Raw genomic sequence first — 57671 nt, forward strand, 5'->3', positions numbered from 1 at the left:
GACTTGCTAATATCTATGCTTAGGAAAAATCCCACTCAACAATTCAGCTTGATCCGAAATTTCCTTAGCTGGAAATAAAAAAAAGCCCTTTGCTGCTATAGCAAAGGGCTTTTTAAGAATTTGTACCAGGAGCGGGACTTGAACCCGCACGTACTTGCGTACACAAGATTTTAAGTCTTGCGTGTCTACCAGTTTCACCATCCCGGCATATAGTCGAAAGTGGAAGCCTTCGGACTATATCAAAAAACAAAGACGTTACTTGCGCAACGTCTTATTCTCTGGAGCGAAAGACGGGGTTCGAACCCGCGACCTCGACCTTGGCAAGGTCGCGCTCTACCAACTGAGCTACTTTCGCGTTTCAACCAGCCCTAGCGGCCAATTGTGATACAAAGATACACGCTTTTTTTCAGATGTCAAGAACCTGTAAAAAAAATCTGTTATTTTTTTTTACAACTCCGTGCTGTTGCTGGCTACTGCCCTTTAACTGTTACTTTCCGCTTTAAGCCAGGTCAGGGCGCTTTCCAGGTTGGCGAAGTTCTGCAACTCAAAACCGGCGCCCATTTCGTTTCTTACCTGCTGGTTGTGTTTCTTGAAATTCTCCTCGATCCCGGCAAAGGGGCTAAAAATGCGGGCTACCTTTTCGATGCCGGCGTACATGAGGCCGCTGAAAAGCAGCTCGGAGATATACCGGTAATCGGATTCGGACAGGTTGTTGTAATTGGAACCGGAATCGATGATCAGTTTTTTTACCTTGAATTTTTCGATGGTATCGATCAGGAGGGTGAAGGTGTACTGAAAATCGCGCGGCATGAACCGGTCGTTATTGGGCCAGCGGGCATACAGAGCCGCCGCCTCCTCGTAGTACCGCAATTCTACTAAATTCGATAAATTTAACTCCTGCACGAAATGGAAACTATTCTAAAGCATAGGGCTAAGATATTAGCTCTTTGGAATGAACCTAAAGCTGGCAGCTAAGTTAGGCTTTTTAGCCTAAATCAACTCGATGATCAAGGGGATAGTAGACACAAAAGCCCTTTGCTGTATAAGCAGAGGGCTTTAAAAATTTTGTACCAGGACCGGGACTTGAATCCACTAGGTAAAAACAAATAGGCGCAATACGTTTAAATCTTGATATTCTAATTTCTGACAACTGCTGACTCAAACCTTGGTTCAAGCTGATTTTACTAATTTAGTAAAGTATTTATTGCCTCAGAATTTTCAGGCGGCTAGAAGGCTACTGACTCATTTACCGATTCGGCATCACTTAGAAGTTTTGCTGTCAGAGCATCAAACCATCTCCTTGTCAAATTTTTCTAAAGCTTTATTTAACATTCAAATTCACTAGATTTTTAATGGGCATTTGGATTACTTCGTTCTGAAGATATCTCTAACAACTCGGGAAACTAAATTCCTTGAGATTAAGGTATTCTTCTTATTAAATTCAGATTGCACATATTCCGCTATTCTCTCAACTACCTCATGATTTTCCCCATCACTTCTTTTAATATTATTTAGCAAAATATATTTAACAGCTATTTCCTTGGCCTCAAGGGCTGCTTTTCCTGCTGAAGAAGCGTAAACATCAACATTTTCATCAAACCCTAAAGGATTATTATTAGAAGATTTTTTCCAGGTATATAAATCTTGCCTTAATTCTTCAAAGGACTTCATAATTAATTCCAAACCCGAGACTTCTTTATCCTCAATTTTGGAAGCCTTATAATTCCCGAAGTGGCCTAGAAATGTTGTATACTCAGAATTCTCTACTGACTTTTTATAAGTACTTACAAGCTTAAGTTTTAGGTTTTCCTTAAACCCTTCTATTAGATTATATCTCAAATCACGAGGATAATCCAAATGTTCAATTGGTGATGTATCAAATGAGTATCCAGTTAAATCATCTTTAATAATGATTGTTGGTTTGTCAAATGCGAGCCTTAAACCCAACTCAAACATTACATTTGGGTTTTTCTCACTAACATCACAAACAACTATGTTACTATTATAAATATTGCTAATAATTCTATTCTGAATAACACCAACGTCGGAGCCATCACTCACCAAATTTGGTTCGAAACCGGCTCCTTCAATAATATCGTAAAGAATGCTCTTTACATCGACCCAGTGCTCTTTAGACAGCCCTCCAATTGCACTAATAGGCATTATGATTCCACACGTAGGCTTCTTAACTTCAGCAGAAGCAATATTCTCAGTAGGTTCAGCTTTATTATTTGGCATAATAAACATTTCTTAAATAACACTGAGCAGGAAAGTTAAAGATATTTTCCTTTATTTTAACAACACTACTGCAACTCTTTATAGGAAATTTTCAGAAGACAGGCAATCAGCTAAAACGATAGGGAATTGAAACAAAAAAGCCCTTTGCTGCAGGAGCAAAGGGCTTTTAAGAATTTTGTACCAGGAGCGGGACTTGAACCCGCACGTACTTGCGTACACAAGATTTTAAGTCTTGCGTGTCTACCAGTTTCACCATCCCGGCATATAGTCGAAAGTGGAAGCCTTCGGACTATATCAAAAAACAAAGACGTTACTTGCGCAACGTCTTATTCTCTGGAGCGAAAGACGGGGTTCGAACCCGCGACCTCGACCTTGGCAAGGTCGCGCTCTACCAACTGAGCTACTTTCGCGTTTCAACCAGCCCTGTCGGCCAATTGTGATACAAAGGTAATACAAATACTTCACACTTGTCAAGCGTGCCGGTAAAAAAAAATCGCTACCCCGCTCCTATCAACTGATTTTCAGGCAGAAAAAATTACTACAGCTGATCTTACGCAAGTTTTCTGAGGTCCCCCTTTGGAGGTAAGGCCGTTTCATTCTACGAAACTCTCCCCTTCAGGGGAGCCGGAGGGGTGTTTACATCTGCTGATACTTATCAAATAACGTGTTTACACCCCTATAATCCCCTCAAGGGGATAGTCAATAGCCAGAATGAACACCACTGTCTTTGGAGGGGGTAGGGGGAGGATTACATTATTTGATCAAAATACTTATCAGCTAATTCTCCTAACCTCCCCCTGCCCTCTCTCCTTTGTCGAGACAGGCTCTCCAAAGGGGGACTTTTCTCCTGCTTGTGTAACGGGAGCAGCACTACTTCACAAGCATACGGTTTCATAAAAAAACCTGTGAGGTCTTGAAGACCTCACAGGTTTCGATAAGGTTTTAGAAGGTTTTAGCTCACCGGCTGTTTCTTTTGCTTTAGCAGCAACTGCAGCTCGTTTAGTTTCAGCAGCGCTTCTACCGGCGTGAGGCTGTTAATATCCATTTGCTGCAGCTGCTCTTTGAGGCGTTCCAGGGCCGGATCGGCAGGTTCGAACATGCTGAGCTGGATACTGGCTTTCGGTACGCTTTGCAGTTTTTCGTTTTCTTCCGGATGGGCTACTTTTTCCTGCTCCAGGTGGTGCATAATTTCGTTTGCGCGCAACACTACGCTGTTCGGCATACCGGCCATTTGCGCTACGTGAATCCCGAAACTGTGCGCGCTGCCGCCTTCCACCAGCTTCCGCATGAAGAGGATCTTGCCGCCGGCTTCGCGTACGCTTACGTTAAAGTTCTTTACCCGCGGCAGGTCTTCGGCCAGCTGGTTCAGTTCGTGGTAGTGGGTGGCGAAAAGGGTTTTGGCGCGGGCTTTCGGGTTGTTGTGCAGGTGTTCTACAATAGCCCAGGCAATGGAAATACCGTCGTAAGTGCTCGTGCCGCGGCCAATTTCGTCCATTAAAACCAGGCTCCGGTCCGAGAGGTTATTCAGGATGCTGGCCGTTTCGGTCATTTCCACCATGAAGGTACTTTCACCTTTGCTCAGGTTGTCGGAAGCACCTACGCGGGTGAAGATCTTGTCGATGATGCCTACTTCAGCGGCTTCGGCGGGCACGAAGGAACCGATCTGGGCCATGAGCACAATTAAAGCCGTCTGGCGGAGCAAAGCACTTTTACCGGCCATGTTCGGACCGGTAATAATAATAACCTGCTGCTCGTCGGTGTCGAGGAAAATGTCGTTCGGAATGTAGCTTTCGCCGGCCGGCAACTGGCGCTCAATAACTGGGTGACGGCCCTTTTTGATGTTCAGGGTTTTGGTGTCGTTCACTTCCGGTTTTACGTAGTGCTGCTTGATGGCTGTGGCAGCAAAAGAGCTCAGACAGTCGATCACGGCAAGGGCTTTGGCGTTCTGCTGGATCTGCATGACGTAATCCTGGGCGGTGAGCACAATTTCGTTGTAGAGCTGCTGCTCAATGGCAAAAATGCGGTCTTCGGCGTTCAGGATCTTTTCTTCGTAGGTTTTCAGCTCTTCGGTAATGTAGCGTTCGGCATTTACGAGCGTTTGCTTCCGGATCCACTCCTGGGGCACTTTATCTTTGTGCGCGTTCGAAACCTCCAGGTAATAGCCAAAAACCTTATTGTAAGCAATTTTCAGGGAAGAAATACCGGTGTTCTTTACTTCGCGCTGTTGCAGCTGCAGCAGGTAATCTTTGCCGGAGAAAGCGATCTTGCGCAATTCGTCGAGCTCGGCATGGATGCCGTCCTGAATGATGTTGCCCTGGTTCGGGAGCATCGGCGCTTCTGGCTTGATCTTGTTTTTGATCTCGTCGCGAATCTCTTCGCACGGAATCAATTGTCCGCCTAGTTTATTCAGGGCTTTTATTTCACTGCCTAAAAGCAGTTCGCGGATCGGCATGAGAGCATCCAGGGCTCTGGCCAGTTGCAGCATTTCGCGCGGATTGATCCGTTTAACGGCCACCTTAGAAATAAGGCGCTCCAGGTCGTTGATCTGTTTCAGGTTCTGCACAATTTCCTGCAGCAGGTCCGTATTCTGGGTCAGGGCCTCTACCGTATCTAAGCGTCTTCTGATCTGGGCACTTTCCTTTAAAGGCAGCACTACCCATTTTTTCAGCAACCTCGCGCCCATGGGCGTTACTGTGTGGTCGAGTACCTGAATAAACGGCACGCCTTCGGCATGTTGCGGCTGAATAAGCTCCAGGTTGCGCACGGTAAAGCGGTCGAGCCACACGTATTTGTCTTCTTCCAGGCGCGAAATGGTGGCAATGTGGCGAATGTCGGAGTGCTGGGTTTCGGCCAGGTAATGCAGCACGGCGCCGGCCGCAATAATGCCTTCCTTCAGGTTCTCGATGCCGAAGCCTTTCAGGGACGTGGTGCCGAAATGGCGGGTCAGGGTTTCGTAAGTATAATCGAAGCTGAAAACCCATTCGTCGAGCCCGTAAGAGCAGTAATCGTTGCCGTAATTTTCGGTAAATGTGCCTTTGGCCTGTTTGCAGTAAAGGATCTCGGAAGGCGAAAAACTGGAGATCAGCTTGCCGATGTAATTCAAATCGCCTTGCGCGGCAATAAATTCGCCGGTGGAAATATCGAGGAAGGAAATGCCGGTTTCGTGCTTGCCGAAATGAATGGCCGCCAGGTAGTTGTTGCTTCTTCTTTCCAGTACCTGATCGTTGAAGGAAACGCCGGGCGTAACCAGTTCGGTGATGCCGCGCTTTACGATCCCTTTTACCGATTTCGGATCTTCGAGCTGGTCGCAAATGGCCACCCGTTCGCCGGCACGCACCAGTTTCGGCAGGTAATTATCCAGGGAATGGTGCGGGAAACCAGCCAGGGCGGTTTCGGAAGCGGAACCCGCGCCGCGCTTGGTCAGCACGATGTCCAGGATCTTGCTTGCCTTTACCGCATCTTCGCCGAAGGTTTCGTAAAAGTCGCCGACGCGGAACAGCAGCAAAGCACCCGGATGCTGGGCTTTGATGGCGTTGTACTGTTTCATTAAGGGCGTTACGTTGGCTTCGGCGGTGGCTTTCATTTCTTTAGACATAAGTATCAAGACACAAGTATCAGGACAATTCTGGTACCTGAACTCGGTTTTCTAAAAACACATTTTTGGCTTTTTTAGATCAAAACCATAGGGTTTTCTGAAACGGAGATGCAAGATACAGGCATTTCAGGTAATTTTAAGGCGGGAAAGGGAATTTGTGCGGAAAAGGCGGATTGCAAATCCGAAGCTCGGTGCTTCGGGATTGCAAATCCCGAAGAGCGGAAATGCTTCTGTAGCGTATGCAGCGCAGGGTTTAAACCCTGCGCTACATACGCTACAAAAGGCTTCGATAATTCTCCTGACCTCCCCCCTACCCCCTCCAAAGGGGGACTTTCGGGAATGCGTAAAACAATTAACAATCAGCAATTAACAATCAAAATATGACAGGGCGCAAGCTTTCGATGGAGGAACTGAACCGCGATTCGGTAGAAGAGTTTAAACAGAAGCAGAAAACGCCGATCGTGCTGGTGCTGGACAATGTGCGGAGCCTGAATAACGTGGGTTCGGCTTTCCGGACGGGCGATGCGTTTGCGGTGGAGAAGATTTATCTGTGCGGCATTACGGGTACGCCGCCAAACAAGGAAATCAACAAAACGGCCTTGGGCGCTACCGAATCGGTGGATTGGGATCATGCCAGTGAAACGCCGGAATTGTTGCAGAAACTGAAAGCTGATGGGTTTAAAATTCTGGCGGTGGAACAGGTTAGCAACAGCGTTTCTTTAAAAGCGTTTCAGCCAGAAATGGGCCAGAAATATGCGTTGGTTTTCGGGAACGAGGTTTTCGGGGTGGAGGAAGCTGCCCTTGCGTTGGCCGATACTGTGCTGGAAATTCCGCAATTCGGCACCAAGCATTCGCTTAATATTTCGGTGGCCTTGGGAATTGTGGTTTGGGATCTGGTGAGTAAGCTTTCCTGATTTACGATTTTTAATTGACGATTTTGGGCATTTTAGCTGGGAACCGTCAGCTAAAGCATTCGGGAATGAAATTTCTTCTTTTGACTTTTTGGCCCTGAAAACATAACGTTTTTCATTGCCGGAAATGCGGGAAAATCTGCAAGGGAATGGGCACCCACAAGGGGCGCCCCTACGTTCGGCAAAATTCTATTTTAAAAAAATCCTGAAAATCAATAAAATCCTGAAAATCGTGTTCAGACAATTTCATTCCCGTCTGCTTTCGCTGACGGAAAAACAAAAGCCCGGTTCAGATTTATGAACCGGGCTTTTACTTTCAAATTATTTCAGCTTAATCTAAGTCGATGGTTTCGCGGAGTTCTACTGGTTTGGTTTTCTTGCGGAGGCGCATGTTCAGTAATTCTACGGCCAGCGAGAAAGCCATGGCGAAATATACGTAGCCTTTCGGAACGTGCTGGTGCAGGGATTCCAGTATGAGCATAAAACCGATCATGATCAGGAAGGAAAGCGCCAGCATTTTAATGGTAGGGTGTTTGTTTACAAAGTCGCTTATCGCTTTCGCAAAAACTAGCATCACGCCCATGGAAAGGATTACGGCAATGATCATAATGGTTACGTGCTCTACCAGACCTACGGCCGTTAAAATAGAGTCGAAAGAGAAAACGATATCGATCAGGATGATCTGGAAAATAACTTTACTCAGGCTGTGCGCCACTTTCTTAATGGTGTGTTCTTCTTCCTCGCCTTCCAGTTTGCCGTGAATTTCGGTGGTACTTTTAGCGATCAGGAACAAGCCGCCAAAGAACAGGATGATGTCCCGGCCGGTAACGCCAAAATCTTCGATGCCGAAAGGCAGATCGAGCGTAAAGAGCGGGTCTTTCATGGCCACGATGTGCGAAATAAAGAGCAACAGAATCACCCGGAAAACCAGCGCGCACATCAAACCAATGGTACGAGCCCGGCCTTGCTGTTCGACCGGCAATTTTCCGGCTACAATGGAAATAAAAATAATATTATCGATCCCCAACACAATTTCCATTAAGGTCAGGGTTACAAGGCTTATCCAGGTATTCGGGTCAGCAAAAATTTCAAACATGCTTATTTTGAGTGATTAGTGAGTAATGATTAGTGATTAGTAAGGATCTGTGAAAACAGGAATAAGGAGTAATGAAGAATGATTTAAATACTAGAAGCTAATGGCTATCCTGTTGAGCCCAGGTAGGCGCGAGGGAGCACGAAACTTACGATTATAGCTCTGAAACAACTTGTCGGCCACTGGAAAAACGTTAAACTTGGCTGTGGTGCTGAGAGCCGACGAGGTCCTTCGCTACCGCTTCCCGAAATGCTTCGGGACAGGCACGATGACAAGCTTATTTATAAGATAGCTACTAATCACTAATCATTATTCACTAATCACTATCTAGCTTTTCATGTTTACAAACTGCAGGGGCTGGCCAATGTCGGCTTTTCGGAGGGCGGCGATGGCTTCCTGCAGGTCGTCTATTTTTTTTCCGGTTACCCGGATCTGGTCGTCCATGATGGCGGGCTGCACTTTCAGTTTCTGGTCTTTGATGATCTTCACGATCTTTTTGGAAACTTCTTTATCCAGGCCGGCGCGCACTTTAATTTCTTTCTTGATCATGGGGCCGGAAGCGTATTCTTCTTTTGTAAAATCGAGGGCGGTGGCATCGATGTTCTGCTTCACGAACTTATTCATGATAATGTCTTCGATCTGGCCCAGGCGCATGGTATTTTCGGTGGTAACCAGAATGATGTTGGTCTTTTTATCGAAGTCGATGCTGCCTTTGGTGTCGCGGAAATCGTAACGGTTCTGAATTTCGCGGGTTACAGTGTTCAGGGCATTGTCCAGCGTTTGCGGATCTACTTTACTTACAATATCGAAAGAAGGCATAGTTTTACAGGGGTTAGAGCAAACAAAAAACTTACACGTATACGAAAAGGCAAAGTTAGGAGACTTGCTATAATTATTTACTTTTCCGGCTTTAAAGGTTATTGTTTTTATGCACATTATAGAACCGGTTTCGGCAACAGATCTTACACAATATTACCGGCTCCGTTACGAAGAGCTCCGGAAGCCCTGGAACCAGCCACCCGGCAGCGAACGCGCCCCCGATGACGATGCCGCCATTCATGCCCTGCTGCTCGACGATGCCGGCAAGGCAGCCGGAGTGTGCCGCCTGAGCTTTGTCTCGCCCGAAGAAGCACAATTGCGTTTTATGGCTATCCGGAAAGACCTGCAAAGCCGCGGACTGGGGAAATTATTAGTGGATTACCTGGAAGAAAAGGCCCGTCTGCACGGGGCAAGGTTTATCAGCCTGCAGGCCCGCGAACGCGCCGTACCTTTTTATGAACGCCTGGGGTATACCGTCGTAAAGAAAACGCACCTGCTCTTCGGCGAAATTCAGCATTATGAAATGAGGAAGGAATTAGCAAATCCCTTAGCAGGTCAGAATTAAATTACATGATGCTACAGAAAACGAAACTATGAGAACAAAAAGAAAAGTTTTATTCGGTGCAGCATTGCTGGTAACCGGATTGGCAGTAATGGCTTTACGGCCGCAAAACGCCCCTTTGGAAACCGTACCATCCGTTGACCTGCAAAAATACATGGGAACCTGGTACGAAATTGCCGCTTTCCCTCAACGGTTTCAGAAAGGTTGTCAATGCACTAAAGCCGAATATTCGCTTCACCCCGATGGCTACGTGGAGGTGCGAAACAGCTGCCGGAAAAACGGCCCTGACGGGAAGCTCAAAGCCATTACGGGGAAAGCTTTTGTAGCTGATAAAACCACCAACGCCAAACTGAAAGTGCAGTTCTTCTGGCCGTTTAAGGGCGATTACTGGATCTTGGACCTGGCGCCCGACTACAGCTACGCGGTGGTTGGCGCCCCGGACCGGGAATCGCTATGGATCCTGGCCCGAAAACCCGTTATGGCTGAAGAAACCTATCAGCAGATCCTGGGCAGGATAAAGGAAAAGAACTTTGATGTAAGCCGGCTTAAATTAACGAACCAGGAATGCAGGTAATTACCAGCTCTGCCCGTGATCCGGCCTGGTTTCGGGCGAAGTGGTTGCAGGCAGTTCCTGGGGAGTGGGCCGGCGAAAATCGAGCAGGAACGACGCGATACCCAGCACAAAAACTAACAGATACGGAAAAAGCAGGTTGCGGTACAGGAACTTGGTTTGGTTATGGTGCAGTTTCTCGTGCCGCGACAGGTATTTGCCCAGAAAAAAAGCCGTGATCAGAAAAATGGGCAGCGCAATGAAATACATAATCTGCCAACCCAGCCAGCCCTGGTAGCGGAACATGATGGCCATAAACCCTAGCGCCAGCGCCAGACTGCCGAAAGCCCCCAGCAAAGCCAGCTTCACGTGCGACACAATGTAGAAAAACGAAAGGCCGATCTGCACCAGGAACATAAGCGTAAGCACGATCACCGAAAAAATGAAAACGAAATTTCCGCCGTTCACCTGGAAAAACTTCATCCCGATGCCGGCCAGGGCCATGGCCAGTACCACGTACAAAACGGTAGTAAAGGTGTTTATAAAACTGGAGATCCGGAAATTGATATCTTCCAGGCCGGTAATTCTCGATTCTGCTCTCAGGTGTGTTCTCATCTTTTTTCTTGCAAATAGCGCACTATTTTGGTTACCAGGTTCCGGGGCGCCAACCGTACCGAAAAAGCCTGTGCCTGGTTTTTAAAACCCGGAATAACTACCGGCTTGCCGGCCATTAATCCGGCATAGCCGGCCTCCGCCACTTCCGCGGCCGAAGCAATATTGCCCGAAAACAGGTCGGAGCCGCCCAGTTTGGCCCGGCGTTCGAAATCCGTGCGGGTGGGGCCGGGGCAAAGCGCCGTTACCGTTACGCGCCGCGCCTGCAGTTCGTTGGCCAGGGCTTCGGAAAAGGAAAGCACAAAGGCTTTGGAAGCATAATACACCGCCATTAACGGCCCCGGCTGAAACGCGGCCGTGGAGGCAATATTCAGGATCTTTCCTTCTTCGCCTTGCGGTAACTGCTTTAAAAACAGCTTGCTTAAATGCACCACGGCCACCATGTTCACCTGCATCATGTCCAGTTCTTTCTGCAGATTTATTTCTTCAAAAAAGCCGTATTCGCCAAAACCCGCATTGTTTACCAAAATACTAACGGAAATCTGCCGTTCGGCTAACTTCCTGAAAATAACTTTCGGCGCATCCGGATCGGTAAGGTCGGCGGGCAAAACGGTAGCCTGAATCTGGTGCCTGGCGGAAAGTTCGGCTGCCAGGGAATTCAGTTTATCTTCGTGCCGCGCTACCATTACCAGGTTAGCACCATGCCGGGCAAAGATCCGGGTCAATTCCTCCCCGATCCCGCTCGAAGCGCCGGTGATCAATACGGTATTTCCTGCTTTCATATTACTGCCGGATTTCAGGCTTTTTATATAGGCTTTCTGCTATACGTTAACAACCCGGGAAGGATATGGTTTGGTTTTTTGGATTTATACGCTAGCGTTTTCCGTTAGGGACATGGTTTTGGTCGGATCTTGAAACACAAGCAATTAAGTGAATCTAAAGCTTTTTAACCGAAGTAACCTAATAAATAATTGTCCAGTTGAGCGTTAGCGAAACAACTCGTCGGCGGAAAGCGATGTCGTTATTTTGGCCTTTCTACTAATTGCCGACGAGGTCCTTCGCTGTGCTCAGGATGACAGGCTTTTTATAGGATGGAATTTCGCCAGATTCCTGAACTAACCACTAATTCTCCATTCATTGCCGTCTGCTTTAGCTGACGGTTTTCAGGTATTTAAATTCCGGCTTTAGCCAAATGTTCTTTTAAAATAAGCCGTCTGCTTTCCGTCAGCTAAAGCAGACGGCAATGAATAGTGCTGTATAAAAACAGTAGTATTTAAAGCAAAAAAGTCCGGCCAAAACATGGCCGGACTTTCAGTTCAGAACTTTGCCCTTAATATTAAGCTTTGCTCATTTCGGCAAAATACTGGTAGAAATAAGGAATAGTTTCGATGCCTTTGTAGTAGTTGAACAAGCCGTAGCTTTCGTTCGGTGAATGGATGGCATCCGAATCGAGGCCAAAGCCCATCATAACGGTATCGGTTCCGAGCACAGACTTGAACATGGCTACAATAGGAATACTGCCGCCGCTCCGTACCGGAATTGGTTTCTTGCCGAAGGTAGTTTCGTAGGCGCGGCTGGCGGCCTGGTAGGCAACGGAGTTGGTTGGGGTAACTACCGGTTCGCCGCCGTGGTGTGGTTTTACGAGTACTTTTACGCTGACCGGGGCAATGGCTTCGAAATGCTTCTGGAACTTCTCCGTGATCTCTTCCGAAGTCTGGTGCGGCACCAAACGCATGGAAATTTTAGCGAAGGCTTTGGAAGCAATCACCGTTTTTGCACCTTCGCCGGTATAGCCGCCCCAAATGCCGTTCACATCCAGCGTAGGCCGGATCGAAGTTCTTTCCAGGGTTGAATAACCGGCTTCGCCGTGAATATCGCCAAGGTCTAAAGCTTTTTTATATTTCTCCAGGTCGAAAGGCGCTTTGGCCATCTCGGCCCGTTCCTCGCCGGAAAGCTCGTCTACGTTGTCGTAAAAGCCCGGGATGGTGATGTGATTGTTTTCATCGTGCAGGCTGGCGATCATTTTGCACAGGATGTTGATCGGATTGGCTACCGCACCGCCGTATAAGCCGGAATGCAGGTCGCGGTTCGGGCCGGTAACTTCCACTTCCAGGTAGCTCAGGCCGCGTAAGCCCGAGGTAATGGAAGGCGTATCGTTGCCGATGATGCCAGTATCGGAAATTAATATCACGTCAGCTTTCAGCTTCTCTTTATTATGCTGCACGAAGGTCGCCAGGTTTTCCGAGCCTACTTCTTCCTCGCCTTCTATCATGAATTTCACGTTGCAGGCCAGTTTGTTTTCCTTCATCATCATTTCGAAGGCTTTCACGTGCATGTACATCTGGCCTTTGTCGTCGCAGGCACCGCGGGCGTAGATCTTTTCGTTCTTTATTACCGGCTCGAAGGGCGGGGAAGTCCAGAGTTCGTACGGATCGGCGGGTTGCACGTCATAATGGCCGTACACCAGCACAGTAGGCAAAGCAGGGTCTATCATCTTTTCGCCGTACACGATCGGGTAACCGGCCGTAGGGCAAACTTCCACGTTATCGGCGCCGGCTGCTACCAGCTTTTCCCGCAGGAATTCGGCCGTGCGTAGTACATCGTCTTTAAACTTCGGATCGGCGCTTACGCTTGGCATGCGCAACAGGTCCATTAACTCGCTTAGAAAACGGTCTTTATTTTCGGTCAGGTAATTATTCATCGTTCAGGTTTGGGGGTCAGTTATTCAGGCTTAAAATTAAAAGAAATTCCCGTGAGGTGGTATTAGATTTTTTAACCGGGTACTTTTCTTTAATTTCAGGGCGGAAAAAGGCTTCATGAAGTGGCGTAGCAGATCCGGCCTAACCTATAAAAAACAGACCTGCAACAAAACCCCAGAATTATGAATCCTGATTCAGAGCAGGCCCCTTTCAAAGGCCGGAGTTTTAAATAGCTATTGCAGGAAATAATCGAAAAAAACGCCGACAGTATATTTAAATTGAAAATTTTCTTAATTTTAAACGAAATAATTCACTAACATCCACTTAATATGAAAAAATCTGTACTAACCTTTTGTGCGATAGTAGGTTTAGGGTTGCAGGCAATGGCGCAGGGTTCTCAGTTCTGGACCGAGCAAGCCACCGGCTTTTCTACCCCATCCCGAGGGATCCGCGATATTTCTGTACCTTCAGCTACCGCAGCCTGGGCTATTTCCTACGATGGTTCAGCAACAGTTCCTGGCCAAACCAAGCCACCAGTGCAGGATTATACCAGAACTACTAACGGCGGTCAAACCTGGACTTCTGGCACTATTCCAAATGCAGCTACCTGGGCCTTCTCAAACCTTTCTGCTATCGATGCCAATACCGCATGGGTGGCTATGTATAACGATGCTACGGACAGCGGCGGCCGGATCTATAAAACCACTGATGGAGGAGCAACCTGGACTCAGCAGGGCACCACTTTGTTTGCCAATGCTAATTCTTTCCTGAATATCGTACACATGTTCGATGCCAATAACGGCTGGTTACAAGGTGACCCGGTAGGCGGCGAATTTGAAATGTATACGACTACCGATGGTGGAGCAACCTGGACACCGGTTCCTGCAGCAAACATCCCAAATCCGCTTCCGGGTGAATTTGGAACGGTAGACGTATATACGACCGTTGGAAACAATATCATCTACTTCGGAACCAACAAAGGCCGGGTATTTAAATCTACCGATGCTGGTTTAACCTGGACCGTAGGTGGTACAACTGGTCTTACTGCTGTTCAGGACCTTGCTTTCAGCGATGCCAACAATGGTTTAGCAACGTTCGATGATATGATCGTTAGAACCTCCAATGGCGGTGTTACCTGGACTTCTGTAACCAACTATGTAGGCACCATGTACACAAGCGACCTGGCATATGTTCCGGGTACACCAAATACATATGTAAGTACCGGCGCTAATGGTACCAACGGTTCTTCTTACAGCATCGATGGCGGCCAAACCTGGGTTGATTATGACATGGGTGACCAGCGTACTGCTTTAACATTCTACAGCCCAACCGTTGGTTATGCCGGTGGCTTCAATCAGGATGCCACAACCGGCGGTATCTTTAAATTCAATGGTACTGTTATCAGTGGCCTGAATGATAAAGAGTTCAGCAAAAACGTTAAGGTATTCCCTAACCCAAGCAACGGTTTGGTAACTATCGAAGTAAATAAAGCTTCAGGAAACACGATTGCTATTAATGTATTCGATGCCCTGGGCCGTTCAGTGATCTCTAAGAACGAAACTTTAAACGGTGGTTCTTATGCCAACCAGATCGATCTTACTTCTTTCACGAAAGGCATTTACATGCTGCAGGTGCAAACCGGCGAAAACATTTCTATCCGTAAAATTGTGATCGAATAATTTTATTTGGATTACGCTCATTAAAAAGAGCCGCTCTGTCATGGAGCGGCTCTTTTTATTTCAACATGAACCAGGAAATTATCTGAACCAACAAGCCAGGAACCAACCGGGTAAATTTCATTTGAGTTATCCTGGCTGAAAGCATTTTCCCTTTCCTGTATAAGGAACAAATCATTCCCAATAAAAAAGCACTTCTGATTGTAGAGGCATTTGGCTAAAGCCCCATTTTAAAATGCTTTAAAACCGTCAGCTAAAGCTGACGGCAATGAAAACCCGGAAAGATGCGCTTCCATTCAATTAAGTTGGGCCTGTTTGTCTCTTTGGTAGGAATTGCGTCAGAACCAGGGCTATTCAGAAGGTTCAAAATGCCTGGTCTCCCGTTATTCTGAACTAAAAGAAGCATCAATTCATGGAGAAACAGCAAAAGAGTTTGCTACTCCAAACTACTAAAGCGCCATAAACCCCATTTCTTTTACCCGGGTTACTTTTTACCAGTATTTTTATAGCCTTTATCTGAAAGACGCCGGTTCAGAGGCAGGCGCTGCCTTGTAACTGCATGTAATTAGTTCAGAGGAATAATACAGCTTTCAGGGAAATTCCGGAAGAAATCCGAGAAGAAAAGTAAGCAAAGAAGTATGTGCTTAAAACCGGATATTTGCCTTGCTTTCGTTTCCCTGCATTAAGCGGCGGATGTTTTTCCGGTGGGTAACTACGATCAGAATAAAGACCACAATGCCAAAGCCGGTCAGGAGTTTTGCGGAATGCTCCGGACGGAACCAGGGCAACAGCATTAAAAGCGGGAAAACCATGGCGGCCAGCATAGACCCCAGGGAAACGTATTTAGTGGTTAGTAATACAATTACAAATATACCCAGGCATACCAGGGCAGCTTCCGGATGAATGGCCAGCACCATACCTAAAAGGGTGGCTACGCCTTTGCCGCCCCGGAAACCGGCGTACACCGGAAACACGTGCCCTAACACGGCAATAAAACCAAAAGCGAGTTGCACCGGCACCAGGTACTCCACCGGAATAGCATGCAGGATAATCAGGAACGCGGCCAGGGAGGTTGCCACCCAGCCTTTAAAGATATCGACGAGCATTACAATGGAGCCCGGCTTTTTGCCCAGTACCCGGAAGGTATTGGTAGCGCCGGAGTTGCCGCTGCCATGCTCCCGTATATCGATCCCGAAGTACGCTTTTCCTACCCATAAGGCCGTCGGGATGGCCCCGATCAGGTAGGCAGCCAGTGCAAAAATGCCAATCAGCAATAAATTCATAATTAAAAATTCCGGTAATGCTCATCCGGCCGCGTTGGTTTTCGGGACAGATCTGTGGCTAATACCGTGCGTTTAAAAAGGAAACAAAATCAAATATAAAGAAAAGCCGGCCTGCTTTGCAAACCTTTCTACCTTGTTTCGGCCGAACTATAGCCGATTCCACAATTAATTAAACAAAAACTGCTTCTTTTTACTTTTTAAGGCATTTACGTTACCCTTTTACAGCCGCTACGAGGTTGTTTTCAAAAGCTTGGCCCACTAAAAAGGCAAAGCCCCGTGAATTACGGGGCCATGTCTACATCAGCTTCTTCTTCTCCTTTTTTAGGTTTCTTTTCTTTCTTTTTCTTTACAGGAGCTTCCTCTTCGGCCGGAATATCGCCGCCCCCGGTATCTGCGTCTGCCGGCGGCTCCACAGCTTTTTCTTTCTTCTTCTTTTTAGCCGGAGCTTCTTCCGTTGCCGGATCTTCCATTGGTGCATCGGCCGGCTCCTCTACTGTTTTTTCTTTCTTCTTTTTAGCCGGTTTTTCGGCAGGCTCTTCGGTTGGGGTGTCTGCCGGCGGAGTATCTGCCGGAGGAGCGTCTACCGGAGCGTCAGCGCCAAGATCGCCTTCTTCCGTAGCTTTAGCCTTGCCTTTCTTCTTTTTCTTCGCCGGCGCCTCTTCCTCTGCCAAAGCGCCGCTGCCGTCATCGGCAATGGTATCGCCTTCGCCCATCATACCTTCTTCGTCGGTAGCTGTTCCCTTTTTCTTTTTCTTCTTTTTCTTCTTCGTTGCCGTAGCGCCTTCCTCACCTTCTTCCATTGGCGGTTCTTCATCGTTTATCTGTACGGCAGGGGCGTCTACCAGCGGTTCGCCTTTACCGCCCAGATAAGCATCGCGGAAAGATTTCACGAAGTTGTTCCGGTCTATGGATTCGCCCGCAACCGGGGTAAAGGTAGTGGCAACCGTACCGGCCGGCTTCAGTTTGGAGGCCAGCATCTGGTTGAATTTACCGTCGGAAGAGGCTACCGTTAAGGCATACTCGCTGTAGTTCAGGTAATACCAGGTGGTTGGGTTGGCTTCCAGGTAAATGGAGATCACTTCGGCTTCACCTATCCGCTTGATCTCGATATGGCCACCGATGCGCGCATTAATGTCTTTCTTATCGATATTGGCCAGTGATAACGGGCCTACGCTGTACCAGGCATTGTTTTTTGGGCTCCATTTTAATTTCACTTCGTTGAACACCAGGCTATGGATTAGCTTGGGCGACACCTTGGTAAATGGAACATGATTGGCAGAAGTTTTATTCACATAATCCTGCACGCCTTTATTGCCGATGAACTCTCCTAGTTTAAAGAGCAAGGTGGAGCTGTTGTCGATGGCTTCCGGCGCACCGGAGGTATTATCGGCGATCAGCGAGCCCATTTGTGCCCAGGCGCTGGAAGGCAGGTTTATATCGAAGGCCAGGAACGAATCGAACCGTACGCTTCCGCTGTCGAGGTTGGCTACGGCATCGCCGGCGGCTTTCAGTCTGAAATCTTTATCCGGCTTTATGAGGTTGAACGAGCCTTCGTACTTGGCAATGGAGGCCGAATCGTTATAAAGCATCACATTTCCCTGGTAAGAATCGGCATAGGCTTTCTGTTCGTCGCCCAACTTAAATTCGCGGCTCATTTTATCGTAAGAAAGCACGCCATCCACGGTAAACAAACTCAGGTCGGTTTCATCGGCTTTCTTCGAAACAAAGGTGCTGTACACTTTAGACGAACCACTGGAAATATGCAAACCGGTTACCAGCGGTTCCCCGTCGGCGGTTTTCATGTCTTTCACGGTAATCCGCACCGAATCGGGGTTCACGGTATTCTTGTAAGGGAACCAGTCCGCCGAAGCTTCATCGCCAAAGGCTAGTTTCATTTCCCCGTCGAAGTCAAGTAATTGCTTGTTCGAGGTCATGTGCACATCGCCCCGGTACAGGATCTTCGGCATAATAAAGAACTTCTGGGTATCCGGGATATTTCCTATGGCTTTGGTAATGAATACCGGCGGTTCGCCTTTCTCTACAATAACCGAGTCGCGGGTAAAGTTGCCCATTTTTATCGGGAAGGTCTGCCCCATGGAATTGGTGTACTGCAGGTCGGCAAAACCCTGGAAGTCTTTTCCGGAAAGAATGTCGATCTCACCGTTAGCCAGTTTATGGAATTTGTTCAGGGTATCCATCGCGATCTGAGAGTTCTGCAATACTTTCAAATCTGCATCGCCGGTAATCTCCACGTTACCGTCGGTTGGGAAAATATGCGCGTCGTTGGAGCGGATATAAGGCACGCCGCCGGCTTTCAGGGTGTACGTACTCAGGTCGTAGTAACCGGAAGTTGCGTTGAACTTCAGAATGTTAGTTGAATCCTGATCGGCGCGGGTAGAGTAGAAATACGATTTACTGATATCGCCTCCTTCTACCTCCTTCATGGTTACGATCTTCTTCTTGAAATCCCAGTTACCGCCGCTAAGCGAAGTTTTGAACTGGCTGTGCGGTAATTCGGTACTGGCAAAACCGGCTTTCTCCGGCGCAAAGTTGGCGCTTCCCCGCTTAAAGTCGTAATCCATAAACACGTCCGTAGCCAGCAAGGCCGGCTTGTCGGGGTTATCGGATTTAATAGCAAAAACAGCGTTGTTGGCTTTAAAATGGGTTTTCTGGAATTTAAAATGCGGCGACTTCACCGAGGATTCTTCACTTTCCACCGTACCATGCCCTAAAAGTCCGTTAGGCGTAATTACCGTCTGTCCCACGTAAGTAAACTTCCCGTCGTAGAGCTTTATCGGATCCATGGTTTCCTTGTTGAAAAGGGTATCCGGCTTGTTGAGCACAAGGCTATCCTGATTTACTTTCCACTTCATGGAGAAATGGCCGATATTGGCCGCCGGGAAAATACCTTCCGGATCTTTGCTGGCCGCGATGGCCCCCGAAATACCGCGGGTAGTGGTAACGGAATCGAGGTAAAAAGTAAAGGTATCGGATTTGAGCGTAGAAGTTAAATAGTTGATGGAGCCATTGCCCTGTAAACCATTTGCGTTAAGAAGAACAGTTCCCTTAAACCCGCCTTTATTGCCGTAAGCCGGGAAGCCCCCTTCCGGAGCCTTATATTCAAAGCCTAAAGACTGATCGGGCATTACCGTAAGCCGGGTTTCGATTGGCGGGAAGATGTTGCCGGAATGGAAGGTACCTTTAAAGTTTACCGCGCTCTGGCTCGTGCTGCCCATGCTGTCGAGCTTAAACGGCGGAATGGTAAAGTACACCGAACTGTCGTAAGCGCCGCCCAGTACATCAGGCTTGTTGAAGTACACCACGGCCCCGGTAGAGGCATCGAACATCGGGTAGCCCGGAATTTTCTTGCGGCCCGATTTATTATTCGGTTTGTTCAGGTACAGCTTCCCGTTAAGTCCTGTCAGGGCTTTTTCGGTGCTTACCGGCGCTTTTTTCTTGGCTTCGGCCGGTTTGGCAGCTTCCTGGGCCACGACCGGATCTTCTTCAATTATCGGATCGCCGAACTCATCGAGCTGCGGCTTTTTCTTTTTCGCTTTCTGGGCTTTGGCTAAGGCTTTGGCTTTCTTTTTTTCTTCTTTGGCTTTTTGCTTGGCCAGTTTTTTTTCCAGTTTAAGCGCTTTTATTTTCTGAAGCCGCACCGAATCGTCTTCCGGGAAGTCTTCGGGCGCATCTACCTGGGCCTGATCTTCCTTCTTGGCTTTTTCGTCTTTCTCCCCTACTGTTTTATCTTGGGCTGCAGCTAAGTTCTGGCCGTTGATCTCAACCTTTTCCTGCTTGGCTTTATCCTTTTTGGTTTTCTTGGTCCGGAAGATCAGGGAGTCGATCCGGGGCATGTCGATCCAGAAATCGTTGTAGCTGAAGTTAAAGCCGGTGCCTTTGAAAATAAAGTTCGGCGTAACCACGCGCCCGCTGAATTCCATGTCGCGGTTTTTGCGCACGCGCACAATACCGCTATCCGGACGGACGATGATGGCGCCGGAGTCGGTACTGAAGGCAAACTGGCGCACCCCGCGCAATAGCAGCTCCTTATTCTCCATGTTCAGCGTGGCGTTCCGGCCGGAAGGCGCCCGCGATTTAATGGTAATGTGGTCGAAGTCCTTTTTATCTCGGTGGGAATTGACGTAGTGCTTGGCTTTGGGCTTTAAGGTAATGTAACCGGTAGTGGTATTAAAATCGATGTAGCCATCCTGGGCCAGGCTGGCCATGGCTTTCTTCAGGGTCGGTTCCTTTATCTTATTTTCCCGCGCCACATCCATGGCATAAAATTTATCGGTTCCCTTTTTTTGCGCGTACCCCACGATCATTTGCAGCGGATGGAAACTGGCAATACCTTTTAACTGCTGGTAACGAACATCGGAGAAATAATCCATGGACTCGATCTGGGCCGAAACCTGATCTTTGGCTACCAGAATGGAGAAATTGATCTTCGGATCGGCCAGGTTCCAGACCAGAAGGTCCGCTGTAATCTCCATTTTGTGGTAGGAATCCTGAAAAGGGCTGTATTTGAGGGCATCGTTGTTGTTGCGGATCATTTTCAGCTGGTTCCGGGGCTTCGAAAACTTAAAGCCCATACCCGGATGGGTAATAGAATCCTGGTTCTGATAAATGGTAATGCCGGCGCGGTCGGCGGTGAGCAGGGTATCGCCCAGCAAGTAGCTCCGCGAAAAGGATTTGAACTTGCGTTCGCCGTTCAGCTTCACCGCAATAAAGGAAAAGCTGTTGTCGAGGGCGGCGCTCATGATCTTGCTGCCCACCAGGGTAAAACCACCCCGGTAACCGATATTCTCGCCTAAATTCTTAAGCTTGGCATCGTTGGTAAAAGAGGCAAAACGCGGGAAACCGGTATCGGCAGTGGTATTGCGTTTTTTGCTCCGGTACTCGAATACGCCTTCCACCGGTTCGGCCAGCACAGCGTCGTACTTAATGGTAGCGCCTTCGGCTTTAAATTCGGCCCGGGTAATATCGAAGTTATATTTTTTAAGTTCTACGGAAGCTTCGTTGCCATTTACGTTCCAGGCAAAGGTGCCGCCTTTGCCTACAAATATGTTTTTAGCCAGGGAAACTACACCTTTAGTGTTCTTAATGGTTACCGAATCGAACTGGCTTACCATAAACAGGTCGGCATCTTTAATCACGATGGCCGGGCCTTTTACAATGGGCTGGTCTTCCGGAATGTATTTATTCAGAGAGAAATCCTGGGCTTCGGGCTCTGCAGTTTTTACTTCAGGTTCCGGAGTACTGCCCCAGTCGTCGGTCCCCCAGCCGTCGTCGCTTTTCGCTGCTTTTTTGTCGTCTGCCGGTTCATCGCCCCAGCCACCCCAATCGTCCCAGCCGTTATTTTTAGGCTTCGTGGTTTTCTTGGTTGTTGTTTTTTTAGCAGTGGATTTAGTAGTGGTTTTCTTGGCCGGAGCAGCAGGTTTGGGAGGATCTTTTTTTACAATAGGCAGCGGCGGCTTTATTTCTTCTTCTTCCGGTTCGTTGCCGTAACGGTACTCGAAGTTGAAGCTGCCGCCCAACATGCGCAAACTGTTGGTTGTGGTTTTGTAAAGTACTTTGGTATCTAAAAAGCGGTAAGCCGAGGCCATAAACTGCTCCACGGCTTTCGGATCTTCCTTTTCATAGGTTATATCGATCACGTCCATGACCTGGTTCAGGCCGGCGCCGGTAAGGCTGTGCACGTTTACGGCGCTGCCGATCGCTCCGAAATAATTTTCGAAGTGCGGCCGCGGTTTCATTTTCTTCGCCTGCATGGCCTGGGCAAACTTCACGATGCGTTCTTTCTGCTCGTGGCTGATCTTGCCGCTGTTCCAGGCCGTTTCCAGCATGTTGGCAACCTTCATGGCATTGTCGTTCCGGGTAGGCGCCATCATTTGGGGCACTTCCGTAATAAACTTGGCCGGATCGTCAGAGAACTTGCCTACCTGGGCCTGAACCGACAAAAAGGTGCTGAAGAAAAATATAATAAGTAAAAGATACCTCATAAAAAGGAAATACAGATCACATTACGGTTTCCGGAAAATAGCCGAAACCCAGTTGTTTTTAGTGCGGTGCGATTCAAAAATCAGGCCGCAGTTCTTTGCTTCGTCCTGCAGAACCGGCAGGTCTTCGGTATAAAAGCCGCTGAGCACCAGCGGACCGCCAGCCTTCAGTAACTTCGTATATGCCTGCATATCGGCTAACAACACGTTCCGGTTGATGTTGGCCAGCACAATATCGTAAGGTTCGTCGTTTTCAACCACTTTTACGTCGCCAAAATGTACCGTTATGGCCGGGCAATCATTTGCCTCCGCATTTTCCCGCGCATTCTCTACCGACCAGTCTTCGATCTCCACGCCTACCACTTCCTTGGCGCCCAGCTTGCAGGCCATGATGGCCAGAATGCCGGTACCGGTACCCATATCCAGAACGCGCTTTCCGCTATGATCTACGGTAAGCTGGTTTTCGATCATGAGGGTGGTGGTTTCGTGATGGCCGGTGCCGAAGGTCATTTTCGGGTTGATCACGATGTCGTAGGTTACGTTTTCGGGCTTGGGATGGAAAGAGGCCCGCACGGAAACATCGTTGCCAATGATGAGGGGCTCGAAGTTCTTTTCCCACTCTTCGTTCCAGTTCTGCTTTACGATTTTGCTTGTTTCATAGGAAATCGGGGCCATGCCGGCGTACTTCTCTACTACTTCTTTCAGCTCGTTTTCGTTGAAAATATCTTCGGTAATGTACGCATTGAAGCCTTTATCGGTATCCAGAAAGGTATCGTAACCCACTTCGCTAAGCTCGGCAGTAAGAATATCGGTAAAATCTTCGGGGGCCTGGATGGCAACTTCTATAAAATCCATGAACGTGTAATCTAATTTTTACAACCGGCAAAAGACCGGGTTTTGGTAAAGTAAACACCGAAGTCGGCAAGGTTACGGTTGGGGGTAACGAATATCACAAAATCGGCAAAATCGCGGTTGGGCGCCAGGTACCAGAGGCCTGGCTCGTCGGCAAAAAGTTTGTTGTCTTCTTTGTAAACCACCAGGTTGGCAAAAGCATCTTCGGATTCTTCGTAAACGGTAAATTGCGTTCCAGCCTGGCGTTTCGGATCGCGCTCCAGGTACACCGAGCCGTAGATCTGGCAGAAGTTGCGGCCTATGGCAGCAGGTTTTTTAACAAAAAAAGGGTTTCCGGCCGAAACAAAAAACGCCGGTAAAACCCAAAGCAGGAAAGTTAAAATATAGATATTACGCATTGAAGCCTCCTAAACCTTAAAATTAACGAAAAAGTCCGGGAAAATAATATAAATCAGGTGGTTGGTTTGTTTTACCCCACCCAACCCTCCCCTAAAAACAGGGGAGGGCTTTTTTTTCTGGCTGAAAAAGAGCGTTTCACTTCATTTCAGGAATCACTACTCCAGTACATAGTCAAGTTAATTTTTAGAAAGTGGGATTACAAATCCCACGGCTCGGTTAAGACGGGATTACAAATCATTACTGTTCGAAAGACAGTCTTATTTAGTTTACACCTTTCTTTGTGTTAGTTTTAAAGCTTTATTAAAGTCTATAACGAACTGCTCAAACTAAATAAGGTCATGTTTCGAACAGTAATGATTACAAATCCCGTCAAGCAAATTCCAGTAATTAACTTGACAGTGTATTAGGTCTGAAAAAGTTAACTCCTGCATTGGAATTTAGCTATTCCGGAGGGTTTCAGAAACAAGATCATTCCATATTCCTTGAATCAAGCTTTATCTTCTTTATAAAACCTGAAAAGACAGGTTTAAGAGCGCACTAATTCCGTTGACTGAAGTCAACGGCAAGAGATATCTTGAATTTAAAAACCTGCAATATTCCCTTTTTATGTTTGTCTAAGCGCTGGGAAAGCGCGCAACACAGCAGTAAAAAAAACCCTCCCCTGAGTCAGGGGAGGGTTGGGTGGGGTTTTATTCCAAAAACCTACCGTTTTAGAAAGAACGGATAATGGTCAGGAAGTCGGCTGATTTCAGAGCAGCACCGCCGATCAGGCCGCCGTCTACGTCTTTGCAGGCGAATAATTCTTTGGCGTTCTGAGCGTTGCAGCTGCCGCCGTATAGGATCGGGGTTTTCAGGGCTGCTTCGGCATCGTAAGCACGGGAAACTTGTTCGCGGATGAATTCGTGCATTTCCTGGGCTTGTTCGGAACTTGCGGTGCGACCGGTACCAATGGCCCAGATCGGTTCGTAGGCGATAATTACCTGGTCGAATTCTTCGTTGCTCAGGTGAAACAAGCCTTCTTTAAGCTGCTGGGCAATGTAGCTGAAGTGGATCTCCTGCTCGCGCTGCTCCAGGCTTTCGCCGCAACAGAAAATTGGCTTCAGGCCTGCATCAAGCGCAGCTTTCAGTTTTTGTTCGAGCAATACGTTGTCTTCGTGGAAGTACTGGCGGCGTTCGCTATGGCCCAGAATTACGTACTCGCAACCTACCGATTTCAACATGGGAGCCGAAACTTCGCCGGTATAGGCGCCGCTTTCTTTCTGGTGGCAGTTTTGGGCGGCAAGCTGGATGTTTGCGCCCCGGCTTTCGTTAACGCCGGTTAAAAAAGGGAATGGCGGCGCCACAATTACTTCTACCCCTGAAACCGGGTTGTTTTGCAGATCGGTTGCAATTTCGGCTACCAAAGCTAAAGCCTCCGGGTAGGTTTTGTTCATTTTCCAGTTTCCGGCAACAATTTGTCTTCTCATTTCTGTTTATTGGGAGTTTTTAATAGCGTTTTCTGGGCTGCATAGTTAGCAATTTTGGCGCGCATTGCCTAATCCGGCCGCTGTGATCCGGCCTCGGCTTTTCTGAAAGGGCTTTTTCTTTATAAAATTCCTGGTCGGCAACTTCAAAAGTATTTCCGGGATGGGGTTTCATTTTCCAGCCCGGATAACCTGCCTTCCGGTAAAACGGTATAATTTCAGACAAAAAACAAACGCTTTGTAATATGATTCCGGCAACAATTTACGTTTACTTCGTAGATAAGCTGAAGATCCACCCAAACTTTAGATGAGCAGAGAATACAAAACCCCGAAGCAGGTGATTTACGTGTGCACCGGCGACAAGTGCAAAAAGCGCGGGGGAAAGGAAGCAGGCAAGGCTTTCCGGGAATTATGTAAAAGTTACGGCCTGAAAAACGACGTAGAAATAATTAAAACCGATTGCACCGACCGTTGCAAACTGGCGCCTGTCGTTTGCATTCAGCCTCAGAACCAATGGCTTTATGAGGTTAGCGAATATAAGGTACAAAACATTTTTCAGCAGTATATTCTGAACGCTCAGCAAAACGAAAATCCGATATAGAGTTATTGGTGAAAACACCGACAACGGCAGGTTTGGAGGAAATTGGTTATTCCGAGCAACGCCGAGGAAACTTATACATATTACTATGGCATTTGAGCATAGCAAGAAATGCCTATCGTTCGGGTTTGGTAAGCGATAGTTCCCTCCACAAGGGCGGGATGACGCAATAAATGGCTTATCCTGACGGCTATAGTCAAGACACCACTAAGGGTAGACGGCGTAAAAAAAGTGGAGACGTAATATATTACGTCTCTACATTGGTTAATAAAAAAAGGTAGCGTAGGGTTTAAACTCTACGCTACCTTTTTTTATTGGGTGCGGAAAAATCATTTTCAAATTTCCACATCTTCAAATCTTCAAATTTAATTATCGTACTTGATCTTTGGTACGCGCTTGTCGATTTCGTAGCGGCCGGTGCCTTCTTCGCCAATCACTTCAAATAATTCGAGGGCGCGGCGGGCAACGTATTCTTCTTCGATCTGCTCTTTCAGGAACCACTGGATGAACTGGAAGGTAACAAAATCGTTGGCTTTGATGCACTTGGCGGCCATGCGGTTAAACTGTTGCGTTACGTAGATCTCCTGCTGCAGGGCCTGCTCAAACACGCCCCGGAACGATTCGAACTCCTGCGGGATATTGGCGATCTCCGGGGAAATGGCGCGGCCACCCAGATCGCTTACGTAATTGAAAAGCTTGAGCATGTGCTCCCGTTCTTCGCCGGATTGTTTCTGAAAATATCTGGCGCTGCAATCGAACCCGTTGCGGTCGCACCACGAAGCCATGGCCAGGTAAACGGCCGAAGAGTGGGCTTCTACTTTTATCTGCTCATTCAGTAGCGTTTCTATTTCTTCGGTAAGCGAAGTTTTCAGGCGAAGTAAGTCTTTCATTTTCGTAATTGTTAAAATCAAAAATCAGGAACGAATGCCTATCCCTGACTTAAATTTAACTGACTTTTCGGAAAATAGTTACTAACCGTACCAGAATCAGCTTAATACATATTCAGTCTAAATTAATAGTTTAATGTGCTGATGTGGTAATGTGCTAATGAGGTAATTTGGAAATTTGAAGATTTGGAAATTTGAAGATGAAAAATTTCGCATATTGTCATCGTGCTTGCCCCGAAGAGTTTCGGGGAGCGGGAGCGGAAGGAACTTACCGGCGTTTTGAAGGACTGCATTTAAGAGGAACCAAAAGCCTTTTGCTAACCCGCAACAAAGGACATTAAAAAAGGCCTGTTTGTTACAGACCTTAAACCATTTTGCCGAAAAAATCCTTCTTCTTTCCTCTTTCTACCTTCTTCTTAGCTACACCATCATGCCGTGCAGGCTTTCGTTGATGATGCTGTTCAGCTCGATCATCACTTTAGCGCCCTGCAACAGTTCGCGAAAGTGGAGCACATCGGTTAGGGTCAATACGAAGCAGCGGTCGGAACAAAGCGGGTTCAGCACTACTACATCGGCAACACGCGCGGGGTTCTGGGCCATTTCCACTACATCGATAGCTTCTACACGCTGCTTCAGGTAAAAGAAATCGGAGAATTTGAAGGAAGAAAAGCCGCCGGCGAACTCGACCCAGTAAACGTCATAACGGTTGCACTGGTAAACAGCGCCGAATTCGGTCCGGAAAATTTCTACTAAGGTATTGGCAGCGGTTCCCATAGTTTTTAAGCGATGCGATTGCTTTTAAAACGAATCTGCTGCAAAGATAAGCTTAGTTTAGAATTAGTCCAAATAAAGAGAGGTGATAGTTGTCAGTTTTCGGATCGTTTCTTTTGAAGCTCTTTTTCCAGACAGGTTTGGCAATAGCAACTGGCAGCTTCCTGGTTCAGGGGCATAATGTTTGGCAGGCTGTCGCACCAGCAGGTGGCATCGCCGTTTACGGCTCCGCAAATTAATTCGGCGCCGCATTGAAAGCAGGAGATGGTGGATTTAGCGTTTTCGTCTTTCATAGATCTTATAGCATTATTAACATTAATAAGTCAGAATTACTCTTAAGATTATAGAAGCCCTGAATTTGAAAACTATGAAAAAAGCCTCTACCCCTAATCTGAAAAAAAATCTTTCTCACAACAGGGATAGAGGCCGGTAAACAAAGCTTTAGGAATTAAAAGCAGCGAAGCCTTTTATAATTCCTTATACCACGTAAGCTGCGTTTTTGAAGAAGACATATGCTTCAGAATTACTTTCTCCAGTTTAGGCTTTGCCGTGTATACCCGGAACAATTCTTCACCAATGGTATCACAAAACACACAATCATATATAAGCCGCCCGCTAGCCTGCAAACTTTTCTCGGAAGGCATGTTAATGCTAAAGCTTGCCACGCCAGTCATATGTGATCTTGATAATACCTCTCCCGTTTCGCTTTCAATAATGGTAAAATTGATTATTTCTCCTGCCTGTTGGGTAGAATAGGTATCAAGTTTTAAATACAGCGCATTTTTGTCTTTCGTATTCGCCAAAGAATCGATGGTTAGATCGGAAACAAGTTTGTAAGGGAATTTGTAGGATTCTTTGATGGCTTCTTCATTTAGTTTACCCAGGTTCTCTTTATCGAGGTACAGGGTTTTGGAGGCTAATTTAGCTTCCAAGTTCTTCCGGTCGAAGGTTTCGCCAATGCCATAATAATTCTTTATCTTTTTTATTACGTAGGTCAGATCGCCCTGGGTTGGTATTTCGTTGGCCAGAGAAACTTTAAAATCTCTGTTGCGGGTTCCGTAAGTTGTCTTGTTCTTTTTAGAAACATTGGCTATCACCATGGCAAGATGGTAGTTCATGAATTTGATCTTTTCTACGGTGCTATTTCCGTAAGTAAGCATTGCCAGCTCACTCTGTTCAGCACGCGGTAAAGCATCAGCCTTACCCGATTGCATGAATTCCAGAGGCGTTTCTTTCCACTGCTCTTTAAAAGCAGCCATTACGCGTTCGTTATTCTTTTGAAGCTTGCTCCGGTACACTTCAATGCCGGACGTATTACCGCTTTTGGTAAGCTTTTCAATGAAAGCTGCATCTTCATCCTGAAGCACAACCACTAATTTTCTTTTTTTGAACTCCGCTTTTACGTCGATTTCTTCGCCCGCAAAGGCATTCTGAAAAATTGCAAGAAGCATGAAAGCCAATAAATAAGCTTTTCTCATTTTTTAATTTAAGGTTGGGGTTTAGTTAATAAAGCTGCAAAAGTAAATAAATTAAACAAGAAGCGTGTTATTAGGACAAGGAAGTACCCCGATCAACATGCGTTTTATAGCAGGATGGAATTGTACTGCAACTGGAGAATGCCATAGAAATGCGTGGCCCTGCTGGCTGACAGGAAGAATCCGGACGGCTTTCAGGGTTATGCATTCATTCACAATCTGAACTGGAACTGGCAGGAATCCACCGGAAGACAACTCAGTTATATGTTTTAAGAAGATACTTCTGTTAGAATTAATCCTTTTTACCGGATCTCGATACCATATTTCTCCAGCAAACCGGCCAGACCGTTTACCGAAAACTTTGCTTTTTTCAGGCGGTTTATTTCAGGATCGATGGTGTAGTTATAGGCGGAGGTAAAATCAGCTTTTTCGAGGTTGGTGCGGTCGAAGGTGGTTTGGTGGAGGTCGCAATTCAGGAATTTAGCTTCGGTAAGGTCGGCTTCGGCGAAATTGGCTTCTTTGATGCTGCAATCCTGGAAAGTGGTTTTCTTCAGTTTCTTTTTGTAGAAATCGGTGAGATCTAAGGCGCAATTCCGGAAACTGACTTCGAAAAGAAAATCGTTGCAACTCATAAAGCTTACGCCGATTAGTTTGCAGTTCCGGAAGGTGACGTTGGCAAGTTTAGCAGCTGTAAGTTTGGCCATGCTCAGGTTGCAGTCTTCGAAAACACAATCGGTAAACTCGTTGCGGCTCAGGTCGGCGTTGGCAAAGTTGCAGTGCTTAAACGTGCAGTCGATAAACTCGCGACCGTTGAGCTTTTTGCCGGAATAATCGAGCTTCTCGAAAGTTTGATAGTCGTAGGATTGTTCCTGCATGGTTTTCTAAATAATTCACTTAATCATCACAAATTAAGCAGTTTTTCCGGCTAAAACGCTACCGTTAAGCCGTTCCGGATGGCATAAACAAATTTGGTAACAGGCACCACTGGTTCGTCTTCATAAGCGCAATTAAAGCTGGTTCTGAAAGCCAGGAACCTGCCTAGTTTTACGTCTAAGCCAACATCGCCGCTGATGCGGTTGCGGAAATCGTCGATGGCTTTGGCGTAGCCGGTCTGGTAATAGATAATGGCGGAGGCTTCTACGTTGCTTTGGAGTTTGGTGCGGGCGCTTACGTAATTGGTGGTTTTCAGCATATCGGACACTACCAGCCGGTTTTCCGCTTCCGGGTTTTCCCATTCTTCGTGCTCGTGCATCAGGCCGGTTCCCAGGTACACGTTCACATCCTTAAAATTCTTCATCAGCCTAAAACGCAGGTAGCCGCCGGCAAGCGTGCGCAATTCCAGGCCGCGAGCTTTTTCGATCTGCCCCTGTCCGAACATTTCGTACGACAGCCGTTGCTCCCGGTGCAGGTTTACCCGGAAATGGGAATAGCCTTGTTTGGCAATGGTCTTGCGCTGGGTTTTATCGGAGTAGTTTACGAGCAGGTAGTTGTAATAATTCAGCAAAAGATAAGTATGCTGTACCGAATTATAAGCCACATCGCCGTTCAGGGATAGTTGCAGGTAGTTGTTCGGGCGGTTTTTGCCGGCATTCTGGTTATAAAGCGAGAAACTGGTGGTGAACTTGCCGGCAAAGAAATTACTGGAATCGCGGCTGCTCCGCCCCTGCTCAATGTTTACGATCTGGGCATTGGCAACATTCTGAAAAGCAAAAACCAACACCAACAGCCCAACCGCTTTAAGAGAAAAAAATTGCATCTACAAGTTTACTGCTTGCCGGGCAGGCTTACAAATTAAATTTTAGTGCGGGTTGGTTTGTTTAAGAAGTGAAATGCTACCTTTTCAGGTGAAAAAGATAGCGTTTTGAGTTCTAGTTTCCCCGGTCTGTCCCCTGACAGACCGGAAGCACCTCCGTCCAATTTACATTCTTCCCGATAATCCGTCAAAATATTAAACTCATCTTCACCTGTCAGATAATACTTAGCCGAAGACCACGGGTAATCTTCAGGTGCGGTAGCCAGTTGCCAGCGTTTGTGTAATGGATTCAGGTGCAAGTAATCGAGCTTCTGTTCTAATTTTGCTTTGGAGTCCAGCAGAATAGCAAGCGGGTCGCGTTGCCAGAACCGGTGGTTCCGTTCGTTGGTTTGTTCAATGAAATAAGGAAGCACTTGCGGGTGGTTTTGCTGGATATCTTTTAAGAAAGCGCTGCTCGTCCATTTGTTAAAGGAGGCGTGCGGCATTTCTTTTCCATTCTTCTCCAGCATTTCCCAGATTAGATGAATATGGTTAGGCATAATCACATAGCCATAAACAGCAACCTTTTTCCGGCTGACCAACCATTGCAATTGATTTATGATTATGGCTTTGTACTCATGAGGCTTTAGCAGTTTACGCCAGCCTTTTATGGTATCAGTCCAGAAATAGACTTCGCCCAGCAGCATCTGCGAATTTCGGGGCGCTCTGAAATGGTTTTGCTCCATGCGAAGCTAACGTGATGGGAAATACAAAAGATTTCTGCTTGGTTTGGGCGGCGGTGTTCCGGCCTGTCGGGGGACAGGCCGGGGAGATACAAATTACAGTTTAAAGGTTTCGACCAAAATAATGACAAACACTATTGGTATGCTAAGTTTATCATTAAAGATAAAGGCCTTTATGATGAACATGAAAACGCTTATCTAAATTCTCATGACAGTTCAACAATTGATGCTTACAGAAGAATGCTTAAAGTTTTCAATAGTTCTTTAGATAACTATAGATTACCCAAGGACGCACTAAAGAAAATCGCTGAAGTAGTTTATTAATAAAAAGGCCCTGAGTTTTCAGGGCCTTTTTACATTTCTAAGAAATAATTAATTACCACTTACAGCATCTAATTCAAGTTCCAAACCATATTCTATATCATTGCCCATTGCCCTAGAAATAGCATTTGCTATAATGTCAGCATTACCTCCATAAAATATTTCAGGCTCAACTCTGCCATTAAAATAAATATGTAGGTTAAAAATTTCATCCTTATCCATAAATAGATAATAATGAGAAACATTTAACAAATTAAGTGCGAATGTTTGATCAACCCCTTCTACCTCAACTTTAAATTTCAATAAATTCCCTTTAACGCTCATAGCTTTTTAGTTTAGTTCAAGTCCTAATATAAACAAAAACATGAAACGACCATCCTTTCCTACAACTTCTCCTTCAAAAACTGCGCGGTGTAATTATCATCCAGCTTCACCATATCTTCTGGCGTTCCTTCGAAGAGTAAATAACCGCCGTTGATGCCGCCTTCGGGACCCATGTCGATGATCCAGTCGGCGCATTTTACGATGTCCATGTTGTGCTCGATGATGACCACGGAATTACCTTTGTCGATGAGGGCGTTGATGGCGGAGAGCAGTTTACTGATGTCGTGGAAGTGGAGGCCGGTGCTGGGTTCGTCGAAGATGAAGAGGATGTTTTCATTGTGCGTGGTGGCGCCTTTGGTAAGGAAAGATGCCAGTTTTACGCGCTGCGCCTCGCCGCCGGAAAGCGTGTTGCTCGATTGCCCCAGGCGGATGTAACCCAGTCCCACGTCGTCGAGCGGTTTCAGTTTTTCGGCTACTTTCGGCTGGTCTTTAAAGAAGGTAATACTGTCGGCAATGGTCATATCCAGCACGTCGGCAATGCTTTTCTCCTGGTATTTTATATCCAGAATGTCCTGCTTGAATTTCTGACCGTGGCAGCTTTCGCAGGTCAGGTAAATATCGGCCATAAACTGCATTTCGATCTTTACCTGGCCTTCGCCCTGGCACACTTCGCAGCGGCCGCCTTCTATGTTGAAAGAGAAATGCGAGGGCTTGAAACCGCGGGCTTTGGCCAGCGGCTGGTCGGCAAAAAGCGTCCGGATGGCGTCGTAGGCTTTCACGTAGGTTACCGGGTTGGAACGCGACGATTTCCCGATCGGGTTCTGGTCCACGAACTCCACGTGCGAAATTTTGTTGGTAGCCCCTCCTATCTTGTCGAATTTGCCGGTAGCGTCGGAGTGGCCGCCGAGGTGTTTTTGCAGGGCAGGGTGCAGAATACGCTTAATTAAGGTCGATTTTCCGGAGCCGGAAACGCCGGTTACCACCGTTATTACGCCCAGCGGAAAATTCACGCTTACGTTTTTCAGGTTGTTTTCGCGGGCGCCGGTAATTTCGATAAAGTTGCGGGCTTTGCGGCGCGTGTCTGGTACTGGTACGCCCATTTTTCCGCTCAGATATTTACCGGTATAAGTGCTGGCGTCTTTCAGAATTTCCGGGTACGTGCCCTGGAACATCAGATTTCCACCGCCCGTGCCCGCTTCCGGACCGATATCGATGATCTGGTCGGCGATCTCCATCATTTTTTCGTCGTGCTCTACCACAATTACCGTGTTGCCCAGTTTTTGCAGACTTTGCAGCACGCCAATTAATTGTTCGCCGTCGCGCGGGTGCAGGCCGATGCTTGGTTCGTCCAGAATGTACATCGAGCCCACCAGGGCCGAACCGAGCGAAGTTGCCAGGTTAATGCGTTGGCTTTCGCCGCCGGAAAGGGTATTGGAAAGACGATTCAAGGTTAAATAACCCAGGCCAACGCGTTTTAAATAGCTGAGGCGTTTGGTAATTTCCAGCACCAGGCGTTCGGCTACGCGGGTTTCGTGTTCGGTAAGCTGAATGTTTTCGAAGAAATCTAAGGTTTCGGTGATCGGTTTCAGCACCAGGTCCATGATGTTTACGCCGTTAATTTTCACGTAGCCGGCATCTTTGCGCAAACGCGTGCCGCGGCAATCCGGGCAAACGGTGCGGCCGCGGTAACGGCTCATCATTACGCGGTACTGAATTTTATAGCTCTGGGCTTCTACGTGCTTGAAAAATGCATCGAGGCCCCGGAAATATTTATTGCCCGTCCAGAGCAATTGCTGTTCTTGCTCGGAGAGTTCGTTGTAGGGCCGGTGAATGGGAAAATCGAAGCGGATACCGTTTTTGATAAGCGGCTGCTGAAATTCTTCGTTCATTTTATCGCTTCGCCACGGCGCAATGGCACCTTCGTAAACCGTCAGGCTTTTATCGGGAATTACCAGGTCCGGATCGATGCCCAGTACGGAGCCAAAACCTTCGCAACGCGGACATGCGCCGTAGGAATTATTAAAGCTGAAGAAATTAACGTTCGGTTCTTCGAATACAATGCCATCGAGTTCGAAACGGTCGGAGAAAACATGGTTCAGCTCCTCGCTTTTTTCCGATTGGCCTTCGGCGGAAGGCATTACGCGGACGTGGCATTCGGAATGGCCTTCGAAGAAAGCGGTCTGTACGGAGTCGGCAATTCGGAACTGCAGGTCTTCGTCACCGGGTTGTACTACGGCGCGGTCAATTAAAATAAAGATACTTTTTCCCGGCTTCGGCATATTGTTTTCCAGGGCATCTTCAATGAACACCACTTCTTCGTCTACCACAATACGGGCGTAGCCTTTCTGCAGCAGCAGTTCCAGTTCGCGTTTTAAATCTCTTTGGCGGTCTAAAGGCAGCGGCGCCAGGATCATTACGCGGCTGCTTTCCGGTAAACTGAAGATAAAATCTACTACATCCGTAACGGAATCTTTACGCACCTGCTTGCCGGAAACCGGCGAAAAGGTCTGGCCGATGCGGGCGTAAAGCAGTTTCAGGTAATCGTAAATTTCGGTACTTGTGCCAACAGTAGAGCGGTTATTTTTAATATTTACTTTTTGCTCGATGGCAATGGCCGGACTGATGCCTTTGATGTAATCTACGTCGGGTTTGTCCATTCTGCCCAGAAACTGACGGGCGTAAGAGCTTAAGCTTTCCACGTACATTCGCTGGCCTTCGGCATAAAGCGTATCGAAAGCCAGGGAAGATTTGCCGGAGCCGGAAAGGCCGGTAATCACGATGAATTTGTTGCGGGGCAGCGCTACGCTCAGGTTTTTGAGGTTGTGCACGCGCGCGCCTTTTATGATAATGTATTCCCGCGGGTCCAGACTTTCAATGCCTTCCAGTTCTTCCATTACCGGCGGAGCGGTTATTGCGGATTCAGAAGCTTGGGCGGGGGTATTTACGGGAGCAGATTTCTTCGATTTTGCCATAGTTATTCTTAACGTTTCCGGGCAGCTTTTCGTGCCGAAAGTCCAGCGTTATGCTTTGACTTTTTACGGCAGTTTGTCTACCGTTACACAGGTAGTTTTCTGGTTTAAAAGGCGAATAGGCTGCCAGTGGTTTTCAACTTAAAAGGTTTAGCAACTTGCAAGCAGTTTTTAAGCCGGAAAAACTACCCTTTGAGCGTACCTTACGAAGCCGGAAAGGTTTGGGTAAAATTACTTATTAAGGTGCAAATTCAGAAGCAGTTTATTTCCAAAGGCAGGTAAATTCCGGAAGGCCCGAAAACCACCACAGCAATGCCTATATTCAAATAATGTAATTATCTGATTTACAACGCACTTACACAAAACAAAAGATACAAATATTGTACTTAAACCAGAAAGCTATATCACCCAAAATACTTTTCCGGGTCATTAAAGGCTTTTTTTGAACCAACCACTACCTTTTTTTCTACGCTCGCCGTTTAATTCAATATAAATAATACAACTCAATTGATTTATAAACGCAACCGGAATAAGCTATGAAAAAAATATACATGCAGCAACCACCTTAGTGCAAAGCCCTAGATTTCAGCCTATTTATTTCTCTCTCCGTTTCCTTTTTACTTTTCGCACCGGAAAGAAAAAGTAAACCGAATTAAAATCACCCTGGCTTTATTTCACCCTAATAGTACAATTTAATTAAAAGAATTTTCTTTTAACCATGAAAACGCGTGCCTTCCCTTTCGGCGGGTTATAGCGAAGCTTTTCCGCCTGAAAACCGGACAATTCCATCCTTCCCCACTTCCGTTGCCGCTACCTGCTATTATAAATAAAGCGGCCCCAACATTAGCATACACCTCATACACTCCCCCGCTTTCTCCAAAGCGCTTGGCTACCTGTCTCCAGTAATTACCCCACTTTAAAGATCTGCACCATGCCCTTAATTAACCATAACCCGTGAAACCATGAAAAATTTATATTTATTTGTAAAAATTCTACTCGTACTGCTCGTTTCCTTTGCTACCCCAGGTCTCGGACAAACCCTGGATAATGCCCGGATAGATGTTTGTAACGTTCCGCCCGGATGCCAGGAAGAGCCTATTTGTACGCTGAGCGACGATTGCTTTCAGTTCGATCTGTACGCCCCGAAAGACCAGGGCGACGGCACCAGCATCATGAAACTGAAAATTATCAACTTCAGCGAATCCACTTTTAAACGGGCCACATTCGAACTGCCCGGCAAAGGCGCGGCCACCAAACCGGCGGTAAGGCCTACCTCCAAATTCCGCAACCGCTATAACCACGACGTGATCAATCCTTTCCAGGATTCGCTGATCGCGTTCGACGCCAGAAATGCCGGCACGTTCAGCTACGGCGGGTTTGAGGTTTATTACTACGTGGTGCGGAATGCCGACCTGAATGCGCCTTCCGGCCGTACCCTGGCGGTAACCGCGCAGGCTGGCCGTAGCTGGCAAATGCAGCGGTTTGGCAGCGTGGTATTCGATATCGATAATTGTGTACCGAAACCGCCTTGCCCAACCACCATCAATACGCCTTGCTACAAACAGGATTGCTGCTTCGGTTATCAGTTAATTGGCAGCCAGGTAGGCGCCGATCCCGGGTTCTTCCGGCCGGAGTTCTTCCTGTCTAAGATCTGTGCCGCCAATGTACTTTCAGTTTCTTTCTCTACCAACGGCGCTACCGCCAGCAGTCCTCTTACCGATGAAAGAACCTGGACCGCCAACGCCACTCCCGGCCTGCTGACGTTTACCAACCCGAGCTCGCCGTGGACCAACGTAGCCCCGGATAGTACGGAAACCTTTATCTGGCAGATCCCGGAAGAATCGGTGACCGGCCCTGGTGCTACCGGCAGGATGGTAACCATTACCATTACCACTACGGAGGGCGCCTTCACCCAAACCTTCGATCTGCTGAACAATGACCCGGCTTGCGGTATTGCACCACTTCCGGTAGAACTGATGAGCTTTAAGGGCCAGCAAACCAACGAAGGCATTGCGCTGAAATGGAGCACGGCCTCCGAAATAAATAACGACCGTTTTGAAGTGGAACGAAGCGCCGACGGCCGTCATTTCGAAACGATTGGTACGGTGCGCGGCTCGGGCAACTCTAATTCCCGGATCGATTACACCTTCCTGGATAAGCAACCGGCCAAGGGCATAAATTACTACCGCCTGAACCAGATCGATTATGACGGAACCAACGCCCACTCAAAAGTGATCAGGGTTGGCGGCGAAAACGGGAAAGGCGATCTGGGCATTCAGTTAATTCCAAACCCGTGCCGCGACCGGAACTGTAGCGTAGAAATAAACGGCGCCGACTCGCATCAGCCGCTTACAGTAGAAATAAGGGATCTGACGGGCAGGTTGGTGTTCAGCCGCGACATTCCGAGCGACCAGACGGCCTTTGAGCTACCGAGACTAGACTCAGGCGGCGGAATCTACATCCTGTCGGCGAAAAACGGTAAGGTAACCGCGGTTCAGAAGGTCATTATCCATTAAAGCACAACTGCATATAAATAAAAATCCCGGGAGCTTCTCCCGGGATTTTTTATGCCTGGATTTTCGAATTTTCGTAGTTCGTATTTTGGATATTAAATAGTTCGATACTCGATTGTTCAATTTTTGACAATTCGATGTTCGATATTCAATTGCCTCGGTACAGAAGGTCGTTCTTTTGGAAGCCAGCAAATACGCAATGGTACATAATCAAGTTAACTTTTAGAAAGTGGGATTACAAATCCCACGGCTCGGTTAAGACGGGATTCACAAATCCCGTCAAGCAAATACTAATAGAAGCCATCTCATAAATGCCCAGAGCAGCTTTTGAAATTGCTTTCGGCTAGTAAATTTCTCTGTAGCGTAGGGTTTAAACCCTACGCTACAGAGAAATTTTGATTCATGATAAATAACCTCTGGTTAAAATGACATTGTACTAGCTTTGAGCTTAAACTTAGTAAACAGAACTAGCCTTCGAAAATTCGAACAATCGAACCTCACATCTGAAGATTGCGGAGTTTTTTGGCTTTTAGTGCGGTAATACCAACCACCAGAATGGTCATGCAGCCGCCGAAAACTACGGAGGGGACTACGCCCATTAAGCGGGCTACCGCGCCGGATTCGAAAGAACCGATCTCATTGGATGAGCCCACAAAAATATTGTTCACGGCCGAAACGCGGCCTTTCATGTATTCCGGGGTAAAGGTATGAATGAGGGTGGAACGGATAATAACGCTGATGCTGTCGAACATGCCGCTGAGCGCGAGCATGGCCAAGGAGAACCAGAAGTTTCTGGAAATCCCGAAGAGAATGATGCACACCCCGAAACCGGCCACGCAAAGCAGCATCTTTTTTCCAGCGTTTACATTTATGGGCCGGTGGGCCAGGTATAAGGCCATTAATACCGAACCAATTGCCGGTGCGGCGCGCAAAAAGCCCAGGCCTTGCGGACCGGTTTGCAGGATGTCGGAAGCAAAGATCGGTAGCAAGGCTACGGCTCCACCAAATAATACGGCAAACAGGTCGAGGGAAATGGCCCCCAGAATAAGCTGGTTCCCGAAGACAAATTTTATTCCCGAGAGCAGGCTTTCTTTCATGCTGAGCTTTTCAGAAGTTTCGGGTAAGGGTTTGGCTTTGATGAGCAGGTAAAAACCCAGGGCAAGTACGGTAAGCGCCACATCTACCGCGTAAGCAGCCGTTATGCCCAGAAATCCGAAGAGCAGGCCGCCAATGGCTGGTCCGGCTACCGAGGCAGCCTGCCAGGTAGTGCTGCTCCAGGTAATGGCATTGGCGTAATATCTCCGGTGAGGCAAAAGCTGGGGCATAAACGAAAAATTGGCCGGCCCCAGAAATCCGCGGGCAATACCGCTGAGAAAAATAACCAGGTAGATCGGCAGCACGCCAATGGCGAGAATGGTTTTCCCGGCATCCAGGGTAAAGAAAAGCAAAGCCGCCGAACAGAACACCAGTACCGAAATGGTAGAGATGATGATCATTTTCCGGTTGTAGTTATCGGCAATGTAGCCGGCATACAAAGCCACAATTATGGAAGGAATGGCTTCGGCCAGGCCAATTAACCCTAAAGAAAGCGGATCTTTGGTGATCTGGTAGATCTGCCACCCCACCACTACGGCCTGAATCTGAAGGGCAATGGTAATGCACCAGCGGGCCGCTACGTATAACCGGAATTCCGGGACTTTAAGAGCCGCGTACGGGTCGTGCTTTTCTACAAAGGAAGGTTCCATGGAAAATAAATTTCGGGCAGCAAAGCTACGGCAAAGCGGCCAGAAAATGCAGCAGGCGGGCCAGGTACTTTTTAGCCCGAATTGGTAGCGTTTGGTGCCCCTTGTGCTCGACCAATTTAATTTATAGAAAGTGGGATTGCAAATCCCACGGCTCATTTAAGACGGGATTGAAAATCCCGCCAAGCAAATTCTATAATTTAAATTGACAGTGCCCTAGCTTTCGGCAGAACTGTTTGGGGAGGAATTGCCTTCCGTGTGATTTTGATTGGCGGCGAATTTCGCGTGAAACTGACTGGTGAGGGTATATGCGGCTCTTTTTTCGGAGATTGTTTTTCTTTTTTCCAGGTATTTCTTCAACCCAAGCAAACCAACCAACAGGCCGATAGGTACGAATACGCCGCCTACCCAGACAAAAACCTTGTGGTGGAAAAACTGTACCATGGAAAAACCGCCCAGCACCAGCCCCATGGCCGTGCGCACGTAAGCCAGAAAAGTCCGTTCGTTGGCAAACCGGGTGCGTTCCAGAGCCAGGCTGTCGCGGATCTCGGTGTTCTCTATTTCCTTTACGAACAGGTTTCGCTTCAGGTGTTCGGCTTCGCTTTGCTTCATACTTTTCGGGGCTGTTACCCTACTGTTTACGCACCTATGCCCGGACTTAGCCATTACGCAACTAAAATAACACCCGGCTTTTGCATCGGTTTAGGCAGGCGCGCGTATAAATCAGCAAACGGCTCTTGTTTCCCGGCCGGCTTTCTTCGTTTACCTTTTTATTTTTTTATTTATGCAGACTGCCTTTAAACTTTTTCTGTGCTGGGCTTTGGCTTTATTTGTATTTCAGGCTTCGGCCCAGGCCACCATGCCCCGGAAAGGCGCTCCGAAACATGCCATGCGCGACGGGGCCGCTAAAAAATTCGGAAAAATGGTAGAGATCCGGAAAGGAAAAGAAAGCCCCCTTACCCGCACGTACACCGCCGAAAACGGCACCAAAGTTATGACCAACGGCACGGTGGTTTTCCCGGACGGCCGGAAAGAAAAATTAGCCGAAGGGTATGCTATTAACAAACAGGGAAACAAGGTGATCCTGGAAGACGACATGATCGCCCCGAAAGAGATCCGGGAGCAGAAGCAACGCGTAACCGGCGATTCGGAACGCACCATTACCGTTACCGAAAAAACCCGGGTAATCATAAACGATAGTACCGGTCGCAAGGCAGTACGCGACACTATTCGAACAACCGAAACGAAATAGTTTTACCGCGGTAGCGGCCTTGCAACCGATAACTACCTGAAAAAAAAGCAAACGCTTTTTGCAGGCAAGGCGATAACAGCAAAAATTTTCCTGAAAAACAGAATAATTTTAACAAAAGCACTTGACTTTTAAGAAAAAGGTGGCTAAATTTGATTTATCAGAATTAAACTTATTAACCCTTCACTTTAACGCCTGCTTATGATATAAACGTCTACATTACTTTTATCTTGTAGGTTTATATGAATATTTCTCTCAGAAACGATTCCGAACTGGTATCGCTCTATATCGCAGGTGACGAAAAAGCATTCGAACAACTGGTGAACCGCCATAAAAACCGGGTGTTTACTTCTATTATGCTTATTGTAAAAGATGCCGACGTAGCAGAAGACCTGCTGCAGGATTCTTTTATCAAGGCAATCCATACCATGAAAAGCGGCCGCTATAACGAGGAAGGCAAGTTCTCTTCCTGGATCAGCCGGATTGCGCATAACCTGGCCATCGATTATTTCCGGAAGGAAAAAAGAAATCCGACTTTACAGTTAGAAGACAATATTAAAGCGTTCAACTCGTTAAATTATGCAGAAGACTCCGCGGAGGCTTTGCAGATTCGGGAAGAAACGTTTGCCCGGCTAAAGGCGATGATCGAGCTTTTGCCGGAAAACCAGAAGGAAGTGCTGATTATGCGGCACTATGCGGACATGAGCTTTCAGGAGATTGCGGAGGCAACCGGGGTGAGCATCAACACGGCGCTTGGACGGATGCGCTACGCGTTGATCAACTTGCGGAAGAAAATGTCCACCACACCTAAAGTATATGATCAAAACCTTTACCCACAATGAACTCATTCAGTATGTATATGATGAACTGCCGGATGAAGTAAAAACCCAACTGGAATGCGCCTTAATGGTGGACCAGGAACTGGCTGAAGCGTGCGCCGACCTCCTGCTTTCGAAAGGAGAACTGGAGAAACCGGAACCAAGCCGCAAATGCATCAGCAATATTTTGATCTACTCCCAAAATTTAAGTTTGCAGTCGTAAGGCTGCAAACTTTTTTGTTTTAGGGGCATTTCTGTTAGCTTTGGTAATTACTGTTATAATTTACCGAAGGTATGCGGAATGCTTTTCTCACCCTTTTGCTGCTGGTTGCTTTTCTAAAGATAGGTTTCAGCCAGAATTTAGTGCCAAATCCGGGCTTTGAACAGGCTATTCATTGCGATACGGTTCATGGGCCGGTAGTTATTGATACTGCAGAAACACCAACTACTTATTTAAAGAACTGGTTTATTCCTAAAATCAATAATAATTTGGGGATAACCAATTTATTTATATACTTCAACAATTGTTTTTTACCTCCAAAAAGTAATTACGTCTTTCACAATAGAAATACTCGGATCAGATCAGGACAAGCATCTACAGGCTTATATCTATATGCACATGCGAGTTGGCTAACCGGCAACATTTTCGGATGGAGAAGTTTTGCCAGAGTAAAGCTTCTGAAAGAATTACAGGCAAATTGCGTTTACAGGGTCCAATTTTATGTACACGTAGGAAAGGAAATAGGCTATGACACAAATGATTACGGAGCTGTTGATGCAATAGGAGCTTATTTATCTACAAATAACGATTCCGCAATTGTAGGTACTACAAAACCCCAGATCAGCAATACAAAAGGAAATCTATTAAACGATTCTACCCAATTTGTTCTGATCTCCGGATTCTTTACTGCTTCAGGAGGGGAAAAATACCTTACGATCGGGAACTTTAAGTTAAATGACTCAACAAATTTTCAACAATTTACTTTCCGGAATCCACTTAATGTTCCCCGAGCATTTTATTTTCTCGACGATGTTTCCGTAGTTCCGGTTACGGCAGCCAATTACAGCCTGAATATTGGTCCCGACCAACTGCTTTGCAACAACCAACCGGTAAACCAAACGCTTACTGCCCCGGCCGGCTTTGCTTCCTACCAATGGAGTACCGGCGAAACTACGGCGTCCATCAGCATCACCCAACCGGGCACTTACTGGGTGAATGCTGATTTTGGTTGTGGCTTCTTAACCGATACCATCCGCATCCGGACAAGGCAGGATTTTGAGCAGGGTTTTTCGATCGGGCACGATACGCTTTATTGTGCCAATGCTGTTATCATTTTACCGCTTCAGGCAAAAAGCGCCTTTACCTCCTACCGCTGGAACACCGGCGCAACTACCCGCACTATAAATGCCACTGCACCGGGCAAATACTGGGTAGAAGCTACTTACGCTTGCGGCAGCATTACCGATACCATCGAGATCAAGCAGTTTACGCCTTCCGGACTTTTTGCCTTTAGAGATACCGTTTTGTGCAGCGGCCAAACCTTAAACTTAAGTGCTGCTTCCGGCTTTGCCTCTTACCAGTGGAACACCGGCGAAACTTCGCAACAGGTTCAAATTATGCAAGCCGGGAAATACAAAGTAAGAGCTACTACGGCTGAAGGCTGCATGACTTCCGATTCGGTTCAGGTAAAATATCTGGTGCCGTTGGCCGGTTTTTCCCTCGGAAAAGATACGGTTTTATGCGAAAATGGAAGTTTGCAAATTAGTATTGCGCCAAAACCGGGAATAAATTATCTGTGGCACGATGGCCTGCAAACGGCTTCCCGAATTATAAAAGCAGCAGGAAATTACCGGCTAACCGCTTCCGACCGCTGTAGCTCCTTTACCGATGAAATTGAAGTCAGCTTCCAGGATTGCAATACGGTCTTTATTCCCAACCTGGTCACGCCGAACAAGGACGGGCAAAATGACTTCTTCCGGATCAGCACGCCTACGAAGCGGAAAATGAACGTGGAGATCTACAACCGCTGGGGCATTCGGATTTACCAGCAGGATGATTACCGGAATAACTGGCCGACTGAAAACCTGAGCAGCGGAATTTATTACTACCTGGTTACCGATCCGGAGCTGAATAAAACTTACAAGGGCTGGCTGGAAGTGGTGAAGTAAGCATTATAGCTCTTTATACCAAAGCATAACCGATAATTCCTTGCCTACTGACATATCGCAAGATCACATTATAACCTATTCATTGCCGTCTGCTTTAGCTGACGGAACCGTCAGCTAAAGCAGACGGCAATGAAAGAGGAACGCTAATGCCGGTTCTTTTTAGTTTTTTCTGTCTGAAACCATAGCCTTTTAACTTTTTGCGTAAGGTCAGTTACTTCCTAACCTGGTTTTACCAGATTCTTTAGCACATAATTCAAAGCGTCTTTAGAAGAAACCTTTTTATCCGGCTCCACGCCAATCTGGTCTAAACGCTTTCCATCCGGAGTATAATAATCGGCGGTTGGAATGGTGATGTGCCATTGGTCGTTAAGGCTGAAAGCCTCGCCGTTTAGCATTGCTCCTGCCGTTTTTTCGCCGACAATGGTAGCAAGTTTATAATGTTTCAACCCATACACAATTGATTCGCAGGTGCTGGCCGTGGCGTTATCTACGAGCACAAATACTTTTCCCTGGTAAACTGTTTTTTCGGGAATTACCCTTATCGCTAATCCATCCAGGTTATGGACGCCATCCCATAAAAGCTCCAGGTTGGCTTCCGTTAACGTTGTGAATTGCTGTACTTCATTTTCAACCGGAGGGTTAGGGTGCTTTGTAAACCATTTATTGGTTAAGAATACGCCACCGGGATAGGCTTTATCGGCAAGGTTGGTCACCAGTTTTAGTCCGGAAATATTGCCGCCGCTGTTTCCCCGTAAATCAATTATCAGATTGGGTTTTGCGGTTTTCTTGATAAGGGTGAATACACTGTCCAGTTGGGTTCCATTGCCCGCAAAAGAACGAATTGTCAGCAGCGTGGTAGCCGGATTAACTTCTTTCAGATCTAAAAATTGCGCCTTTGCAGTATCCTCCGGAAGGTCTTCCGGATTGTTGGTTTTCCGATATAAAGCAAAGTGCGAGAATGGAAGTTTGCCGGCGTAATAGTAAAACCCGAAAACCATTTCTGCATCGTCCTGTACCTTTTCCGATAATTCTAATACCGATTTTTCAAAGGCCTTCCAGTCTTTCGTTTGGACCAGACTAGTATTAAAGATCTTAGTCTTAGTAAGCGCGAGGGCCTGTTCAGCAATTTCCCGGTAATTATCTTGTAAGGGTAATTTGTAATTCCCTTTTGTACCGGTAATGCTTCCTTTGTCTTCTTTTTTGCCGTTGGTCAGGTGGCCTTCCAAAAGATTTCCTTTTAAAGTACCCTGAAATAAAAGTTTGCCGCTGGCAGAAGTAAACCGGGCAGCCACCTTGAATTCGTTTTCGGAAAGCTTTTTATAAACCCCGTCTTCGAAATGCAACAGCGCTCCATGCTCAAAGAAACCGGTAAAAACACGACCCAACATGGCCTTAGGCAAACCGATCAGGCTTTTATCTGCATTGCCGCGGGTATGCCCTTCAAAAGCATTTTCACCAGCTTGAATCGTCATCACCGTCCGGACGGCGCCAATATCCGTGCTGTTTACATGCAATAACCAAGCACCGGTAAGGGGGTGCGTGGCATCAGCTTTTAATTTTTCGGAACAGGCGCTTTGTGAACCAAACAGCACCGGCAGGATGCACAACAGCAAGAGTATTTTTCTCCTGATCATAGCAAGGGATAGTTTGGATAAATGTAAGCATAAAAACAAAAGATAAAAACACGCTCCTCCCCCTTTTTCCTGCTTATGATGGACTAAAACAAAAACGGCCTGCAAAGCTGCAGGCCGTTTAAAATTCTCTTTTAGGCTTCGCTGGGGGTTTCCAGTTCGGCTTTATTGCTTTTAATTCTTTCCTCCGCATCCCGGATGGCATCGATGATGAGCGGGTAGCTGCAGAATTTTTCGCCCATGCTGTGCATCTTCTGAATAAAATACTCGTCTTTTTTTATCTGATCTTCCAATTTCTTTTTCTGAGAAGCTTCCATGTCTATACCTGCTTTTTTACTTTCCTATTACAAAGAAATATAATCTGTTTGGTTTAATCAGCAGCCGGGGGTAAATAATTTTCTACCAACGGCTTCAACACCCTGAAAACAAAGTAGCTGCCGGATACAGGCAGGCGCAAAAGCTTTTAACGGGCATTAGCCTTTCTGCCGGCATTACCGTAATTTCGGGGCCAGAATATCTCCCTTATGCGCAAAGCCGAACGTTACCGCCATTTAATCGAGTATTTTACTTCCAACTTCCCCGAACCGGAAACCGAACTGCATTATACCAATGCCTATGAATTGCTGGTGGCCGTGGTGCTGAGCGCGCAATGCACCGACAAACGGGTAAATATGGTAACGCCGGAACTGCTGAAGCAATACCCGACGCCGGAACATCTGGCAGCCGCTACCCCGGAGGAGATCTTTCCTTATATCAAGAGCATTTCCTACCCGAACAACAAAGCCAAGCATTTGGCCGGACTGGGGAAAAAACTGGTTTCGGATTTTAATTCGGAAATACCAAGTAGCATCGAAGACCTGCAGAAACTGCCCGGCGTAGGCCGGAAAACGGCAAACGTAATTGCTTCGGTAATTTACAACCTGCCGGCCATGGCCGTAGATACGCACGTATTCCGGGTATCGAAAAGGCTGGGCCTGGTTTCTGAAAAAGCCCGTACGCCGCTGGAAGTGGAAAAAGAACTCATGCAGCATATCCCGGTGGAACTCGTTCCGAAAGCGCACCACTGGCTCATCCTGCACGGGCGATACATTTGCGTGGCGCGGCGGCCCAAATGCGAAAAATGTCCGCTTACCGGCTTTTGCCGTTTTTTTCAGACCCATTGGCCAAATATTCCCGACGATCCGGAAAACCGGCTGTAAATTTATCCCGTTATAGTACTCTTGTCCCGTGGTGGTCTTAACCCCAGAAAATACGCATGTGCGGCCTGAACGTAATTATCGATAAAAACAGCAGTGCTTCGCCGGAGCTTATCTCGCGTATGAACCGGGCCACGAAACACCGCGGGCCGGATTCCACGGCACTGTACGTCAGCAGACACGAGAACGCCACGGTTTACTTCGGGCATAACCGGCTGAAGATCATCGATTGTTCCGATGCCGCCAACCAGCCTTTTTTTTCGCCGGACGGCCGTTATCTGCTCCTTTACAACGGCGAGATTTACAATTACCAGTCCTTACGAAGTAAACTGCAGCAGCAGGGCATCGTTTTCCGCACGCTTTCCGATACCGAAGTAATTCTGCACCTGCTCATGCTGGAAGGCAAGAAAGGGCTCGAGCAACTGAACGGAATGTTTGCGCTCGTCTTTTACGATACCGCCACCAAAGCTTTAATTGCCGCCCGCGACCGTTTCGGCCTGAAGCCGCTTTATTACGCCGAAACGCCGAACCACTTTATCATTTCTTCGGAAATTAAAGGAATCCTGGCCACCGGACTGGTACAAAAAGAACTGAACGAAAGCCAGCTGGCCGAATATTTAACGTTCCGGCACGCGCGCAAACCCCAGACTTTTTTCCAGAACATTTCGGAGCTGGAAGAAGGCACTTTCGGGCTATTCCATAAAGATACCTGGAAGATCAACACCTACGTACCGGCCCTTACCCCGCAAAACGAACTTAGCCTGCGACCGGAATCCATTATACAGCAAACCCAGGAACTGTTGCAGAACGCGGTTACCCGCCAGCTGCAGGCCGACGTGCCGGTGGGCCTTTTTCTGAGCGGCGGCATCGATTCTACCCTATTGCTGGCTTTAATAGCCGATTCCGGCCACATGAATTTTCCGGCGTTTTCGGTCGTAAACAAAGCTTCGGAAAGTGCTTACGGCTCCGACGATTACAAATACGCGAAACTTGCCGCCCGGAAATTCGGCGCCAGCCATACCGTTTTCGAGATCGATGACAATATTCTGGCTGGCACCATTCCTTTGGTTGAAGCCATGGACCAACCGATTGCCGACGGAGCCGCCCTGTTAACCGGTTTCCTTTCGGAAAAGTCCCGGAAAACCATTAAAGTGGCCTTGTCCGGAGCCGGGGCCGACGAGCTTTTCGGGGGCTATAACCGCCACCGGGCCTTTTATAAATACCTGCACAACCGCAAACTGCTGCTACTGGCCAAGCCTTTCCTGAAAACGGCCTCGCACTTTTTACCTACCGGTGTTTCCCATCCCTTGCGCAAGGAGTTTCAGCTTATCCGGAAACTGGCTACCAAAATTCAGCGGCAACCCGACCGGACGTTCATTTCCTTTACCACCATGGAAATGCCCTTGCGGCAAACCTACCCTTACGAAGCGGCTTCCTACAAAGAGGCCAACTTCAACAAGGCTCCTGGCAGCCGCAACGAATGGCTCCGCTGGACCCTGCAGCGCGATCAGCACCAATACCTCATTTCCGACATTCTGGCCATGACCGACCAGGTTTCGATGATGCACGGCCTGGAAGTGCGCGCTCCTTACCTGGATAATGAGCTTTGCCAGTTTGTAAACAAGCTGCAGCCCGAATTACTTTTCCGCTTTGGCCAGAAATGGATCTTGAAAGATCTGCTGAAACTGCATGGCGGAGAGGATTTTACCTTGCGAGGGAAAGAAGGCTTTGGCATGCCTCTGGGATTGTGGCTGAAGAAACCTAAAAACCAGTTCCTGCTGGAGCCGCTACAAAACCCGAAGCATATAATTTTCCGTTACCTTGATTTTCAGCAAACAAAAGCTTTAATTCAGGCTCATTTAAACAGCCGCCAGGATCTGAGCGCCGAACTCTGGGCACTTATTTCATTGGCCATCTGGCTCCAAAAGCACTTCGGTGAATGAAGATACTTTACCTGCACCAATACTTTAAAACTCCCTCCGAAGGCGGCGCATTACGTTCTTATTACCTGAGCCAGGCGCTGGTGCAAGCCGGCCATACGGTAGAACTGATTACTTCCTATAACGGCACCGAATACAAAATTGAAACGGTAGAAGGCGTACAGGTGCATTATTTACCGGTGCCTTATTCGAACAACCTGAATTTTTGGGGCCGTATAAAAGCATTCCTGAAATTCAGCTGGCAAAGTACCCGCCTGGCATTTAAAATAAAAGGAGTAGATATTTGTTTTGCCACCTCCACCCCGCTTACCATCGGTATTCCGGCTTTGCTTCTGAAAAAGCTTCGGGGCACGCCGTATTTTTTTGAAGTGCGGGATCTGTGGCCGGAAGCGCCCATTCAACTGGGCTTTATCCGCAACAATTTCCTGAAAAGGGTATTATTCCGGTTCGAAAAACTGCTTTATAAAAATGCTTCCAAAGTAATTGCCCTTTCGCCGGGAATGGTAAATGGGGTAAAACGCTTTCAGCTGCAAACTCCGGTTTACTTCATTCCGAACATTGCCGATTGCGCTTATTACCAGCCGGTCTATGCCGATAAGGCTGTTGTACCAGACCCGTTTATTATCGCCTACATTGGTACCCTGGGCCGGGCGAACCGGCTGGATTTTCTTTTGCATGTTGCCGAAGCCTGTCAGCAGAAAGGCCTTACTACTGTTCAGTTTATTATTGCCGGCACCGGCGCGGAACGCAAAAAACTAAAGCACCGCGCGCATAAGTTAAAATTAACGAACGTTACCTTCCGGAAACATTTAACCCGCTCCGAAGTCCGCGAATTGCTGAACCAGGCTGCCGCCACGTATACTTCTTTCGATGCCGTACCGGTACTGGAAACCAACAGCCCGAACAAGTTCTTCGACAGCCTGGCCGCCGGAAAACTGAGCATCGTGAATACCCGGGGCTGGCTGCAGGAACTGGTAGAAAAACATAGTTGCGGCTTTTATGCCGCCCCATTGCTGCCTGAGGTTTTCGTGGAGAAATTAGTACCCTTTCTGGAGAATCCGGTAATGCTCCGCCAATACCAGGAAAATGCCCGTAAGCTGGCGGAAGAAGAATTTTTGCGGGAAAAGCTAAGCCGGCAGTTTGTGAAATTATTTGAGTAGAGAAAGGTAGCAGGTAAAATTCAGAGCGTCATCCCGAACGAAGTTGAGGGATCTTATGAGGCTGCGTATCTTAAAATTAACCGGTAAGACAAATCTTGCTACGCGCGCTTTGTCATTGTAATTCCCATAAGTTTCCTCGACGTTACTCGGAATGACACAATAACTTTAAAAAAGGCTCTTCCAGACATCAATGTCTGGAAGCAATCTGCCGGGGACATCTTTGTCCCCGTATTACTGACACGCGGACGAAGACGTCCACAGCAGAAATGGTTTCGGACAAAGATGTCCGAAACAGCAATGATTTCTAGTTCAATTTATCAACTTGAACCATGGTCTACTTTCCTTAATCTCCATTGAATGAAAGGGCAGCCACACAAACGGGAATTTTCCTGACTCCTTTTCAACCCTGCTTAACCCTGCTTCTTCGGTTTATACTTCGAGGCTGTCAGGATTTTCTGGGCGTTGGTTTCGGCCATGAGTTGCGGCAGGGTTACGTCCGGGTGTTCTTCCATGTATTTGCGCACGATCTGCCAGCCAACCCAGGCACCGATCCTTCCCGGGCATTGTTTGCCGATCTCGGGCACGTTCGGGCGTTCGCCTACATATTTTTTTATCTTGAACTGATTCGTTTCAAACAGTAAGCCTTTCTCTACAAAATGGCCCCAGATCCGTTCCTGGTTGTAGTACACATCGGCCATTTCCTGGTTGGTGTAGCCCATTAACAAAGAATCGGGAGTGCAGGGCAACAGCTTCTGGGCAAAATACAGCGACTTGCCGTTGGCGATCATTTCTGAAAGCATGTTGGTTTCCGGACCGGTTTCGTTGTAGCGGCTCGAAAGTAAAAGCACCGTGGTGGGTACCAGATAAGGTTTGTCGTAGCGGTAAAGAATGTATTTCGGGAATGGCGGGCGGTATTTGGCTTCCGGCCCGATGAAAAAATCGAGGCCCCAAACCAGCAAACTGTCGTCGAGGTAAAGGTCCTGGCCCATGCCGGTAATGAACGTAGCCAGTTGCGGTACTTTGGCTTCCGGATAATAATGCTTGAGGTGTTTAAAGGCGTTTTCCAGGTCCGTTTCCAGTCCATTCAGATCGCTGAAGCGCTTGTCGACTTGCTGGGCGAGCTGCTGTAAATTCGGTTCGGTGGCCATACCGTACAGGGAATTAACCAGTTCCTCTTCCGAAGCGTAGCGTTTGCGCTGCAAAAAGTGGTTCGTAAATAAAGGGTGCTTTTGCAGGAAAGCGGCAACCTCTTCTTTCGACTTTGCACGGAAAAGCTCCTGTTCCAAGCGTTCCGCTTTTATTTCTACCGGAATGCCGGCAATTTCCTGCGGGATCTCACATTTTTGCGGCTTACAACCAAAAAATAAAAACAGAGTAGAGAGCAGCAGTATTGGAATTCGCATTATTTTCTATCTTTAACCCAAATTAGAAACGAATTTACGAAGAGAATCCTATATAACTCACTTTAATAAACTATGAAAAAAATTACGCTTTTAGCTGCATTTATTTTTTCGGCTTTCTTCTCTCAGGCTCAGTCGGATACTGGTCTGGAAATCGGGCTCAAAGTTTCTCCTGCTATTTCTAATAACCGCTTCAGCTCACCGGGCGATTTCGATTTTCAGAATGAAAACGCCAAGTTTCGTGGCAGCATCGGGATCGTGCTGGATTATTTTTTCGGCAAGAACTACGCTTTTAACACCGGTCTGGATTATGCGGTAAAGGGAGGAAAAATTTCTTACAAACCATTCCCTGAAATTACTAATGATCGGATAACAGATGAGTTGAACGTACAGTACCTGAAAATTCCGATTGCCCTGAAACTTTATACCAATGAAGTCGCTACGGATACTCGGGTATATTTTCAATTAGGTACTTCCTTAAACGCCCGTATCTCTTCTAAAATCAATGGCAGTAATTTCTACAAAGACGGAAGCAACAACGATATTAAGGCCAATAAGCGCTATAATTTCTTCGATGCCGATGCCATTCTGGGCGCAGGCGCTGAGTTGCAATTAGGAGCCAGTACCAAAGTTTTTGGTGGCCTTTCTTATAATCGCGGCCTGGTTGATATTGATCGTTTCTACGAAAAAGCACTTGGCAATAAAGACATAGCCATCCGGCACAATACCTTTGCTTTAGACCTTGGTATTAAATTCTAAGAAAAACGGTACCCTTCCTAGCTAAAAACCAAAAGCTGCAGTTCAGTAATGAGCTGCAGCTTTTTTGTTTAATACCAAAATTCAACAAACCTCACAGGTTTCAGAAACCTGTGAGGGTTCTCCCCGAATACCGGTTTGAAACGGCATAAAAAAACCTCACAGCTTTAAAGCTGTGAGGTTTTTAGTTAAAAGCTTAGCGTTTTTAATCCACGTCTACTTCTATGTGTTTGTCCTGCATGGCGTTTACTTCGGTGGCGCTGGAATGCAGTTCGATCTCTTCGCCGCGTTCGTCAAACACTTTGAAATCGGTTAAGCCGAGGGAAGTATCCTTCATTACTTTTACCCATTTCAGGTAGCGGGTGTACCACTTCATCTGGCGCGAAATAAAGCCTTTGGTGTAGTAGGCATGCAGGAAAGGATGCACGTAAAGCGTAATCCCTTTCTGGTTCTGGCTGGTGAGCAGGTCGTCGATAGTGTCGTCGATCTGGTCGGTAACCAGGATGCTGGCCGAAATTTTGCCGGTGCCGTGGCAGGTCGGGCAAACTTCGCCGGTGGCAATGTTCTGCTCCGGACGCACCCGCTGCCGCGTGATCTGCATTAAACCAAACTTCGAAATTGGCAGAATGGTGTACTTCGAACGATCGTACTTCATTTCTTCCTTCATTACCTCGAAAACCCGGTTCCGGTTCTCGGCCGACTTCATATCGATGAAGTCGCAGACAATGATGCCGCCAATATCGCGTAAGCGCAACTGCCGGGCAATTTCCCGCGCTGCGGTAGTGTTCACGTTCAGGGCCGTAGCTTCCTGATCGCTTTCAGAGTTCGATTTATTGCCGCTGTTCACGTCTATCACGTGCAGGGCTTCGGTATGTTCTATTACTAAATAGCCGCCGCCGGGTATCGTTACCGTTTTGCCGAACAGGGCTTTCAATTGTTTTTCGATCCCGAAGTGCTCAAACGTTTTTACCTTACCGGTATAGTGTTTCAGGATCTTTACTTTGTCAGGCGCTATCCGGGTAAGGTAGCCCTTAATTTCGTCGAACATTTCTGCGCTATCGACGATGATGCTGTCAAAACTTTCGTTTAGGATGTCTCTCAAAATGGAGGACGAACGACCAAGCTCGCCGATAATCTTATCGCGATCTTTAGCTGTCCGGAGAACTTTAAAACCTTCTTCCCAGTTCGCAACCATGCTGCGAAGGTCTTGATCGAGCTCGGCCACATCGCGGCCTTCGGCTACCGTACGAATGATAACGCCAAAGTTTTCAGGCTTTATAGACGTGATCAGCCGTTTCAGGCGCTGACGCTCTTCTTTGCTGACGATCTTTTTAGATACGCTTACCGTGTTTGAGAACGGCACAAGTACCAGGTATCGTCCGGCGAGGGAGATTTCACAGGATAAACGCGGGCCTTTGGTGGAAATAGGCTCTTTTACGATCTGAACCAGCACTTGCTGGCCTTTTTTCAGAACGTCGGCCATTTTGCCGAGCTTGTCTATTTCCGGCTCGAATTTGAACCCGTTCAGTTTTGCAGTTACATTTTTCTGGCTTTGCGCCTGCTTTACGTATTTATTGAGCGAACGAATTTGTACGCCCAGGTCGTGGTAGTGCAGAAAGGCATCTTTCTGGTACCCGATATCGATAAAAGCAGCGTTCAGCCCCGGCATTACTTTTTTTACAGAACCCAGGAAAATATCTCCTACGGTGTAGTTGGTATCGTTCCGCTCGTGGTGGAATTCTACCAGCCGTTTGTCCTGCAACAAGGCAATGCGCTCTCCATCCTGAGTTGAATTGATGATTAATTCGTTACTCAATTTTCAGGGGTTTATGGATGAACAAATGTACCAAAGCCCACCCTGCTTTTGCAAGGTGGGCTTTACTTAAGAAAAGTAAGATTACTTTTTCTTATGACGGTTTTTTCTAAGTCTTTTCTTTCTCTTGTGAGTGGAGATCTTATGTCTTTTTCTTTTCTTTCCGCAAGGCATAGTATTAGGTTATTTAGATTAAAAAAATAAGTTTACTTTCTTTTATTACTACTGAAGCTTTTTCAGGTACTCGTCTACCGAAGCCTGCAGCTCCGGATCTTTGTCCAGCTTTTTCACGTTCTGGAATACCTTAATGGCTTCAGCTTTCTGGTTGGTTTCGGCCAGGCTTACGCCCAGGTAGAAATTGCCGTTCACATTTTTCGGGTTAATCTCTACCAGTCTCCGGAAACGCTCCACCGCCTTATCGAACTGGCGCGACTGCAACGACAGGTAACCCATATTGTAGATCGCCTTTTCGTTGTTCGGGTCTTTTTCCAGCACTTCGCGCAACAGCGTTACGCCCTTCATCGGGTTCGGACCGGCAATGTAGGTCATGGCCAGGTTGGTTTTGGCGTCGAGGTTGTTCGGGTTGGCTTCCAGCACCTTGTTATACATGGCCTGGGTTTTCTCGCCTAAAACTTTACCCCGTTCTTCGGTGGCCGCAAAACTGAACGCTTCGAAATACAGATCGCCGGCTTTTTCAAAGTTTTGCTCTGTTGGCCGGGTGTTGGCTACGGTTTCGTAGAAATAACCGGCGCTATCGAATTTACTGATGGCGCGGTATTTCTGACCAAGCTCGGCGGCCAGAGTAGCTTTAGCGTCGGCGTTCTGCTCTTTATTGAAACGGCTACGAAGATCGGCAATCTCTTTCAGCTGGGACGGCGAAGCGGCCATGTGCGGCACGGCCTCCTCGGTCGGGTGTTCGCCCGGCGCGTGGTCGTGGCCCGAATGGTCTTCCTCGTCGGCAGCGGCCGGCTTGTCGCGGTTGGCTGTTGCTCCGGTAAGGTCGGCTTTCTTATCGTCTTTATTAATAACCACTTTTGGTAAGAAGAAAATTCCAACAACCAGGAGCAGGGCAACTGCAATTACAATTAGCTGGGGTCTTGACATGTTGATTCTTCTTTCCGTAGTTTAAGTTGTTAATAATCAGTAGAAAGTGCAAAAATACGTAAAATTCTTTAGGCTGCTACGGCTTCTTTGATCTTTTTGCTGTTTTTAATTTTCTGAACGAACGTTTTAGACGGCTTAAAGCTCGGGATAAAGTGCTCGTCGATGATGATAGACGTGTTTTTGGAAATGTTACGGGCTACCTTCCGGGCTCTCTTTTTGTTGACAAAGCTTCCGAAACCTCTCACGTAAATGTTGTTTCCCTCTGCCATAGAATCCTTCACCACCTTGAAGAACGCTTCTACTGTCGCCTGCACATCAGATTTTTCAATACCGGTCTTATCAGCAATTTCTGATATTACTTCTGCTTTAGTCACTTGATTTATAAATTTTAGTTAATAATTTCTATTCATTATAGTGTCAGAACCCGCTTTGCTCCGTACAGTCCGTGCAAATCGGGGCACAAAGGTAAGTCTTATTTTTGAGAATAAAACAAATCAAAATAAAATTTCCGGAGGGTATCTTCCTGATTTATCGGAACCTTCTGCGTATTTTTGGCCCACAATTAAGTAGCATGCTGCCTCCCGAACCTGCCTTTTTCGCTTCGGCCCTGCTGGACTGGTACGAAAAGCACCGCCGGCCTCTGCCCTGGCGCGAAACCACCGACCCGTACGCCATCTGGCTTTCCGAAATTATTCTGCAACAAACCCGCGTAAATCAGGGCCTGCCCTATTACCATACTTTTCTGAGCGCCTACCCTACCGTTCACGATTTAGCTAACGCGCCGGAAGACGAAGTATTGCGCCACTGGCAGGGCCTGGGCTACTATTCCCGCGCCCGGAACCTGCACCAGACGGCCAGATATGTTTCTGAAGAACTCGGCGGTTTTTTCCCCGATAATTATACCGATCTGCTGAAGCTGAAAGGCGTAGGCAGCTACACGGCCGCCGCCATTGCCAGCTTTGCCTACAAAGAACAGGTAGCCGTTCTGGATGGAAACGTTTTCCGGGTACTGGCCCGGGTTTTCGGTATTTCGGAAGACATTATGAGCCCGCTGGGCAAACGGGTTTTCCAGGAACTGGCCGATAAACTGGTACCTGCCGCGGAGCCCGACACCTACAACCAGGCCATTATGGAATTCGGGGCCATACAGTGCACACCCGTAATGCCCGACTGCCTTTTTTGCCCTTTGCAGGACCATTGCTACGCCTTCCGGCACGGCCTGGTAGCCGCGTTGCCGCACAAAAGCAAGGCGAAAGCGCCGCGGGTACGGCATTTTCATTATTTCGTATTTCAGTTCGGCGAATCGTTTTACATGAAAAAGCGCCTGCCCGGCGATATCTGGCAGGGCCTCTACGATTTTCATTTACTGGAATCGGATACCAAAGCGCTGAGCCTGGACGAAATGATCGCGGAGCTGGGAATTCTGCACCAGGACGTACCCATGCCGAACATTAAAATGCCTTCACCGGCCTACAAGCATGTACTGAGCCACCAGAAGGTTTTTGCTACGTTTTACCTTATTTTACTCGAAAATCCTTTAAGCGAAAACGTAACAAATAACACCGGTTTAGCGTTGTACACCACAGCAGAAATGGAACAATTACCTAAACCGGTACTGATTAACAACTATTTAAAAGACGCGATTTTTAGGTAAATTTGAAGATTTGGGAATTTGGAGATTTGGAGATTTGATGGTGAATGTGGTGGTGTAAAACGCTATCGCTCTGGCCCGAAAACCTATCGTTTCATTAAGAGTATATTTATTCCTATATTTCAATTTCTAATTCGTAACTTTTAATTTCTAATTAAATTAAACATGGCAGGAATTAACAAAGTAATTTTGGTGGGCAACCTGGGCAAAGATCCGGAGGTGCGTCACCTTGAAAATAACGTAGCCGTAGCAACTTTTTCGCTCGCAACTTCGGAAAGCTATAAAGACAAAAACGGCCAGCGCGTAGACAAAACCGAATGGCACAACATAGTAATGTGGCGCGGCCTGGCTGAAGTTGCCGAAAAATACCTGAAAAAAGGCCAGATGGTATATATTGAAGGCAAGATCCAGACCCGCAATTACCAGGACAAAGACGGCCAGACCAAGTATATTACCGAAATTGTAGCCGACCAGATGACCATGCTTGGTGCCCGTCCGGAAGGCGGCAGTAACGGTGACAATAACCAGGGCGGCAGCAATTACAACAAAGCCGGAAGTTCGGCGGCAGCTCCAGTTGCCAGCAATGCCCCGAAGTTTGAGGAAGAGCCGGACGACCTTCCGTTCTAACTTATTGTTTTATTTAGACCGTACATTTTGGAACCAGACCCCTATAGTTGGCAGAACCTGGCCGTGTTGCTTATAAATGCAGAAGCGGCCCAGGTTCTTACCTACATTTTAATCCCATTTTTACTATTCTTTTCGGCGCTGCTTTCCGGGGCCGAAAAGGCTTTTTTTTCGTTGCCGGAAGAAACGCTGGATACTTTCCGGCAAAGCACCCGCAAATCGGAACACCGGCTTTCTATTTTACTTGATAATCCGCGCCGCACTTTAGCCACCATTTTCTTTGCCAAAGGCCTTGCCTATGCCTCCGTGCTTTGCCTGGTTTTCTGGGTAGCCTGGCGCCTGACCGGTTTTACGCCACACGATGGCGGCTTTAATTTCCTTGTAGCCCTGCTGCTTTTCCTAAGCCTGGTTTTTCTGGCCGAAATCCTGCCGAAAGTCTATTATGCGCACCACCCCTTGGGGCTAGCCCGCGCCCTGGCGCCGGTAATCAATATCTTCCGGATCGTTTTCAGCCCTTTTACCGCCTTGTTTCTGGTCCTGGAAACGGCTATTAACGAGCGCTTCAAATTAAAGACCACACATTCGCCCATCGAAGATCTGCAGGAAGCCCTGGATGCCACGATCACTGACGAAAGTTCGGCTGAAGAAAAAGAAATTCTGCAGGGGCTGGTAACGTTCGGTTCTATTTCGGTAAAGCAGATCATGCGGTCGCGCCTCGATATCACGGCTTTCGATTATAACCTTACCCTGCCCGAACTTATTCCGCTGATTGAAGAATGGAATTACTCCCGGGTACCGGTTTACCGCGACAACATCGATTCGATTGAAGGCATTCTCTACGTGCGTTCCCTTTTGCCTTACCTCGATGCCGGCCCCGATTTTAACTGGCAGAAACTGCTGCATGCGCCGTATTTCGTACCGGAAAGCAAAAAGATCGGCGATCTGTTAAAAGATTTCCAGGAAATGCACGTTCATTTAGCCATAGTGGTAGATGAATACGGCGGCACGTCCGGCCTGCTAACCCTGGAAGACATTATAGAAGAAATTGTAGGCGAGATCAAAGACGAGTTCGACGACGAAGACGAACCGGAATATACCCGGATCGATGAAAACACGTATATCTTCGACGCCAAAACCTCCCTGCACAGCTTCTGCAAAATTACCGGCACCTCTTACGAGAAACTCGAAGAAGTGAAAGGGGAAAACGAATCGCTGGCCGGCCTGATGCTGGAGCTTTTTGCCCGTATTCCCCAGACCGGTTCCGAAGTAATGTTAGGCCCTTACCATTTTACCATAGATGCTGCCGACAGCAAAAAAGTTATAACCGTAAAAGT

The 57671-nt window shown here is 47.3% G+C and carries 48 protein-coding genes and 4 tRNA genes (1 of these 52 running past the window's edge); 18 read left to right on the top strand and 34 right to left on the bottom strand.

The genetic code is table 11. The features are described 5' to 3' along the window. Positions 1-123: 123 nt before the first annotated feature. The 7 genes from F0P94_RS17405 to mutS form a co-directional block, all read right to left on the bottom strand. Positions 124-207, bottom strand: a tRNA-Leu gene (locus F0P94_RS17405). Positions 208-279: 72 nt separating this feature from the next. Continuing rightward, positions 280-355 (bottom strand) — tRNA-Gly (locus tag F0P94_RS17410). Positions 356-480: 125 nt separating this feature from the next. Beyond that, complete coding sequence (locus F0P94_RS17415) at positions 481-903, bottom strand: hypothetical protein (RefSeq protein WP_150905445.1); 423 nt, start codon at positions 901-903, stop codon at positions 481-483. Positions 904-1365: 462 nt separating this feature from the next. Further along, positions 1366-2238: an RNA helicase gene (locus tag F0P94_RS17420; RefSeq protein WP_150905447.1), complete on the bottom strand. Its 873-nt coding sequence runs from the start codon at positions 2236-2238 to the stop codon at positions 1366-1368. 178 nt (positions 2239-2416) lie between these two features. Then, positions 2417-2500 (bottom strand) — tRNA-Leu (locus F0P94_RS17425). Positions 2501-2572: 72 nt separating this feature from the next. Further along, positions 2573-2648: transfer RNA gene (locus F0P94_RS17430), tRNA-Gly, on the bottom strand. A gap of 542 nt (positions 2649-3190) precedes the next feature. After that, on the bottom strand, positions 3191-5833 hold the full coding sequence (gene mutS, locus F0P94_RS17435; protein WP_225307269.1) for a DNA mismatch repair protein MutS: 2643 nt from the start codon (positions 5831-5833) through the stop codon (positions 3191-3193). Positions 5834-6213: 380 nt separating this feature from the next. Here mutS and F0P94_RS17440 point away from each other — a divergent pair, with 380 nt between their 5' ends. Beyond that, positions 6214-6747, top strand: coding sequence for an RNA methyltransferase (locus tag F0P94_RS17440; protein ID WP_225307270.1), 534 nt, complete (start codon positions 6214-6216; stop codon positions 6745-6747). 328 nt (positions 6748-7075) lie between these two features. Here the strand turns inward: F0P94_RS17440 and F0P94_RS17445 are convergent, their stop codons facing one another. Both F0P94_RS17445 and F0P94_RS17450 read right to left on the bottom strand, forming a co-directional pair. Continuing rightward, positions 7076-7840 carry a TerC family protein gene (locus F0P94_RS17445; protein WP_150905449.1) on the bottom strand — a complete coding sequence of 255 codons (765 nt, stop codon included), beginning with the start codon at positions 7838-7840 and terminating at the stop codon, positions 7076-7078. Positions 7841-8164: 324 nt separating this feature from the next. After that, positions 8165-8656, bottom strand: coding sequence for a YajQ family cyclic di-GMP-binding protein (locus F0P94_RS17450; protein ID WP_150905451.1), 492 nt, complete (start codon positions 8654-8656; stop codon positions 8165-8167). A 109-nt stretch (positions 8657-8765) separates the two neighbouring features. Between F0P94_RS17450 and F0P94_RS17455 the strand changes: the two genes are divergently transcribed. Continuing rightward, positions 8766-9221, top strand: coding sequence for a GNAT family N-acetyltransferase (locus F0P94_RS17455; RefSeq protein ID WP_150905453.1), 456 nt, complete (start codon positions 8766-8768; stop codon positions 9219-9221). A gap of 28 nt (positions 9222-9249) precedes the next feature. Further along, complete coding sequence (locus F0P94_RS17460) at positions 9250-9792, top strand: lipocalin family protein (RefSeq protein WP_150905455.1); 543 nt, start codon at positions 9250-9252, stop codon at positions 9790-9792. Here F0P94_RS17460 and F0P94_RS17465 read toward each other — a convergent pair whose 3' ends face one another. The 3 genes from F0P94_RS17465 to F0P94_RS17475 all read right to left on the bottom strand — a co-directional run bounded on the left by F0P94_RS17465 (position 9793) and on the right by F0P94_RS17475 (position 13081). Then, on the bottom strand, positions 9793-10383 hold the full coding sequence (locus F0P94_RS17465) for a hypothetical protein (protein ID WP_150905457.1): 591 nt from the start codon (positions 10381-10383) through the stop codon (positions 9793-9795). After that, positions 10380-11162 (bottom strand): SDR family NAD(P)-dependent oxidoreductase, encoded by a 783-nt coding sequence (locus F0P94_RS17470; RefSeq protein WP_150905459.1) that lies wholly within the window; start codon positions 11160-11162, stop codon positions 10380-10382. Before F0P94_RS17470 ends, F0P94_RS17465 begins: the two co-directional genes overlap by 4 nt. A 554-nt stretch (positions 11163-11716) precedes the next feature. Next, complete coding sequence (locus F0P94_RS17475; protein WP_150905461.1) at positions 11717-13081, bottom strand: dipeptidase; 1365 nt, start codon at positions 13079-13081, stop codon at positions 11717-11719. Positions 13082-13408: 327 nt separating this feature from the next. Between F0P94_RS17475 and F0P94_RS17480 the strand changes: the two genes are divergently transcribed. After that, complete coding sequence (locus F0P94_RS17480) at positions 13409-14758, top strand: T9SS type A sorting domain-containing protein (RefSeq protein ID WP_150905463.1); 1350 nt, start codon at positions 13409-13411, stop codon at positions 14756-14758. Positions 14759-15399: 641 nt separating this feature from the next. On the opposite strand, the gene plsY is transcribed toward F0P94_RS17480, so the two are convergent. The 5 genes from plsY to tpiA all read right to left on the bottom strand — a co-directional run bounded on the left by plsY (position 15400) and on the right by tpiA (position 24754). Further along, a complete protein-coding gene (gene plsY, locus F0P94_RS17485) occupies positions 15400-16038 on the bottom strand; it encodes a glycerol-3-phosphate 1-O-acyltransferase PlsY (RefSeq protein ID WP_150905465.1) in 639 nt (212 codons plus the stop codon). A 281-nt stretch (positions 16039-16319) separates the two neighbouring features. Then, entirely contained in the window at positions 16320-22040 is a 5721-nt protein-coding gene (locus F0P94_RS17490; RefSeq protein ID WP_150905467.1) for a hypothetical protein, read from the bottom strand. A gap of 21 nt (positions 22041-22061) precedes the next feature. Next, positions 22062-22892 carry a 50S ribosomal protein L11 methyltransferase gene (gene prmA, locus F0P94_RS17495; RefSeq protein WP_150905469.1) on the bottom strand — a complete coding sequence of 277 codons (831 nt, stop codon included), beginning with the start codon at positions 22890-22892 and terminating at the stop codon, positions 22062-22064. 11 nt (positions 22893-22903) lie between these two features. Then, positions 22904-23287 (bottom strand): DUF6150 family protein, encoded by a 384-nt coding sequence (locus F0P94_RS17500; protein ID WP_225307271.1) that lies wholly within the window; start codon positions 23285-23287, stop codon positions 22904-22906. 711 nt (positions 23288-23998) lie between these two features. After that, the gene (gene tpiA, locus F0P94_RS17505) at positions 23999-24754 is read right to left on the bottom strand and encodes a triose-phosphate isomerase (RefSeq protein ID WP_150905471.1); all 756 of its coding nucleotides are present in this window, start codon (positions 24752-24754) and stop codon (positions 23999-24001) included. A gap of 304 nt (positions 24755-25058) precedes the next feature. Between tpiA and F0P94_RS17510 the strand changes: the two genes are divergently transcribed. Beyond that, positions 25059-25352 (top strand): (2Fe-2S) ferredoxin domain-containing protein, encoded by a 294-nt coding sequence (locus F0P94_RS17510; RefSeq protein ID WP_150905473.1) that lies wholly within the window; start codon positions 25059-25061, stop codon positions 25350-25352. A 362-nt stretch (positions 25353-25714) separates the two neighbouring features. Here F0P94_RS17510 and F0P94_RS17515 read toward each other — a convergent pair whose 3' ends face one another. From F0P94_RS17515 to F0P94_RS17545, 7 genes are all read right to left on the bottom strand, one after another. Continuing rightward, positions 25715-26239 carry a ferritin gene (locus tag F0P94_RS17515; RefSeq protein WP_150905475.1) on the bottom strand — a complete coding sequence of 175 codons (525 nt, stop codon included), beginning with the start codon at positions 26237-26239 and terminating at the stop codon, positions 25715-25717. Positions 26240-26656: 417 nt separating this feature from the next. Then, a complete protein-coding gene (locus F0P94_RS17520) occupies positions 26657-27010 on the bottom strand; it encodes a hypothetical protein (RefSeq protein ID WP_150905477.1) in 354 nt (117 codons plus the stop codon). A 92-nt stretch (positions 27011-27102) separates the two neighbouring features. Beyond that, on the bottom strand, positions 27103-27300 hold the full coding sequence (locus F0P94_RS17525) for a cysteine-rich CWC family protein (protein WP_150905479.1): 198 nt from the start codon (positions 27298-27300) through the stop codon (positions 27103-27105). A 174-nt stretch (positions 27301-27474) separates the two neighbouring features. Beyond that, on the bottom strand, positions 27475-28485 hold the full coding sequence (locus F0P94_RS17530; RefSeq protein WP_150905481.1) for a hypothetical protein: 1011 nt from the start codon (positions 28483-28485) through the stop codon (positions 27475-27477). 299 nt (positions 28486-28784) lie between these two features. Next, positions 28785-29357 (bottom strand): pentapeptide repeat-containing protein, encoded by a 573-nt coding sequence (locus F0P94_RS17535; protein WP_150905483.1) that lies wholly within the window; start codon positions 29355-29357, stop codon positions 28785-28787. 50 nt (positions 29358-29407) lie between these two features. Beyond that, positions 29408-30238 (bottom strand): DUF481 domain-containing protein, encoded by an 831-nt coding sequence (locus tag F0P94_RS17540; RefSeq protein WP_150905485.1) that lies wholly within the window; start codon positions 30236-30238, stop codon positions 29408-29410. 35 nt (positions 30239-30273) lie between these two features. After that, complete coding sequence (locus F0P94_RS17545) at positions 30274-30960, bottom strand: transposase (RefSeq protein WP_191907090.1); 687 nt, start codon at positions 30958-30960, stop codon at positions 30274-30276. Between the two features lie 63 nt (positions 30961-31023). Between F0P94_RS17545 and F0P94_RS20045 the strand changes: the two genes are divergently transcribed. Next, on the top strand, positions 31024-31281 hold the full coding sequence (locus tag F0P94_RS20045; RefSeq protein WP_225307278.1) for a YfbU family protein: 258 nt from the start codon (positions 31024-31026) through the stop codon (positions 31279-31281). 48 nt (positions 31282-31329) lie between these two features. On the opposite strand, the gene F0P94_RS17555 is transcribed toward F0P94_RS20045, so the two are convergent. Beyond that, positions 31330-31602, bottom strand: a complete 273-nt coding sequence (locus F0P94_RS17555; protein ID WP_150905487.1) for a hypothetical protein — start codon at positions 31600-31602, stop codon at positions 31330-31332. Positions 31603-31661: 59 nt separating this feature from the next. After that, positions 31662-34496, bottom strand: a complete 2835-nt coding sequence (gene uvrA, locus F0P94_RS17560; protein ID WP_150905710.1) for an excinuclease ABC subunit UvrA — start codon at positions 34494-34496, stop codon at positions 31662-31664. A 1037-nt stretch (positions 34497-35533) separates the two neighbouring features. On the opposite strand from uvrA, the gene F0P94_RS17565 reads away from it, so the two are divergent. After that, positions 35534-37087, top strand: a complete 1554-nt coding sequence (locus F0P94_RS17565) for a T9SS type A sorting domain-containing protein (RefSeq protein ID WP_150905489.1) — start codon at positions 35534-35536, stop codon at positions 37085-37087. 494 nt (positions 37088-37581) lie between these two features. Here the strand turns inward: F0P94_RS17565 and F0P94_RS17570 are convergent, their stop codons facing one another. Together F0P94_RS17570 and F0P94_RS17575 are read right to left on the bottom strand one after the other, a co-directional pair. Next, complete coding sequence (locus tag F0P94_RS17570; protein ID WP_150905491.1) at positions 37582-38829, bottom strand: MFS transporter; 1248 nt, start codon at positions 38827-38829, stop codon at positions 37582-37584. Between the two features lie 213 nt (positions 38830-39042). Continuing rightward, entirely contained in the window at positions 39043-39438 is a 396-nt protein-coding gene (locus F0P94_RS17575; RefSeq protein WP_191907091.1) for a YidH family protein, read from the bottom strand. Between the two features lie 172 nt (positions 39439-39610). Here F0P94_RS17575 and F0P94_RS17580 point away from each other — a divergent pair, with 172 nt between their 5' ends. From F0P94_RS17580 to F0P94_RS17595, 4 genes are all read left to right on the top strand, one after another. Beyond that, positions 39611-40078, top strand: coding sequence for a DUF6799 domain-containing protein (locus F0P94_RS17580; protein WP_150905495.1), 468 nt, complete (start codon positions 39611-39613; stop codon positions 40076-40078). A 239-nt stretch (positions 40079-40317) separates the two neighbouring features. Then, the gene (locus tag F0P94_RS17585; protein WP_150905497.1) at positions 40318-40917 is read left to right on the top strand and encodes an RNA polymerase sigma factor; all 600 of its coding nucleotides are present in this window, start codon (positions 40318-40320) and stop codon (positions 40915-40917) included. Then, on the top strand, positions 40892-41116 hold the full coding sequence (locus F0P94_RS17590) for a hypothetical protein (RefSeq protein ID WP_150905499.1): 225 nt from the start codon (positions 40892-40894) through the stop codon (positions 41114-41116). The genes F0P94_RS17585 and F0P94_RS17590 overlap by 26 nt, the downstream gene beginning before the upstream one ends. 71 nt (positions 41117-41187) lie before the next feature. Then, positions 41188-43062, top strand: coding sequence for a gliding motility-associated C-terminal domain-containing protein (locus F0P94_RS17595; protein ID WP_150905501.1), 1875 nt, complete (start codon positions 41188-41190; stop codon positions 43060-43062). A gap of 218 nt (positions 43063-43280) precedes the next feature. Here F0P94_RS17595 and F0P94_RS17600 read toward each other — a convergent pair whose 3' ends face one another. Then, positions 43281-44696 carry a S41 family peptidase gene (locus F0P94_RS17600; protein WP_150905503.1) on the bottom strand — a complete coding sequence of 472 codons (1416 nt, stop codon included), beginning with the start codon at positions 44694-44696 and terminating at the stop codon, positions 43281-43283. Between the two features lie 131 nt (positions 44697-44827). Beyond that, positions 44828-45010: a hypothetical protein gene (locus tag F0P94_RS17605; protein WP_150905505.1), complete on the bottom strand. Its 183-nt coding sequence runs from the start codon at positions 45008-45010 to the stop codon at positions 44828-44830. 207 nt (positions 45011-45217) lie between these two features. Between F0P94_RS17605 and nth the strand changes: the two genes are divergently transcribed. The 3 genes from nth to F0P94_RS17620 are packed head-to-tail and all read left to right on the top strand — an operon-like array spanning position 45218 to position 48989. After that, on the top strand, positions 45218-45892 hold the full coding sequence (gene nth / locus F0P94_RS17610) for an endonuclease III (protein WP_150905507.1): 675 nt from the start codon (positions 45218-45220) through the stop codon (positions 45890-45892). Positions 45893-45948: 56 nt separating this feature from the next. Then, a complete protein-coding gene (gene asnB / locus F0P94_RS17615; protein WP_150905509.1) occupies positions 45949-47832 on the top strand; it encodes an asparagine synthase (glutamine-hydrolyzing) in 1884 nt (627 codons plus the stop codon). Continuing rightward, positions 47829-48989 carry a glycosyltransferase family 4 protein gene (locus F0P94_RS17620; RefSeq protein WP_150905511.1) on the top strand — a complete coding sequence of 387 codons (1161 nt, stop codon included), beginning with the start codon at positions 47829-47831 and terminating at the stop codon, positions 48987-48989. Before asnB ends, F0P94_RS17620 begins: the two co-directional genes overlap by 4 nt. 410 nt (positions 48990-49399) lie before the next feature. Here the strand turns inward: F0P94_RS17620 and gldB are convergent, their stop codons facing one another. Beyond that, complete coding sequence (gene gldB / locus F0P94_RS17625; RefSeq protein ID WP_150905513.1) at positions 49400-50392, bottom strand: gliding motility lipoprotein GldB; 993 nt, start codon at positions 50390-50392, stop codon at positions 49400-49402. Positions 50393-50464: 72 nt separating this feature from the next. On the opposite strand from gldB, the gene F0P94_RS17630 reads away from it, so the two are divergent. After that, a complete protein-coding gene (locus tag F0P94_RS17630; RefSeq protein WP_150905515.1) occupies positions 50465-51148 on the top strand; it encodes a porin family protein in 684 nt (227 codons plus the stop codon). A 202-nt stretch (positions 51149-51350) separates the two neighbouring features. Here F0P94_RS17630 and F0P94_RS17635 read toward each other — a convergent pair whose 3' ends face one another. From F0P94_RS17635 to F0P94_RS17645, 3 genes are all read right to left on the bottom strand, one after another. Then, entirely contained in the window at positions 51351-52961 is a 1611-nt protein-coding gene (locus F0P94_RS17635; protein WP_150905517.1) for an Rne/Rng family ribonuclease, read from the bottom strand. A gap of 219 nt (positions 52962-53180) precedes the next feature. Further along, the gene (locus tag F0P94_RS17640; protein ID WP_150905519.1) at positions 53181-54062 is read right to left on the bottom strand and encodes a tetratricopeptide repeat protein; all 882 of its coding nucleotides are present in this window, start codon (positions 54060-54062) and stop codon (positions 53181-53183) included. Positions 54063-54130: 68 nt separating this feature from the next. After that, on the bottom strand, positions 54131-54436 hold the full coding sequence (locus F0P94_RS17645; protein WP_150905521.1) for an HU family DNA-binding protein: 306 nt from the start codon (positions 54434-54436) through the stop codon (positions 54131-54133). A gap of 197 nt (positions 54437-54633) precedes the next feature. On the opposite strand from F0P94_RS17645, the gene mutY reads away from it, so the two are divergent. From mutY to gldE, 3 genes are all read left to right on the top strand, one after another. Further along, the gene (mutY, locus tag F0P94_RS17650) at positions 54634-55716 is read left to right on the top strand and encodes an A/G-specific adenine glycosylase (protein WP_150905523.1); all 1083 of its coding nucleotides are present in this window, start codon (positions 54634-54636) and stop codon (positions 55714-55716) included. Positions 55717-55878: 162 nt separating this feature from the next. After that, positions 55879-56340, top strand: coding sequence for a single-stranded DNA-binding protein (locus tag F0P94_RS17655; RefSeq protein WP_150905525.1), 462 nt, complete (start codon positions 55879-55881; stop codon positions 56338-56340). 27 nt (positions 56341-56367) lie between these two features. Beyond that, positions 56368-57671 carry the 5' portion of a gliding motility-associated protein GldE gene (gene gldE, locus F0P94_RS17660; protein WP_191907092.1) on the top strand. Its footprint extends 28 nt past the window's final position, so 1304 of the gene's 1332 nt are visible here — the first part of the coding sequence; the start codon lies at positions 56368-56370; its stop codon lies off the right edge, out of view.

This window comes from Adhaeribacter soli, from assembly GCF_008727925.1.
In the GTDB taxonomy this organism is placed as follows: domain Bacteria; phylum Bacteroidota; class Bacteroidia; order Cytophagales; family Hymenobacteraceae; genus Adhaeribacter_A; species Adhaeribacter_A soli.

Coding starts and splice junctions, on each gene's coding strand:
- F0P94_RS17475 (WP_150905461.1), bottom strand. CDS start 13,081: ATGAATAATTACCTGACCGAAAATAAAGACCGTTTTCTAAGCGAGTTA.
- F0P94_RS17440 (WP_225307270.1), top strand. CDS start 6,214: ATGACAGGGCGCAAGCTTTCGATGGAGGAACTGAACCGCGATTCGGTA.
- F0P94_RS17520 (WP_150905477.1), bottom strand. CDS start 27,010: ATGGGAACCGCTGCCAATACCTTAGTAGAAATTTTCCGGACCGAATTC.
- F0P94_RS17510 (WP_150905473.1), top strand. CDS start 25,059: ATGAGCAGAGAATACAAAACCCCGAAGCAGGTGATTTACGTGTGCACC.
- F0P94_RS17465 (WP_150905457.1), bottom strand. CDS start 10,383: ATGAGAACACACCTGAGAGCAGAATCGAGAATTACCGGCCTGGAAGAT.
- F0P94_RS17450 (WP_150905451.1), bottom strand. CDS start 8,656: ATGCCTTCTTTCGATATTGTAAGTAAAGTAGATCCGCAAACGCTGGAC.
- F0P94_RS17630 (WP_150905515.1), top strand. CDS start 50,465: ATGAAAAAAATTACGCTTTTAGCTGCATTTATTTTTTCGGCTTTCTTC.
- F0P94_RS17480 (WP_150905463.1), top strand. CDS start 13,409: ATGAAAAAATCTGTACTAACCTTTTGTGCGATAGTAGGTTTAGGGTTG.
- F0P94_RS17540 (WP_150905485.1), bottom strand. CDS start 30,238: ATGCAATTTTTTTCTCTTAAAGCGGTTGGGCTGTTGGTGTTGGTTTTT.
- F0P94_RS17580 (WP_150905495.1), top strand. CDS start 39,611: ATGCAGACTGCCTTTAAACTTTTTCTGTGCTGGGCTTTGGCTTTATTT.
- F0P94_RS17455 (WP_150905453.1), top strand. CDS start 8,766: ATGCACATTATAGAACCGGTTTCGGCAACAGATCTTACACAATATTAC.
- F0P94_RS17595 (WP_150905501.1), top strand. CDS start 41,188: ATGCGGAATGCTTTTCTCACCCTTTTGCTGCTGGTTGCTTTTCTAAAG.
- F0P94_RS17490 (WP_150905467.1), bottom strand. CDS start 22,040: ATGAGGTATCTTTTACTTATTATATTTTTCTTCAGCACCTTTTTGTCG.
- F0P94_RS17460 (WP_150905455.1), top strand. CDS start 9,250: ATGAGAACAAAAAGAAAAGTTTTATTCGGTGCAGCATTGCTGGTAACC.
- F0P94_RS17535 (WP_150905483.1), bottom strand. CDS start 29,357: ATGCAGGAACAATCCTACGACTATCAAACTTTCGAGAAGCTCGATTAT.
- F0P94_RS17585 (WP_150905497.1), top strand. CDS start 40,318: ATGAATATTTCTCTCAGAAACGATTCCGAACTGGTATCGCTCTATATC.
- nth (WP_150905507.1), top strand. CDS start 45,218: ATGCGCAAAGCCGAACGTTACCGCCATTTAATCGAGTATTTTACTTCC.
- F0P94_RS17500 (WP_225307271.1), bottom strand. CDS start 23,287: ATGCGTAATATCTATATTTTAACTTTCCTGCTTTGGGTTTTACCGGCG.
- F0P94_RS17545 (WP_191907090.1), bottom strand. CDS start 30,960: ATGGAGCAAAACCATTTCAGAGCGCCCCGAAATTCGCAGATGCTGCTG.
- plsY (WP_150905465.1), bottom strand. CDS start 16,038: ATGAATTTATTGCTGATTGGCATTTTTGCACTGGCTGCCTACCTGATC.
- F0P94_RS17575 (WP_191907091.1), bottom strand. CDS start 39,438: ATGAAGCAAAGCGAAGCCGAACACCTGAAGCGAAACCTGTTCGTAAAG.
- F0P94_RS17470 (WP_150905459.1), bottom strand. CDS start 11,162: ATGAAAGCAGGAAATACCGTATTGATCACCGGCGCTTCGAGCGGGATC.
- F0P94_RS17590 (WP_150905499.1), top strand. CDS start 40,892: ATGATCAAAACCTTTACCCACAATGAACTCATTCAGTATGTATATGAT.
- F0P94_RS17620 (WP_150905511.1), top strand. CDS start 47,829: ATGAAGATACTTTACCTGCACCAATACTTTAAAACTCCCTCCGAAGGC.
- F0P94_RS17515 (WP_150905475.1), bottom strand. CDS start 26,239: ATGAAAGACTTACTTCGCCTGAAAACTTCGCTTACCGAAGAAATAGAA.
- asnB (WP_150905509.1), top strand. CDS start 45,949: ATGTGCGGCCTGAACGTAATTATCGATAAAAACAGCAGTGCTTCGCCG.
- gldB (WP_150905513.1), bottom strand. CDS start 50,392: ATGCGAATTCCAATACTGCTGCTCTCTACTCTGTTTTTATTTTTTGGT.
- F0P94_RS17555 (WP_150905487.1), bottom strand. CDS start 31,602: ATGAGCGTTAAAGGGAATTTATTGAAATTTAAAGTTGAGGTAGAAGGG.
- F0P94_RS17640 (WP_150905519.1), bottom strand. CDS start 54,062: ATGTCAAGACCCCAGCTAATTGTAATTGCAGTTGCCCTGCTCCTGGTT.
- F0P94_RS17565 (WP_150905489.1), top strand. CDS start 35,534: ATGAAAAATTTATATTTATTTGTAAAAATTCTACTCGTACTGCTCGTT.
- F0P94_RS17530 (WP_150905481.1), bottom strand. CDS start 28,485: ATGAGAAAAGCTTATTTATTGGCTTTCATGCTTCTTGCAATTTTTCAG.
- mutS (WP_225307269.1), bottom strand. CDS start 5,833: ATGTCTAAAGAAATGAAAGCCACCGCCGAAGCCAACGTAACGCCCTTA.
- F0P94_RS17570 (WP_150905491.1), bottom strand. CDS start 38,829: ATGGAACCTTCCTTTGTAGAAAAGCACGACCCGTACGCGGCTCTTAAA.
- F0P94_RS17605 (WP_150905505.1), bottom strand. CDS start 45,010: ATGGAAGCTTCTCAGAAAAAGAAATTGGAAGATCAGATAAAAAAAGAC.
- F0P94_RS17420 (WP_150905447.1), bottom strand. CDS start 2,238: ATGCCAAATAATAAAGCTGAACCTACTGAGAATATTGCTTCTGCTGAA.
- tpiA (WP_150905471.1), bottom strand. CDS start 24,754: ATGAGAAGACAAATTGTTGCCGGAAACTGGAAAATGAACAAAACCTAC.
- mutY (WP_150905523.1), top strand. CDS start 54,634: ATGCTGCCTCCCGAACCTGCCTTTTTCGCTTCGGCCCTGCTGGACTGG.
- F0P94_RS17445 (WP_150905449.1), bottom strand. CDS start 7,840: ATGTTTGAAATTTTTGCTGACCCGAATACCTGGATAAGCCTTGTAACC.
- uvrA (WP_150905710.1), bottom strand. CDS start 34,496: ATGGAAGAACTGGAAGGCATTGAAAGTCTGGACCCGCGGGAATACATT.
- F0P94_RS17600 (WP_150905503.1), bottom strand. CDS start 44,696: ATGATCAGGAGAAAAATACTCTTGCTGTTGTGCATCCTGCCGGTGCTG.
- F0P94_RS17525 (WP_150905479.1), bottom strand. CDS start 27,300: ATGAAAGACGAAAACGCTAAATCCACCATCTCCTGCTTTCAATGCGGC.
- prmA (WP_150905469.1), bottom strand. CDS start 22,892: ATGGATTTTATAGAAGTTGCCATCCAGGCCCCCGAAGATTTTACCGAT.
- F0P94_RS17655 (WP_150905525.1), top strand. CDS start 55,879: ATGGCAGGAATTAACAAAGTAATTTTGGTGGGCAACCTGGGCAAAGAT.